General features: G+C 51.1%; 45 protein-coding genes, 1 tRNA gene and 2 pseudogenes (2 of these 48 cut by a window edge). 28 read left to right on the forward strand and 20 right to left on the reverse strand.

Annotated elements, in window-relative coordinates; translation table 11 throughout:
* The 11 genes from BLQ17_RS06310 to BLQ17_RS06355 form a co-directional block, all read right to left on the reverse strand.
* On the reverse strand, window positions 1-444 hold the 5' portion of the coding sequence (locus BLQ17_RS06310) for a GntR family transcriptional regulator (RefSeq protein WP_176761112.1). It extends 243 nt beyond the left edge of the window; the window shows 444 of its 687 coding nt (coding positions 1-444); its start codon is at window positions 442-444; the stop codon falls past the left edge of the window.
* A 291-nt stretch (window positions 445-735) separates the two neighbouring features.
* Window positions 736-2160 carry a glutamate mutase L gene (locus BLQ17_RS06315; protein WP_092220917.1) on the reverse strand — a complete coding sequence of 475 codons (1425 nt, stop codon included), beginning with the start codon at window positions 2158-2160 and terminating at the stop codon, window positions 736-738.
* 4 nt (window positions 2161-2164) lie between these two features.
* Window positions 2165-3310: a 2-methylaconitate cis-trans isomerase PrpF family protein gene (locus BLQ17_RS06320; RefSeq protein WP_092220919.1), complete on the reverse strand. Its 1146-nt coding sequence runs from the start codon at window positions 3308-3310 to the stop codon at window positions 2165-2167.
* A gap of 5 nt (window positions 3311-3315) precedes the next feature.
* Window positions 3316-5172: a cobalamin-dependent protein gene (locus BLQ17_RS06325; RefSeq protein WP_092220921.1), complete on the reverse strand. Its 1857-nt coding sequence runs from the start codon at window positions 5170-5172 to the stop codon at window positions 3316-3318.
* 38 nt (window positions 5173-5210) lie between these two features.
* A complete protein-coding gene (locus BLQ17_RS06330; RefSeq protein WP_092220922.1) occupies window positions 5211-6626 on the reverse strand; it encodes an L-serine ammonia-lyase, iron-sulfur-dependent, subunit alpha in 1416 nt (471 codons plus the stop codon).
* A 13-nt stretch (window positions 6627-6639) separates the two neighbouring features.
* Window positions 6640-7533 (reverse strand): NAD(P)-dependent oxidoreductase, encoded by an 894-nt coding sequence (locus BLQ17_RS06335; RefSeq protein WP_092220924.1) that lies wholly within the window; start codon window positions 7531-7533, stop codon window positions 6640-6642.
* A 108-nt stretch (window positions 7534-7641) separates the two neighbouring features.
* Window positions 7642-8949, reverse strand: a complete 1308-nt coding sequence (locus BLQ17_RS06340; RefSeq protein ID WP_092220926.1) for a TRAP transporter large permease — start codon at window positions 8947-8949, stop codon at window positions 7642-7644.
* Window positions 8946-9455, reverse strand: a complete 510-nt coding sequence (locus BLQ17_RS06345; RefSeq protein ID WP_092220928.1) for a TRAP transporter small permease — start codon at window positions 9453-9455, stop codon at window positions 8946-8948. The genes BLQ17_RS06340 and BLQ17_RS06345 overlap by 4 nt, the downstream gene beginning before the upstream one ends.
* 89 nt (window positions 9456-9544) lie before the next feature.
* The gene (gene dctP, locus BLQ17_RS06350; protein WP_092220930.1) at window positions 9545-10621 is read right to left on the reverse strand and encodes a TRAP transporter substrate-binding protein DctP; all 1077 of its coding nucleotides are present in this window, start codon (window positions 10619-10621) and stop codon (window positions 9545-9547) included.
* 400 nt (window positions 10622-11021) lie between these two features.
* Window positions 11022-11195 carry a hypothetical protein gene (locus BLQ17_RS22520; protein WP_176761113.1) on the reverse strand — a complete coding sequence of 58 codons (174 nt, stop codon included), beginning with the start codon at window positions 11193-11195 and terminating at the stop codon, window positions 11022-11024.
* A gap of 262 nt (window positions 11196-11457) precedes the next feature.
* Window positions 11458-13896, reverse strand: a complete 2439-nt coding sequence (locus BLQ17_RS06355; RefSeq protein WP_092220932.1) for an acetate--CoA ligase family protein — start codon at window positions 13894-13896, stop codon at window positions 11458-11460.
* A 197-nt stretch (window positions 13897-14093) separates the two neighbouring features.
* Between BLQ17_RS06355 and BLQ17_RS06360 the strand changes: the two genes are divergently transcribed.
* The 14 genes from BLQ17_RS06360 to BLQ17_RS06425 all read left to right on the forward strand — a co-directional run bounded on the left by BLQ17_RS06360 (window position 14094) and on the right by BLQ17_RS06425 (window position 29649).
* Window positions 14094-15050 carry a LysR family transcriptional regulator gene (locus BLQ17_RS06360; protein WP_092220934.1) on the forward strand — a complete coding sequence of 319 codons (957 nt, stop codon included), beginning with the start codon at window positions 14094-14096 and terminating at the stop codon, window positions 15048-15050.
* An 817-nt stretch (window positions 15051-15867) separates the two neighbouring features.
* On the forward strand, window positions 15868-17286 hold the full coding sequence (locus tag BLQ17_RS06365; RefSeq protein WP_092220936.1) for a trimethylamine methyltransferase family protein: 1419 nt from the start codon (window positions 15868-15870) through the stop codon (window positions 17284-17286).
* 51 nt (window positions 17287-17337) lie between these two features.
* Entirely contained in the window at window positions 17338-17712 is a 375-nt protein-coding gene (locus tag BLQ17_RS06370) for a Rid family detoxifying hydrolase (protein WP_092220938.1), read from the forward strand.
* Window positions 17713-17790: 78 nt separating this feature from the next.
* Complete coding sequence (locus BLQ17_RS06375) at window positions 17791-18861, forward strand: pyruvate ferredoxin oxidoreductase (RefSeq protein ID WP_092220940.1); 1071 nt, start codon at window positions 17791-17793, stop codon at window positions 18859-18861.
* A 116-nt stretch (window positions 18862-18977) separates the two neighbouring features.
* Complete coding sequence (locus BLQ17_RS06380) at window positions 18978-19709, forward strand: thiamine pyrophosphate-dependent enzyme (protein WP_092220942.1); 732 nt, start codon at window positions 18978-18980, stop codon at window positions 19707-19709.
* The gene (locus BLQ17_RS06385) at window positions 19706-20257 is read left to right on the forward strand and encodes a 2-oxoacid:acceptor oxidoreductase family protein (RefSeq protein ID WP_092220944.1); all 552 of its coding nucleotides are present in this window, start codon (window positions 19706-19708) and stop codon (window positions 20255-20257) included. Before BLQ17_RS06380 ends, BLQ17_RS06385 begins: the two co-directional genes overlap by 4 nt.
* The gene (locus BLQ17_RS06390) at window positions 20244-20456 is read left to right on the forward strand and encodes a 4Fe-4S binding protein (protein WP_092220947.1); all 213 of its coding nucleotides are present in this window, start codon (window positions 20244-20246) and stop codon (window positions 20454-20456) included. The genes BLQ17_RS06385 and BLQ17_RS06390 overlap by 14 nt, the downstream gene beginning before the upstream one ends.
* Before the next feature lies 1 nt (window position 20457).
* Window positions 20458-22626: an acetate--CoA ligase family protein gene (locus BLQ17_RS23380; RefSeq protein ID WP_092220950.1), complete on the forward strand. Its 2169-nt coding sequence runs from the start codon at window positions 20458-20460 to the stop codon at window positions 22624-22626.
* A 25-nt stretch (window positions 22627-22651) separates the two neighbouring features.
* Window positions 22652-24022: a protoporphyrinogen/coproporphyrinogen oxidase gene (locus tag BLQ17_RS06400; protein ID WP_092220953.1), complete on the forward strand. Its 1371-nt coding sequence runs from the start codon at window positions 22652-22654 to the stop codon at window positions 24020-24022.
* A gap of 240 nt (window positions 24023-24262) precedes the next feature.
* Window positions 24263-25528: an ABC transporter substrate-binding protein gene (locus tag BLQ17_RS06405; protein WP_092220956.1), complete on the forward strand. Its 1266-nt coding sequence runs from the start codon at window positions 24263-24265 to the stop codon at window positions 25526-25528.
* A 505-nt stretch (window positions 25529-26033) separates the two neighbouring features.
* Window positions 26034-26759: an ABC transporter ATP-binding protein gene (locus tag BLQ17_RS06410; RefSeq protein WP_092220959.1), complete on the forward strand. Its 726-nt coding sequence runs from the start codon at window positions 26034-26036 to the stop codon at window positions 26757-26759.
* 48 nt (window positions 26760-26807) lie between these two features.
* Entirely contained in the window at window positions 26808-27515 is a 708-nt protein-coding gene (locus tag BLQ17_RS06415) for an ABC transporter ATP-binding protein (RefSeq protein WP_092221188.1), read from the forward strand.
* Between the two features lie 59 nt (window positions 27516-27574).
* A complete protein-coding gene (locus BLQ17_RS06420; RefSeq protein ID WP_092220963.1) occupies window positions 27575-28603 on the forward strand; it encodes a branched-chain amino acid ABC transporter permease in 1029 nt (342 codons plus the stop codon).
* 23 nt (window positions 28604-28626) lie between these two features.
* The gene (locus BLQ17_RS06425; protein WP_092220966.1) at window positions 28627-29649 is read left to right on the forward strand and encodes a branched-chain amino acid ABC transporter permease; all 1023 of its coding nucleotides are present in this window, start codon (window positions 28627-28629) and stop codon (window positions 29647-29649) included.
* Window positions 29650-29912: 263 nt separating this feature from the next.
* Here the strand turns inward: BLQ17_RS06425 and BLQ17_RS06430 are convergent, their stop codons facing one another.
* Window positions 29913-30956: a YeiH family protein gene (locus BLQ17_RS06430; RefSeq protein ID WP_218121726.1), complete on the reverse strand. Its 1044-nt coding sequence runs from the start codon at window positions 30954-30956 to the stop codon at window positions 29913-29915.
* Between the two features lie 119 nt (window positions 30957-31075).
* Here BLQ17_RS06430 and BLQ17_RS06435 point away from each other — a divergent pair, with 119 nt between their 5' ends.
* Window positions 31076-31981 carry a LysR substrate-binding domain-containing protein gene (locus BLQ17_RS06435; protein ID WP_092220972.1) on the forward strand — a complete coding sequence of 302 codons (906 nt, stop codon included), beginning with the start codon at window positions 31076-31078 and terminating at the stop codon, window positions 31979-31981.
* Between the two features lie 99 nt (window positions 31982-32080).
* On the opposite strand, the gene BLQ17_RS06440 is transcribed toward BLQ17_RS06435, so the two are convergent.
* The 4 genes from BLQ17_RS06440 to BLQ17_RS06455 form a co-directional block, all read right to left on the reverse strand.
* Window positions 32081-35212 (reverse strand): efflux RND transporter permease subunit, encoded by a 3132-nt coding sequence (locus BLQ17_RS06440; protein WP_092220975.1) that lies wholly within the window; start codon window positions 35210-35212, stop codon window positions 32081-32083.
* A 35-nt stretch (window positions 35213-35247) separates the two neighbouring features.
* On the reverse strand, window positions 35248-36807 hold the full coding sequence (locus tag BLQ17_RS06445) for an efflux RND transporter periplasmic adaptor subunit (protein WP_092220978.1): 1560 nt from the start codon (window positions 36805-36807) through the stop codon (window positions 35248-35250).
* On the reverse strand, window positions 36804-38219 hold the full coding sequence (locus tag BLQ17_RS06450; RefSeq protein ID WP_218121727.1) for a TolC family protein: 1416 nt from the start codon (window positions 38217-38219) through the stop codon (window positions 36804-36806). The genes BLQ17_RS06445 and BLQ17_RS06450 overlap by 4 nt, the downstream gene beginning before the upstream one ends.
* Before the next feature lie 368 nt (window positions 38220-38587).
* Window positions 38588-39031 carry a hypothetical protein gene (locus tag BLQ17_RS06455; RefSeq protein ID WP_092220981.1) on the reverse strand — a complete coding sequence of 148 codons (444 nt, stop codon included), beginning with the start codon at window positions 39029-39031 and terminating at the stop codon, window positions 38588-38590.
* Window positions 39032-39484: 453 nt separating this feature from the next.
* Here BLQ17_RS06455 and BLQ17_RS06460 point away from each other — a divergent pair, with 453 nt between their 5' ends.
* The 10 genes from BLQ17_RS06460 (at window position 39485) to rlmD (ending at window position 50937) form a co-directional block, all read left to right on the forward strand.
* Window positions 39485-41302 carry a PP2C family protein-serine/threonine phosphatase gene (locus tag BLQ17_RS06460; protein ID WP_092220984.1) on the forward strand — a complete coding sequence of 606 codons (1818 nt, stop codon included), beginning with the start codon at window positions 39485-39487 and terminating at the stop codon, window positions 41300-41302.
* 245 nt (window positions 41303-41547) lie between these two features.
* Window positions 41548-42597, forward strand: coding sequence for a sensor histidine kinase (locus BLQ17_RS06465; protein WP_176761114.1), 1050 nt, complete (start codon window positions 41548-41550; stop codon window positions 42595-42597).
* A 403-nt stretch (window positions 42598-43000) separates the two neighbouring features.
* Window positions 43001-43696 (forward strand): GntR family transcriptional regulator, encoded by a 696-nt coding sequence (locus BLQ17_RS06470; RefSeq protein WP_092220989.1) that lies wholly within the window; start codon window positions 43001-43003, stop codon window positions 43694-43696.
* A 23-nt stretch (window positions 43697-43719) separates the two neighbouring features.
* A complete protein-coding gene (dctP, locus tag BLQ17_RS06475; protein ID WP_092220992.1) occupies window positions 43720-44718 on the forward strand; it encodes a TRAP transporter substrate-binding protein DctP in 999 nt (332 codons plus the stop codon).
* Complete coding sequence (locus BLQ17_RS06480) at window positions 44715-45236, forward strand: TRAP transporter small permease subunit (RefSeq protein ID WP_092220995.1); 522 nt, start codon at window positions 44715-44717, stop codon at window positions 45234-45236. Before dctP (BLQ17_RS06475) ends, BLQ17_RS06480 begins: the two co-directional genes overlap by 4 nt.
* Entirely contained in the window at window positions 45236-46981 is a 1746-nt protein-coding gene (locus tag BLQ17_RS06485) for a TRAP transporter large permease (protein WP_218121728.1), read from the forward strand. Before BLQ17_RS06480 ends, BLQ17_RS06485 begins: the two co-directional genes overlap by 1 nt.
* Window positions 46982-46990: 9 nt before the next feature.
* Window positions 46991-47956, forward strand: coding sequence for an agmatinase (gene speB / locus BLQ17_RS06490; protein WP_092220998.1), 966 nt, complete (start codon window positions 46991-46993; stop codon window positions 47954-47956).
* A gap of 328 nt (window positions 47957-48284) precedes the next feature.
* Window positions 48285-48635, forward strand: a complete 351-nt coding sequence (locus tag BLQ17_RS22845; protein ID WP_218121729.1) for an MDR/zinc-dependent alcohol dehydrogenase-like family protein — start codon at window positions 48285-48287, stop codon at window positions 48633-48635.
* The gene (locus BLQ17_RS06495; RefSeq protein WP_245695021.1) at window positions 48632-49420 is read left to right on the forward strand and encodes a zinc-binding dehydrogenase; all 789 of its coding nucleotides are present in this window, start codon (window positions 48632-48634) and stop codon (window positions 49418-49420) included. The genes BLQ17_RS22845 and BLQ17_RS06495 overlap by 4 nt, the downstream gene beginning before the upstream one ends.
* A gap of 299 nt (window positions 49421-49719) precedes the next feature.
* Entirely contained in the window at window positions 49720-50937 is a 1218-nt protein-coding gene (rlmD, locus tag BLQ17_RS06500; RefSeq protein WP_092221194.1) for a 23S rRNA (uracil(1939)-C(5))-methyltransferase RlmD, read from the forward strand.
* A 347-nt stretch (window positions 50938-51284) separates the two neighbouring features.
* Here the strand turns inward: rlmD and BLQ17_RS06505 are convergent, their stop codons facing one another.
* Entirely contained in the window at window positions 51285-52130 is an 846-nt protein-coding gene (locus BLQ17_RS06505) for a LuxR family transcriptional regulator (protein ID WP_143005449.1), read from the reverse strand.
* 692 nt (window positions 52131-52822) lie between these two features.
* Between BLQ17_RS06505 and BLQ17_RS06510 the strand changes: the two are divergent.
* Window positions 52823-53062: pseudogene (locus BLQ17_RS06510) on the forward strand (integrase core domain-containing protein); the annotation flags it as partial.
* A 62-nt stretch (window positions 53063-53124) separates the two neighbouring features.
* Window positions 53125-53408: pseudogene (locus BLQ17_RS23135) on the forward strand (transposase); the annotation flags it as partial.
* Between the two features lie 73 nt (window positions 53409-53481).
* Here BLQ17_RS23135 and BLQ17_RS06515 read toward each other — a convergent pair.
* Window positions 53482-55011, reverse strand: a complete 1530-nt coding sequence (locus BLQ17_RS06515; protein ID WP_092221004.1) for a dipeptidase — start codon at window positions 55009-55011, stop codon at window positions 53482-53484.
* 725 nt (window positions 55012-55736) lie between these two features.
* On the opposite strand from BLQ17_RS06515, the gene BLQ17_RS06520 reads away from it, so the two are divergent.
* Window positions 55737-55934 (forward strand): hypothetical protein, encoded by a 198-nt coding sequence (locus BLQ17_RS06520; RefSeq protein WP_092221007.1) that lies wholly within the window; start codon window positions 55737-55739, stop codon window positions 55932-55934.
* Between the two features lie 502 nt (window positions 55935-56436).
* Here BLQ17_RS06520 and BLQ17_RS06525 read toward each other — a convergent pair.
* Together BLQ17_RS06525 and BLQ17_RS06530 are read right to left on the reverse strand one after the other, a co-directional pair.
* Window positions 56437-56513, reverse strand: a tRNA-Arg gene (locus BLQ17_RS06525).
* Between the two features lie 37 nt (window positions 56514-56550).
* Window positions 56551-57671, reverse strand: the 3' end of a protein-coding gene (locus BLQ17_RS06530) for an Rne/Rng family ribonuclease (RefSeq protein ID WP_092221010.1). It continues 1249 nt past the right edge of the window; only the last 1121 of its 2370 coding nucleotides appear in the window; its start codon lies off the right edge, out of view — the gene reads right to left on this strand; it ends in the stop codon at window positions 56551-56553.

Here is a 57671-nt window from a genome sequence, read left to right on the forward strand (position 1 = left end):
ATGAAAAGACCTATGGGCCTTCTGATACTCGATCAGGTCAGGAGGATCACCTTTCACCGCGTCTTCCATCCTGATTACCTGCGCTGCCAATAGATCTCTATCTATTTTGGTGATTTTTTCCATGGCCATCTCCATTCCTTTGCGATAGAGCATGGCCACAATGGTATAGACTTCAACGACATCCTTGGCGGTGAACTCCGAAACAAATACGCCCCTCCTTGGCTTGCGCATCACCAGCCCGTTTGCCTCCAGGGTCTTGAAAGCCTCCCTGATGGGAGGACGACTTATCGCAAAGAGTTTGCAAAGATCGTCTTCCTTCAGTTGTTGTCCCGGTTTGAACTCCCCGGTGATGATTCTCTGTCTAATCTGTTCGGTAACCAGATCGGCCAGGGATGCCACCTCCATCCCCAGTCCTCTGTTCATTTTTTCTTGCAACAATGACATGTTCTTTCCCATAATTCCGAGTCGTAAATTATCTCTCTTGCAGATCAACGAGATCGTGGGAACCAAGTTGTTCCAGACGTCTCATCGTGCCCCTTACTTACAACGTGGCAATATAACAATTTTTTGCCATGAAATCCCAACATTGTACATTGTCTATAATCTACTGCCCCAGAGAGGTTCATTCTTTACGCCTATCCATTCACATCTTCTTTTTTCCTCTTACCTGTTTCCGGCTGTTCCACACAACGGGAAACCAGAACGTGGTGGTTACCCTTTTGGGCAGCATCCCGTCTAATGCAAGTGCAGAGAATTTTTTGCAAATTCAAGGGCAAGATCGGGCCACCGTCTCGATAACATTCCGATGGAATACAACAGGTAATTTGTATCGAAATAGAGGGAATATTCCTGAGGCAAAAGTGAAATCCCCCTGTTTTTCATTGCGGCATTGACAATTTCACGACACTCCTCTTCCGGAGAATGGGTAAAAATTCCGCCGACGCATATGACCGTGGTCACCTCGCGAAGATCCCGTCCGATCGGGGTGCCAGGAGCAATCCCCATAACCGGATTATGTTCCCGCGCCAGGTATCCGGCATGACGTTTCAACGCAACCTCGATCGCCGAAATTGCAAGCGCACGATCAAAACCGCGCTGCTGTTCATCCGCTGCTATATGTTCGGGATGATGCTCAAGATATGCACCATATTCCTTGAGCTTTTCAACGGCGTGGAGGCCGGTGTCGGCTATTTTGTCAAGCACGCCGAGCGGCCCTATCGCCTCGATAATCCCAGTGGCGCTGATGCGCATCCCGAGGTTTCCCTCAACCGTTCTGTATGCCGGCTGTTTTTCATTGGTTACCACCAGCCCTCTTTCTTCGCTCGACAGATTTTCAAGACTGGGCAAAATTGAGTGGATGTCGGTCGTGGCCCCCCCGATATCAATCACGATCAGGTCACCTACGCCCTCGCTGGAAAAAGTACCGCAAGCGAGAAGTTCCGCGGCCATGAGGATCGCTCCGGGAGTCGGCACCACCATCTCGTCGCTGATCATGTCGATCAGCTTGCTCAGGCCGTTGGCAAAAGAGATCTGTCTGATAAACTCACCGTGGATCGCCTCTCTTGCTCCGTCAACGACCAGTTCATGGATGGTAGGCATTACATTGGCCACCCTCCTGGTGGAGATGCCGCTTTTTTGCAGAATCTGCTCCGCCTCCATCTGGGCGAAGACATTGCCGGCGATAACCACCACCGCCTCAACCTTTGAAGCGGCAATATATCGTGCATTTTCCAGCAGGTTTTCGCGGTCGCCGCCATCGGTGCCGCCGGCCAGAAGGATTATATCCGGTCGAATCTCCCGCAGAATCTCTATCCGGTATTCGGGAGGATCCTCGTGGGTGACTATCTCCAGCACCCTTGCACCGGCGTTCATGGAAACTTCCTTGGCAGCTTTGGCGGTGACCCTTGGCATATAGCCCATGGCCACCATCCGCAAGCCGCCCGCCGCGCTGCTGGAGGAAAGCACCAGCGAGTCTTTTGCCAAGGTTATCCCCTGATTTTCAATGGAAAGATCGGCCTTTTTAATCCCCGTCTCGATATCTTCCACGGTTGTCGGGACCTGGTTACGGCCGACGAACTCTATTTTCGTCTCACTTTTTGCAAGCGCGGTAACCTTGGTGTAGGTGCTGCCGACATCGTATATCAGAAGATTGGCATCCATCGTTTCAACTCCGGATTCTTTCTCTTTGGACCAGTACCGAACCTTCCATTATCCGCCTGGCCGTTCTGGCGAATGCGGCCCGCTCCACTTTGCCGTCGACAACCTTTGCCTCAATGGCGATAACCCCTGCCGGGTGGCCAATTCTCACCAGCTCCACGGAGTCCGCCTCATCTATTACCTGGTTGACGATGGTACCGGGTATTTTTGCAGCCGCGCCGGTGCAGACCGTTCCGGTGCCTGCATATGTTTTATGCAGGACCTGCATAAACATAAGCCGTGAGACAAAAGACACGTCGTCGGATTTTATAACTTTACCGGTGGTAAAATCCTGATATTCTCTTGCCTTGGAAACCATTGCTATCATCGGGAAAGCCGGACTTTTAGCGGTGGCCGAAGCCGGGTCGTCTGCCATGCCGATAACAACGGCCGCGTGGGACCTGATCTCCTCGAGCCGCGCAAGCAACTGCTTGTTGCCGTCGATTACAGCCGGCGGCTCAATACCTTCTATTCCCATATCTTCAGCCCTGACAAACACCATCGGGTTGGCGCAATCGATGATGGACACCTCGACTGTTCCAGAGGGTGTAACCAGCTGGTCGACCACGTTACCGGTGGGCAGAAGTTTTCCGGTTGCCGACCCCGCGGTACCGGCAAAATTGAGCATGATCCTCGAGCCGCTTCCAGGTACCCCGCCGATGCGGCAATCCCCTTCTGTTCTGGCCCTTCCGCCCTCGACCTCTACCTCGGCGATAAGTATCTTCCCGGTATTGGTGTTGTGGATTTTCACCTTGGTAACCGGCTCAACGGCGGCGACGAACCCTTCATCGATGGCAAAGGGGCCCACTCCTGCCGATATGTTGCCGCAATTTCCACCATAATCGACAACCGGCTGGTCAATGCCAACCTGGGCGAAAGTGTAGTCGATATCCGCCTCCGGATGACTAGGTGGTCCGATGATCGCCAGTTTACTGGTCAACGGGTCGGCTCCTCCCAACCCGTCGATCTGGCGGACATCAGGACTGCCGAAAATAGCCATTATACAACGATCACGCGCTGTCTTGTCGGCGGGCAGATGGTTGGATTTAATATAAATTCCCTTGCTCGTTCCGCCCCTCATGATAACCGCGGGAATTTTTTTTATTTCATTCATAGGGATCACTCTCCTTTTCCTGCGCGCTCTGCAAGCCTTTCTTCGATCCACCTGATAAAGTCGGCAGGATCCGTTCCCGGACCGAAAAAACCGTCAACCCCGAGGAACCCTGCTCCCTCATCCTTGATTTTCTGCTCGTAATAACTGTGCTCCTCTTCTTTTTCGGCGATTCGCCCGCCGGCAACAACGATCACGTCATCACGCAATTCCAGTTCTGCGAGCCGTTGCGACGCCCTGGGAAAGAGGTCCATGCCGAGCCCAAGGAGATTTGACATGCCGAGAATATCGGCACCGGTCTCAGCGACAACCTCCGCCACCGTCTCGGGCAGATTCATTCCCCGCAAAAACACCACCTCGAACCCGGCTCCCTCAAGGGCCTCTTTGATAATATTTATTCCAGAGACATGGGCGTCCGCACCCACGGTTCCCAGCACCACCTTTTCCTTTCTGGTGGGAGTGACAACCCCGTTGACTTTTACCGGTTCCTCTGTAAATGCACATTTTCCAGGATCTACGCCAAGGGGTGAAAATCCTGGAACATACCGTCTGATCCCGTCCTTGTCCCGGTGAGTTTTCACATGGCGTTTCAGGTCCCAGCCGCCGGCCTTGGGAGCATCGAGGACACCGGTTTTTCCGGCAGCGACGATGAGATCGATAAGTTCTTCAACATCGTACTTCTGCCAGAACTTCTCGTTGATTTCCTCGCTTTCAGGGTCGTTTTCGAGATTGAGCACCGCTTTTAATACCGCCATCGCCTCGGCGATGATTTCGTTTTTGCGCTCTTCTATTGCCGGATCATTCAGCTCCACGGAATAGGTGTTCTCAAAAACGTTCTGTGCAGCCCACATCGCCTTGGCCATCGACGCTCCTGTCGGTATTCCAACAGACTCCGCGGCCTTGGGTCTGAAAAAGTTCGCACCTCCGAGTTTGGCGCTCACCGCCATGCGGGCAAAGTGTGCCGCCTCGGCAATCAGATCGGCGGGGGGGTTCTGGAAGGTTTCGGGAACAACAACCAGAGAACCGCTCCACATCGTCTGTTTAAAAGCTCGCATCGCCGCGATATCGGCTATGAGGTTGATACCGGCAACGTTCATCTGCAGGGCGCTGAGTTCCCTTGGCAGCTCGGCCTTTACGGCAAGACCTTCTGCGAGCAGACACATGGCAAGCGCCATCCCGTCGGTACCGTCGAGATTGTTGAGGTGCTTGTGTGAATCGGTCTGTACGAAAATATTGTTATCGGCGCAAACCTCAAGGGCTTTGAAACCGTTTGCCACCTTGGTCCTGTAGTCGTGAATGCCCCTCCCGCCAAAATGAACGTGTATCACCGGGCCGATGTCCGTCCCGTCAAAACCGGCGATAAAGGAGTTGATGATGGTCAGGTGAGGGGTATCGCCTGTGGCGTTAACCCGCATCGGGTGCTTTTCTCCGGCTCCCAGTTGCACAAGATCCCTCTCCCCTGCCGGGGTGATACCTCCTTTTCCCCGCGACTGCTCGATCAACTCGCGCCCATCAAGAGGATCTATATGACGGGTCGCCTCCGCATGGACGAAATGGAAGACGGTGATCCCCAGCTGATCGGCCATTTTGTACATCTCAAGGGACTCTTTATAGGTCTCCTCCGCGCTGTTTCTTCCCAGGATGGGGTTGAGGACCGGAATCCCGGTCTCTTCTGCTTTTTTGGCCAGCTCATAGATGCGATACCCGTCGCGGACAACGCCGTTCACCTCTCGTGGAAACGGTTTCGGCAGCCCCGTCACCTTGCCGTCGGGCCCGACCTTCGGCATCTGGACGTTGAAAGTTTCTTCGTACGCCTCTACCTGTTTTTTATCTTCAACCAGAATTCGTATTGTCTTTTCCTGCATTTGTTTCTCCATTATGTCGACCGGAATCACCGAAAACCCTATTGCACAATTTCGATATCCAGAGATTTGGCCAACTCAAGACACCGTTTTAGATCAGGCTCAACCTGAACCACAGCCAGACGGCCGCCACCCCGGTTTCTCGCGTCGACAACACTGCTCTGTTCCGAAGCCACCACGGTAACCCGCTGCATCTGATATTCTTTTACCTGATTGATTTCTATTTCAATACCGTCGCGTCTGATGCGATCCATAACCTCTTTGTACATCAAACCGTCCGCGGTGGAGGCCCCGTAAACGGCCCCCATGACAATACCCGGGACGTTTATCCCCCTCCTGGCAAAAAGCTCCGGATAAAGGTCTATAACAACCTTGGTTATTTTGCCTTTTGCCAGAAAATGTGCCAGCCGCCCGGTATTGGTCGGCGACCCGACCGCCTGGCTGGAACCGCCGACTACCGCGGTACCAAACGGTTTCACGATCGGGTTGGCGCGTCTGGCCATATCCCGCATGGTTTCAATTGCGGTTTCATGCACCCTGGCCTTTCGCTGCGACTCTTCACTTTTAACGGCATCATCCACATACGCTTCGACCGCGTCGTTAGTCCTGAAATACGGCTCCATATGCCTCACCACCTCAGGAACGATATGTTTCGCCGACAGCGGGTGAACCGCTGCCGCCATGGCAATCATCACATCCACAGGAACGTTGACCGGTATTCCGGTATGCATGGCCAGGTGACTTGCAAGTTTCCCGTTCATTATCGCGCCGCCGATGTGGGTTGCACAGAGCCCAGGAACCATGACCCGGGGAGTACAGGGATTGCCTATGGTCGGCGAGACAGCAAGCACCACCGCCCGCCCGACAGCTTCCGGCGTCCCGCCGAATAGCTCGACAAAAGCTCCGGCGGTTGCCGCTGACCCCGCACCAAAACCTTCCATATTGCAGCCGGTGGAGGTCTTTCCTACGCGGAACATGGTGCCGATCTTCAGCAGTACCGCCGCAGATCTTACACAATCCTGGTGGGAAAAATCTTCCATAACCGCCCGCATGAACCCGGCATAGGGGCAGGAATCACCTGTGCCGGCGCACGGTTGCAACCCTACGCTGTGATTGCCTACCTGAGCTGCGAGGGTGTAGATTATCATCTTGTTGATCAGGTCGTCCTCGACAATTTTCGACGAATCGGGCCGGATCATCTCGCTTGCTACGGAGCCGAACAGAAAACTTGTGCCGGACTCAAGCCCTGTTGCGAGCGCCTTGAAGTTGTGGCCAAAGCTATTTATCAACTGGTGGTCAACCTGCTCCCTGTCAAGCCCGGTCTGGACCATTGCCTCACAGATAATTACATCGCTTACCCGGCATTTCGTCTCAACGGCTATGTCGATGCAATCCCCCAGGGTCAGGGCGCCGAATTCAAGCCCTCTTTGTTCCACATTTTGCTCTATCTTTTTCAAGCCGCCACCTTTATTACCTGTTTTCCCGAACTTCGACGTTCATCAACTCTTCCCAGATTTTTATCACCGCCGACATATCCTCCCGGCCGTAGCCACGGGCCCTTGCCATTTCAAAAAGCTGCATCGCCTGGCTTGTCATCGGCAGGGGCATCTGCTCATTTTTCGCGGCATCGGCGGCCAGTCCAAGGTCCTTGTACTGCAGGTCAACGGCAAACCCGGGGGTAAAATTTCCCTTCATGATGAATTTTTCCAGTTTGGCGTCCAGCACATAGCTTTTGCCGGAGCCGCTGCCGATGATTTCATGCATTACTTCGCCGGATAACCCAAGCTTTCTGCCGAGTACCATCGCCTCTGCAAGCGATGCCATATTGGCGCCGAGCAGCATGTTGTTGACGATCTTGACAGCGTCGCCGGCACCTGTGTCGCCGACATGGCGGATGTTTTTGCCGAGGATCTCAAGGATGGACATAACCTTGTTGACCGCTGCCTCCGGTCCGCCGACCATGATGGTCAGGGTTCCGGCTTCGGCTCCCGATACTCCGCCGGATACGGGCGCATCCAGGTACTCGACCCCTTTTAGCCCGGCCTGGGCGGCGAGCGCTCTGGTGGTGGTCGGGTCGACACTGCTCAGGTCGATGATACACTTTTTTTCCTGTACCCCGGCCAACACCCCGTTTTCACCAGCTACAACACTTTTTACTATCGCCGAATTGGGCAGGCTGAGAAAAATGATATCCGCCGCCCTGCCGACTTCTTCCGGCGACCGACAGATCTTCGCACCACGGGTTTCCAGTTCATCAAGCGCACCCTTCTGCACATCGTACACATACAGTTCTCTGCCGGCGCCAGCCAATCTTCCGGCCATCGGTTTCCCCATGGCCCCCAATCCGATAAATCCAAGTTTCATTGACGTACCATTTTAAAAGACAAAGTTTTGCGGACAGCGCTGCGGCGCGATCCGCAACCTCCCTAGTTTGTCCTGCATTTCAGCCTTCACCCCTACACCTCTTTTCTGTCAACCGCCCTTCAGCACACTCGGCAGCCAGAGGGCGAGCTGGGGAAAGAGAAACAGCAACAGGACGTTGATATAAATCGGTATGAGAAAAGGCAGCGAACCGCGCACTATCGTTCCTATAGAGTGCTTGGGCACTACTCCTTTCAAAACAAAAAGACTCAGACCGAAAGGAGGCGTAATAGTACTCTGCTCCCCGGCCATAACGTAAATTATACCCCACCAGACCGGATTGATATCGAGGCCGACGATAACCGGCATGACGAAGGGGAAAGTAAGGAAAAGCATGGACCACGAATCAAAAAACATCCCCATCAGCAGATACATCACAAAAAAGAGCATCAGGATACCGTACTTGCCGATAGGCAGTCCGATGATAAACTCCTTTATCAGGGGGATGATTCCGGCTGAGTTGAATACATGGGATATCAGAGTGGCCATCGCCATGATAAACAGAGAAAAAGAGGTGATCTTGACCGTATCCAGCAAGCTCCTCTTGACGATTTCAAAGGTCAGCCGGCGGTATGCGAGCGTCAGCAATATAGAGAGAAAAGCACCCAGACCCGCCGCTTCGGTCGGGGTCATGATCCCACCGAATATTGCTCCCAGCACACCCAGGATGACTCCCATGAACGGCAGTACGTCGATCAGGGCCAGCAACTTTTCCCGCATGGTGAAACTCATCGCGGGAGGCGCAAGCTCCGGCTTGAGTTTCACCTGGATGATAATGGTCAGGATGAACAAAATTGTGAGGGTCAGACCAGGAATCAGACCGGCAGCCAGCAGATCGACTATGGACAACCCCTGCCATGCGCCGTAAAGGATAAGAAGAATACTTGGTGGAATAAGGGGTGCCAGAACCGTCCCTGAAGCAATGGCGCCAAGGGCCAGTTTAGGTGAATAGTTCTTCTTTTCCATGACGGGAAAAGCGATTTTGCCAAACGTTGCCGTCGCCGCTATGGTCGAACCGCACATCGCGCCAAACACCGCATTTCCACATATTACCGAACAGGCGAGCCCGCCCGGAAGATTGGCGACCCATTTTTCAATGGCACTGAACAATTTCTCGTTCACCCCGGTATTGCCTAAGATACCGCCCATAAAGATAAATAGCGGCAACGCCGTCAGGGTAAAGGAATTCAGTGAACCAAAAGCTGTCTCGGCCAGCTGGCCGAGTGGTTGATCCACATACCAGACAAGACCGATTACGGCTGTAATTCCAACAGACCAGCCTATTTCCAACCCGATAATCAACAGCATGAACAGGAGAGCGATAAGAGCTATCGCGATACCTACCTCAGATCCCATCATTTCTCATTCCCTCCTGTGTTCATTAATTCGAGCACGGATTTAATAATTTCCGCAACGAGCTGCAGCAGCAGAAGAACAGACCCGACAAGCAGTACCGACTGGGGATACACCAGCGGTGTTCTCATCCAGCTGCCGCTCCTGGAACCAAACAGCAGTGAATCCTGCAACAGTTCATAACTGCCGGCAATAAGCGGCCAGCAGAATACGGTCGCCAGGAGCAGGGTGAACAATTTCAGCCATCGCCTCACCCCCGGGGAAAGCATATTGGTTACTATTTCTACGCTGACATGACTGCGCTCCTTCCAGGTATAGGCAAGACCGATAAAAGTAATGCCAACGAGCATGAACCCTCCAAGTTCATCGGCAATAGACAGTGGATCCTGCATAACATACCGGGTGAGGACTTCGCCCAGCACCATCACCATGAGCAGAAAGACGGTCAATGCCGGCAGATACCCGCTTAATACATTTGTGATAGTTTCTATTATAGAGACTATTTTCTTCATACTTTCTGCCTGGCTTAAAGTTAATCTTTTTGCCGGCGGCAACGCCGTCGCCGCCGGCCTTCCTTGTTACTTTTCAAACAAACTGCCGATTATTTACCGGTAAAGTCTCTATAGTTCTGTACCGCGTTCTTGACAGCTTTCAGAAGAGCGGGACGTTCCTCTTTCCACGGTCCTTCAACATTGAGCCATTCTTTCTCAACGGCTGCAGCAGCCTGCGCTATCTGCTCGGCGTCGCCGGCTTCAAGACGTGTTCTCTTCACCCCTGACAGATCTACGGTATCAAGACTCATCACATATTCCGCGGTGGTGGAAAGCGATACCATCTGCTGAAGCTCGCGTCCGACGTCCATGACAACCTTTTGCAGGTCCTCAGGCAGGGCTTCAAACGACTTCGCGTTCATCAAGGTAACCGCGGTCCAGGTTGGAGAGAGGGGGGTGAGAGTGAAGTATTTGGAAACTTTTCCAAGGCCGATGGAATATCCATAGCCAAGACTTGTCAGGACGCCATCGATGGTTCCTGCCATCATGGCCGGGGCCAGCTCAGATCCGGCAATGGTCACCGGACTTGCACCAAGTTCCTTGATACCTTGGGTCGGAAGATATCCGCCCACACGAACCTTCATCCCTTTGAGATCTTCCAGGGTTGTTATATTGCGATTGGACCAGATTCCGTTTGCCGGGTCCCACTGGGTTACGAACCAGAATTTCAAACCAAATTTCTTGAGTGTTTTGTCATAAATTTTCATGACTTCCGGATCCTGGTAAACCGCCAGTTCCTCGGCAAGTCCTTTCACCGGATCCTCATTTACGATGCCCGGAATCTCCCCCCAGTTCCAGATCGGATAGGTGCCGGAGAGCCAGGGCATTGCGATATCACCCATGTCGGCTTTTCCTTTTGCAACTGCAGTAAACATGTCACCGGACGGAAACATCCTGGGTATGATCTCGAGCTGAATTCGACCGCCGCTCCTCTCATAGAGCATACGCTCCATCTCCCCTCCCGGGCGATAAATCTGAGATGCACGAAACTTCGGTCCCCAGATATCATTCCAGGAAAACTTCAGTTTATAGACCTTCTGATCCGCGCTCATCCCATTCATGGGTGCCGCCAGCATAAGCAACAATGCTGCGACAATGCCGAGTATCCTCTTTTTTTTGCTTTGCATCCGATCTTCCTCCAGTTTTGATTAAAGGTTGTGTCTTCCGGCTCCTCCAGAAAAACGGCAGGACCACCGATGGTCTATTGTAGACAACAACACTACAGCCCATCGTTATCAGGTTTTATTGTATACAATAGACATATATTCAGTCAAGAAAAATATACGGCCCTGGCAGGCGGTCAGTTGTAAGGAGTAAAAAAGACAGCTATTTCAGGTGGTAATACGGGAGTTCCGGTTTGATTTTTCTAAAAGGTTCAACCTCTACCGCTCCAGGTTCTTCAGATCAGGAACAGCAGCAGGAATTGTGGAAAACAGAATAATCCTGACGCGGCTGTATTACAGGACAAACGCTTCACCAGTCGTTATCTGTGACGGCACCTCGCACCGGGTGATATTGTGGCAATGTCTAGCCGCTTACCCGGTCAAGTTGCCGATAGAGGTCGGCAAGATGATTTTCTATACTGACCAGCAGCAGCCTGGCGCTGAAGTCATCGGGATTTTGTGCAAAATTCTGTTTGGCTTCCTCTCTGACCTTTTCGGCTTTTTCAATCTGTTCGCTAATCGATTCACTCTGCCCCATAATCGTATCTACCTGTACATTGAACGTATCTTTTAATACCAATTGCAAAAAAAACAGCAAACCATAACTGTTCCACCCCTCAGGGGTTCACCCGCCCTGACCATAACATCCGGGCTGCAACCCGGCAACGGAAGAAATTGACCGGGAACCGCAGACGCTGACCGGCTGGTTGCCAGGTTGTGATGCCCCCCCCTGGTTCCAACTCCAACAGACCGGTCCGCATTGAACCGTAAGCGACAGCCCCATCCGGCTCGCCACATTTTCAGATGTTGCCGGAAAGTTCCCCCGCCCTCACCTTTGCTGCCTGCAGCCGCCCCTCGATGTACATCGCCAGAGCCTGAACCGCCCGATCTCCTGAGCGAAATATCGGTACGCCGCCATTCATCAGTTCACCCACCAGGGCATCGTAGATGCGGCCTCCATCAACCACCCCTATTACCGGCTTTTCAAGTTTCGCCACAGCCTTCGGCAGTATTCTGGCGATAGAGGTCGGCGTATCGAAACCGTATCTTCTGGTCTGGTCGCCGGCAAGCGTCCGCATCGCAGGAGACAGCGGGTCCAGTCCTGCCACCACCGCATCGACATTGTGATCGCGGGCAAGCTCCGTGACAACCCGTACATGGGTCTCGTCATCGGCTCCGGGATTGATGTCCAGCGGGTTTCTGATCTGCACGAGCCGGTCAAGCCCCTTTTGTTCAAGGATCTTTTTGATCTTTTGCACGCTGCCTTGCGAAAATCCGGCAAGCTTCATCTCATAATCATCCGACTGGATGTTGTCGGCCATGCCGACCGCCTCAAACCCTGCACCGCTTACCGTCGCCAGCCGATTCCCCAGGATCTTTTTGCCGTGCAGTCTCTGGGAGAGCATCAGCAGGTCTTCGAACTGGGAAAAATTCTGCGCGACTATGCCGCCGGCCTGCCGCACACAGGCCTCGCAAACCATATAATCCCCCGCAACCGAAGCGGTGTGACCCGAGGTGGCGTTTTTTCCTTCCGGAGTACGGCCTGCTTTATAGAATATCACATCTTTGCCAGCAGCCACTGCCAACCGTACCGCCCTGATAAACGTCAACCCGTCCAGATCCTTGAACCCTTCGCAATAAACCCCTATGACATCGATCTCGGCGTCATCCTTTAAGTAGCTGAGTATGTCTCCAAGGGTCAGGTCGTTCTGGTTGCCCACCGAAATCATATACGCAGGATTAAGCTCGGGCAACTTGCTCAACCGGGTTATCATGAACGCTCCGCTCTGGCTGACAAAAGCACTGTTGCGCTTTTGAGCCCCCCGTCTTCTCGGTAATTTTTCTTCTGGAATAAAGAGGGTGTCATACCTTCCCGGATGGGAGACGACACCAAGACAGTTGGCCCCCAGAAATACCGGACCGCCGTTTTCCTTCCTATGTGCCGCCCTGATTTTTTCGGTCAGCGCTGCAGCCCGTGCAACACTCTCATCGGTCTCCCCCATACCGCCGGCGATGAGCATCACCGTTTCTGCCGCATCCTTATCGATGATCTCGCAGGCAATTGCAGGAACCTGGTCGGCCCCGACCGCCACCACCAGCAGATCGAGCCTGCCATCAAGGCTCGATATGTCGGGCAGGCACCTGATACCCTCGAATTCATCAAGGTTCGGACGAAAAAGAGTTATCGCCGCCGGGTCATAGCCATTTGCAAGTATGTTGTCCAGGATCACCCGGCCAAAGTTGACGCGACTGGTCGACACCCCGATAATGCCAATGGACTCCGGGACGAGCAGTCTTTTGACCTTGTGAAACGGTCTTGCATCCTCGATGTTGCCCGGCAACCCAAACCTGCACATGCCGTCCAGGGGGACCATGAGAAAATCGCTGAAGGCAAAAGGGTTTATCTCCAGCTCCTCTATGACAAAGGGTGCCCCCGTGTTAATCGGGGAGTAGTAATTTGCAAGTTTTATCATCGAGTCGAAACACTCTATGATCTGTTCATCGGTTACGATGCGCCGCTGCCCCCTGGTCAGTCCGGCCAGTTTCCTGTAACAGATGGTTTTTTTAAAGAGGGCAAAAAAGTTTTCACCGTCGGTGTCCACCGTGGAAGAGGCGACGACAGCCTGGCCTTTGCGGAACCGCCGGGCATATAGCTCTGTGTCGGTACCGCCGAGCCCGGCGCTGATAACCATGCCAAACTCCCTGGTATTACGGATGCCGACTATAAGTTCGTTGCCAAACGCATCGGAATCCGGAGCCATGAACTGCACCATCAGGACCCCACAGATATCGCGCCCGACACCGAGTTGCAGCGCTTCTTTTGCCAGATCACGATAATTTTCCGGAGGGTGTACGCATTTCTTCTCCACAAGCGCCGCATATCTTTCCGGGACCTCATACATCATCCGGCGCCAGGCTGAGCGGATTTTTTCCGGCCTGTTCTCGACAATTTTTACACCGCCAACTTCGGTCTTATGGACAATTGACGGTGAAACGATTTTCAGCACCACTTTTTTGCCGGGTATGACAGATAGTTCCTCGTCAGAATATTTCCGCCCCTTTGCAAGAAAATGGGTCCGGGGCGGAGTTTCGGCTCCGCTGCTGCTCAACAGCTCATAGGTTTCATACTCGAAAAGAGCGCTCCTCCCCTGGTCGTGAGCGGTACCAAAGAGCTTTGTAATAGCGTCAAAATCTATTGCCGGATCAACCACCCGTGGTGATTGTGTTACTGCCCCCATTTTTTTCACCTTTTCCAATACCGGGCGACCCAAATCCCAAAACAGTTGGGCCTGTGTCGCCGTCTTTTCATCTCTTGACCTCACCAGCCAGGGCAGCCGGCCCCTTACACCTGCCTGACTCCCTGATATTGACTTATTACCAGCTACCCATTATTTAGTAAATTTACATATAATTCAAACCAGGTTAAGTATTACTAATGAACGTCGATTTCAACCGACTGCGTATTTTCTACTATATCCACTCTTCGCTCAGCATCACCGCCGCCGCGGATCAACTGCACATCACCCCTTCCGCAGTCAGTCAGCAGCTCAAGAAACTCGAAGAGGAAATGGACACCCGGCTGTTCATCCGCCTGCATAAACGGCTGGTTCCTACCGCCACCGGAGTTCGTCTGTTTCAGCTTGTCAAGCCGTTACTGACCGATCTTGACACCGGATTAAAGGCAATTCGCGAGGAACTTTCAGAGCCCGCCGGCCTGCTGCGGATCGGCGCTCCCATGGAGTTCGGTTCCCGCTACCTGCCGCATATCATCGCCTCATTCTGCAACCGATACCCCAAGGTGAAATTCACCCTGGAGCTTGGACGCCCGGGGGCTCTTCTTGGTAAGGTAAACAGGGCCGAGGTTGATTTTGCTTTTGTCGACACCTTCCCAACCAGAAGCCAACCTTATGGAAGTTATCAAAACTTCACCATTTCCCCGATAATCGAGGAACAGGTGGTACTTGCCTGTTCACGAACCTATTTCAACAGCCACATTGCAGGAGATGAATCCTGCAAAAGGCTTGAAAGCGGCCAGTTCATATCGCAACAACCGGATGCAAGAGCGATCACCAACTGGTTTCTCCACCATTTCGGCAAACCGCCCGGCCAACTCGACATCGTAGTGCAGGTCGAAAACCACCAGGCAGTGCTCTCATCAATCAGACACAACCTCGGTATGGGAATAATCGTCTCTCACCTTGCCTGGGATGACATAAGATCCGGTACTATTGTGATCATACGTGGAGAGAGCGAACAGACCAAAAACAGGATCTCCCTTGTCCAGCTGCGGGACAAGATCCCGAGTGCTGCGGAAAAAACCTTTATTGCCCATTTCAACGTTGTGGCAACAAAAAGCAAAACCCTGCAGCAGCTCAAACTGATTCCGCAATAAATCCCTGCAACACCACCCCGACTGACACAACAGGATGGGCCATATCCTGTGTTCTTTGCCATATAAAACCATTTTTCTCACGCCAGAAGATTGCAAAATCGCACCCGAGTAAGATAAACTATTCTCTGGTTGCAACTGAGAAAATTCAGGATACGGCAAGAGGTCGGCGGGAGGCTGGCCAGGCGCTGACTCCAACCGGCAAGGACAAGGTCATCAGGGCCAGGAATGTGCGCCGGAGCATCACGGCTGCCTCTACCGCGCAACAAGATCGCCCCTGACGTTGCTGATATATTAATAATATTACCAACACGAACAGATAGTTACCCGAAAAAAACAAAAACATCGACCACCTCCTGCCCTGGATGGCGAGTGGGAAACAAGCGGCTCCGCTACTCAGCTTGGCGATCATGCCTGAGAAGCCTCCCAGGATAGACCAATTGTGCAACAAATGGGGAAATAATTATTATTGATGAACCAAATTCCACTACAATACATAGTGCAGGCAACCGAGCGAGTAAAATTCAGCAAAAACAAACAATTTTTTTGACAAATTTTTTTGTTTTCACCTCTTATAAAAGCAAATTTTTTTGTTTTTTTAAAAGCGCGACTTTCCTTCTGAAAAAATTAATAGCAACATAACACCATATTTTTAAAACATATTGTTTACGGCTACTCCGTTCATTTGTTTTAGGTACGTTTATTGCTAATTGATATATCTAAAAGATATCAAGTGCGTTTTACAACAGGTGCCGGGCGGGAATAAACACCCAGCTCAATTACTCCCGGAAATACCGAAAAAAGGAGAAAGGGGTTTTTTATGCGTCATTTTGAATATTTTTCTCAGGAAGAAGTGCAGCGGGTCCATGAAGCCAGCCTCAAGGTTTTGGAGGAAACCGGCCTGGATTTTGGTTATGAGCCGGCAGTGGCGGTCCTGCGGGAAGCCGGCTGCAGGGTAGAAGGCAAAAGAGTTTTTTTCCCGCCGAAACTGGTGGAGGAGATGATTGCCAAGGCGCCGGCGGAGTTCACTCTTTATGGCAGGAATCCCGACAAGAACGTGGTAATCGGTGGTGACAATATCGCCTACATTCCCTGTTACGGCTCGCCGATAGTAACGGATCTTGACCGCGGCAGACGGGAGAGCATCTTCGAGGATTATAAAAATTTCGTCAAGCTCAGTTATGCCAGCAAGGTTCTTGATATTACCGGCGGCATGATGGCTGAGCCCGGTGACTTGCCCAACGACAGGCGCAATGCGGAAATGATGTATGCCTCCATGAAATACTCCGACAAGCCTTTCATGGGGGGGGCGACAAACGGCGCTGCGGCAAAGGAAACCATCGAGATGGCGTCACTGGTTTTCGGCGGCGAGCAAGAGCTGGCAAAAAAACCTCGATTTATAAGCATCTTGTGCTCTTTGACGCCACTGAGCTACGATGAGTCTATGCTTGGTGCGATAATGGAGTACGCCCGGGCGGGGATGCCGCAGCTGATCTCCTCCCTCTCCATCGCCGGCGCCACTGCCCCGGTCACCATGGAAGGTACCCTGGTGGTCCAGAATGCCGAGATTCTGGCAGGCATCGTCTTGACCCAGATAATACGACCCGGAACCCCTGTGGTCTATTCCGGTTCATCGTCAAATGCGGCGATGCGTTACGGCACCCTGAGTATCGGCTCTCCGGAAAACGCGGTAAACGTTGCCGCAACTGCGCAGATGGCGAGGTTCTACAGCCTGCCCTGCAGGGGAGGCGGGACTCTTACCGACTCCAAGTCTCCCGATGCCCAGGCGGGACTCGAGTCGATGATGAGCCATCTGATGGCCACCGTAGCCGGGGTGAACTTCGTGCTCCATTCCGCCGGAATTCTTGAAGGCTATCTGGTCTCCTCATACGAAAAATTCATCATAGATGACGAAATATGCGGGATGTGCAAGCGGATCAAGAAAGGTGAGCAGATAACCGCTGAGAACCTTGCCATCGACGTTATTGACCAGGTGGGGCCGGGAGGCGAATATCTGACCAACGCCCACACCTTCCGGAATTTCCGCCAATCGTTTTACCAGCCGGAGATGGAATCCCGCGAGAACTACGACACCTGGAAGAAGAACGGCAGCCTCACATACGATCAGGTTGCCAACAGGAAGTGGAAAGAGATACTTGAAAAATATGTCGAGCCCTCACTACCGGAAGAGAGCGAGAAAGCGCTGCAGGATTATATCGCAGACAAATACGGCCGGTGATTGAACAAGACAATTATAAGATAATCAACCTATAACCAGTAAAGGAATAGTATGGAAACTGTTATTGCCCAAAACGCCCCCCAAGCCGTCGGCCCCTATTGCCATGGAATCAAGCACGGAGATCTGCTTTTCACCTCGGGACAGCTGGCGCTCGATCCGTCCACCGGCGCCATGGTCAACGACACGATTGAGGCGGAAACAGAGCAGGTACTGAAAAACCTGGAAGCCATCCTCAAAGGTGCCGGTACCAGCAAGGACAAGGTGATAAAGGTCAACGTCTACATCACCGACCTGGGTGATTTCGCACGGATCAACGAAGTCTACGGTTCTTTTTTTGCTCCGCACACTCCGGCAAGGGCCTGCGTCGAGGTGGCCAACCTGGCACTGGGGGCAAAGGTTGAGATGGATATGGTGGCAGCTCTGTAGCAAAGGGTGCCGTAACAAAGATCTTTTGCAATAAGGGTAGTCAAACAGCTGCCCTGCAACAGGAAAGGATTGATCGTAATGGAATCGAACACGTTGTTTATGAAGAATTCGGAGATATTCGCAGAAGCGATGATCCGTTGCGGAATACGCTATCATTTTGCATATCCGATTACTCCGGCAACAGACGTTATGAAATACACCGCCGCACATTTTCACAAGGTGGGCGGCAGAATGTTCCAGGCGGAAAGCGAGCTTGCGGTAATCAACTGTCTTACCGGACTTGCCGCAACCGGTCAGCTGGGCTGCGCCTCCACTTCCGGCCCCGGCTTTGACCTGATGCAGGAAGGAATCGGCTTCATGACGGCGGCGGAGCTGCCGTGCATTCTTCTTGATAATATGCGGGTCGGCCCCGGCGACGGTGACATTATCGGCTCGCAGCAGGACTATTTCATGGCCACCCGTGGAGGCAGCCACGGCGATTACTATATCCCAGTATATGCACCCGCCTCCGGTCAGGAGATAGTAGACCTGATGCCGGTTGCCATCGACCGGGCCTTCACCTACCGGACTCCTGTCCTGTTTGTCATGGACGGGGTGATGGCGCAGATGATAGAGACGGTGGATTTCACCCCCGCCAAAGAAACAGTCAGCAGCTACGACACCGGCGAATGGTCATATACCGGAGCCAAAGACCGCGGCAAAAGGGCTCTGATCACCGGCTCCTACGCACACAGCGACGGAGAACAGATGGTCAAAAAGCTGATGGCCAAAGCCGAAGCCATGACCGCCAAGGAACAGCTCTGGGAAGAGTATGAGCTCGAGGATGCCGAGGTTGTCGTCTGCGCTTTCGGCCTGCCCGGCAGGGTATGCAGGGAGATTGTCCAGGAGAGAAGAAAACAAGGCGAAAAAATAGGGTTTATCAGGCCGATCACCCTGTTTCCCTTTCCTGAAAAGGTTTTTGCCGGCCTGCCCGGATCGGTAAGGGAGATTCTCGTTGTCGAGATGAATTACGGCCAGATGGTACAGGACGTAAGACTTGCCGTGAACGGACGGTGCAACGTCTCCCACTACGGACATGTCGGCGGGGATCAGCCCATGATCAAGGCCAGGGAGGTGAGAAACCGCCTGGCGGCCCTGGTGCCGGCCTGATCATTGGACGTCAGGCTTTTCTGACGACCGAAAGCAGGTCATAAAGACGTAAAGGCGTGAAAAGGCAATATGAATTTTGCGCTCATTAAAGTTTAAAATCCACAATAGGTTTGGCAATGAAAACTTTTCGTGAGGAAAAGAACTTTAGCTGGTGCCCTGGCTGCGGCCACGGGATCGTCGCTCGGCTTTGTGCAGAGTTGATCGAAGAGAACAATCTGCGCGATCGTACATGTTGTGTCGTCGGTATCGGCTGCGGAGGGTTCCATCACCATTATATGGAAATAGATGCCCTCGAAGCCGCCCACGGCCGGTCGATACCGGTGGCAACGGGATACAAGCTGGGGCTGCCCGATAATTTTGTCTACACCCTCCAGGGAGATGGCGACTGTGCCTCCATCGGGCTGGCGGAGCTCATGCATGCCGCCAACCGGGGAACCCCCATAACCGTTATCATGGTCAACAACGGCGTGTTCGGGATGACCGGCGGCCAGATGTCTCCGGAGACCCTGATTTCCCAGAAGACACCAACCTGTCCGTTCGGACGGGACGCAAAACTCCACGGCAACCCTCTCAAGGTTTCGGAGATGATGCAGGAGATGGACGGCGTCGCCTATCTGGCCCGTCTTTCCGTTGCCACCCCCACCCTTGTTCGCAAGGCCAAAAAAGGTCTGGCCCAGGCATTCAAGGCCCAGGAGGAAAAACTCGGCTTTTCCTTTGTCGAAATATTGAGCCCGTGCCCTACGGGATGGAACATGAAAGTTGTCGACTCCTACCAGCGGCTGGCAAAAGAAGTAGCTGAAATTCTTCCGGTAAAAGAGTTCATCAACAAGGTTGGAGGTGAATCGTGAAAAAGAAACTAGTATTTGCAGGTTCCGGCGGCCAGGGTGTTATCTCCATGGCCACCCTGACGTGCCTTGCAGCCATTGAATGCAAATGGAACGCGGTGATGAGCCAGACCTACGGCATCGAACAGCGGGGTGGTACCGCGGTCGGTTTCGTGGTGATCTCTGACGAGGAAATCGGTTCGCCGATGATAGAGGAGGATGCCGACATCTGCTGTCTGATGCACCCGATGATTGTCGACGCCCATATAAAAGATGCGGCGTCCGGCGGTATCGTGCTGTACAACAGCTCCCTTGTCAAATCAGAACCGGTTCGCGAAAGCGTTGAGTTTCTCAGTGTCCCGGCAACCGATGCCGCACAGGAGCTGGGCGAACGCCGGGCCGCCAATATGTTTGCCCTCGGCAGGCTCAGCGCCGAGACGGGTTTCGTGCCGATTGAAGCGCTCTGTTCGGCTCTTGAAAAAATGCTGGGAGAAAAAAAGAAACACCTGGTCGAGATAAACCAGAAAGCCCTGCGGGCGGGTTATGCGGGAGGTTGCAATGAAGAAAAATAAGACCCTGGTTATCAACAGCGCCCGCTGCAAAGCGTGCGGGCTGTGCATCCATTTCTGCCCCAAGAAGGCTCTTTCCCTCTGCGGGGAATTCAATGATATGGGCTATAATTTCGTGCAGTCCGATCAGGAACTGTGCGTCAAATGCAACACCTGCGGCACCATCTGCCCCGACGTGGTGCTGAAAGTGGTGGAGGACTGAAATGGCAAATCTTGACTTTTTGTTCAACCCGAAATCGGTCGCCCTGATCGGCGCCTCCGCCGACACCAAGAAATATGGCGGGTGGACCGCTAAAAACATGGTCGATCACGGCTACACCGGAGATCTCTATTTCGTAACCAGGAGCAAGAACGAATATATTTTCGGGGTGAAGACCTACCCGACCATCCTCGATATCCCGGATCCAGTGGAACTGGCCCTTGTCGCCGTCCCCATCCCCTACTGCTGCGAGACCATAGAGCAGTGCGGCAAGAAAGGGGTCAAGGCGGCCATCATCGTGACCACCGGTTTTGGTGAAGCGGGCGAGGAAGGCCAGGAAATCGAACGGCAGGTGGTAGCCATGGCCAGGAAGTATAATGTGCGGCTGATGGGACCCAACTGCATGGGCCACTACAGTGCCGACATGAAGCTTACCACCTCCATCATCGAGCTCGAACCCGGGCCGATCAGCCTGGTTCTGCAGAGCGGCAATCTCGCCATCGACCTCAACAACGAGAGCAAGAAGCGAAACCTCGGCTACTCCAAGTGGGCTACCATCGGCAACCAGAAGGATCTGCGTTTTCATGAATTCGTCGAACATATCAGAGACGATGAGGCGACCAAAGTCCTCATGCTCTATATGGAGGGGCTGCGCATAGAGAGTGCTGAAGACGGCCGCAACTTCATGGAAAAGGCCAAGAGCACCGTCGTGAAGAAACCGGTATGCGCCTTGAAAATCGGCCATTCCCAGGCGGGAGCCAGGGCGGCCGCCAGCCACACCGGCTCACTTGCAGCCAACGACGCGGTATTCGACGCGGCTCTTAAGCAGTGCGGGGTAATCCGCATCAGGGAGTCCCAGGATTTCCTCAACGTCGCCGAGGCGTTTGCCAACTGCCCCCTGCCCAAGGGCAACCGCATCGCCATCATGACCGACGGCGGCGGGCATGGGGTTATGGCCACCGACGCCTCGGAGCAGGCACAACTGGAAGTACCGGTCCTTTCCGATACCACCAGGGCGGAACTGGCAACTGTGCTGCCTTCCTATTGCCCGATGAAGAACCCGGTGGATCTCGCTGGTCCCGAACGTGACCTGTGGGGCTTTGATCATGTGACCAGAATGCTGCTTGAAGATCCCGATATAGACGGGTTGGTCATTGTCGGCCTGCTCGGAGGATACGCCGATCTTTCCGAGGAATTCGCCGAGCTCGAGATGGCCGTCTCCAGATCCATGGTGGAACGGATCAAGAAAAGCGGGAAACCGGTCACCATGCACTCGATCTACAGAAACGCCAACCCGGACTGTTTGAAAATTTTCAGGGAAAACGGCATCCCGGTCTATCAGAGCGTGGAATCCGCGGTCATGGCGATGGGCAAACTTTATCAGTATTCGAGGATAAAGCAGCGGTTGGCAGAGGCCAAAAACGCACCGCAAATCGAGGTTCCCGAAAGTGGCGCGGCCACAGCCCGGAAAGTGATCGAAAAGGTACGCGCCAATGACCGGACGGTGGTACTTGAGCATGAGGCGCGGGATCTGCTCGCAGCTTACGGTTTCAACCAGCCGCTCTACCGGATGGCCCCCTCTGCAGACGATGCAGTCGCCGCCTGGCGTGAAATCGGCGAACCGGTCGCCATGAAGATCGTCTCGCCACAGATCATCCACAAAAGCGATGCCGGCGGGGTCAAGCTGAACCTTGACAGCCAGGATGACATTGAGACGGCCTTTGGCGAAATCATGGCTGCGGCCCGCGCTTACGACAACGGTGCGGAACTGACCGGCGTACTGGTTATGCCCATGGCCCCCGCCGGGCTGGAGTGCATTATCGGCGGAATCTGCGACGACACTTTCGGGCCGACCGTGATGTTCGGGCTTGGCGGAATTTTTGTCGAGGTACTCAAGGACGTCTCCTTCCGGGTAGCCCCCATCAACGGGACCGAAGCCCGGGAGATGATCGAGGAGATCAAGGGTTATCCGATCCTCGAAGGGACCAGGGGCCAGGCAGGCGGAGATATCGAGGCTCTTGCCGATACCCTGCAGCGGCTGTCGGTGCTGATGGCCACCCAGCCGGATATTGCCGAAATCGACCTGAACCCGGTTTTCGTACACGAAAAAGGTATCAGTTTTGTCGATGCCCGTATCATTCTGCATCAGCAGGCACAAGATAACGAGCTGTAACAACCACGTGAGTTGGAGTCTAAAAATGAGAGATGCAATTATTGTTGGTGGAGGTCTTGCGGGATTAACGGCCGCCTGGTACCTCAGGCACCGCGATGTTCTGGTTCTGGAATCGGAAAAACGATTTGGCGGACGGGTCCAGTCCGAACGCCGGGGGTCGTACTGGCTTAACTGGGGCGGCCACGTCTATGCCGGGAAAAATTCCGCAACCGACGATCTGTTGAAATCGGTCGGCATAAATTCAGCGCCGATGCCCGGAACTTTAAAAGGCCTTGCTTTAAATGGCAAGGTACTGCTCTCCGGCAGCGTTGACACATACCCCTTCAGGGTCCCGCTGAGCTGGTCCACACGGCTTGCACTGGTAAAACCAGGGTTGAAGATCAGAATGGCGGTCAAAAAATTCGGCAAGGCGGTTGAACGGCGCCATGGAGAGGACTACTGGTCGCAGCAGCAGAGGGTCTACAATTTCATGAACGACAAATCGTTCAGAGATTTTGTCGGAGAGCTCCCAGAAGATGCCGATGCGTTCTTCAAACCGACCGTAAGCCGATCTTCCGGGGATCCGGAACAGATCGCCGCCGGGGCGGGTGTTGGCTACTTCAACCTGGTCTGGAGCAAGGACAACGTAGAGGGTGGACTGACCAGATATATCCAGGGCGGCGCGTCCAATATCACCGACACCATCGCGGCATCCCTTAAAGACCGGTGCCTCAAGGAAGCGGTCGTGCAGGAAGTCGTGCAGGAAGACGACTCCGTCACCGTCAGGTACACCAAGGACGGAGTTGACCATGAAGAACGTGCAAGATATGTGGTGCTGGCCACCCAGGCTCCGATAAGTCAGAAAATCGCCAAGAACATTGATCCCGGAATGAGTGATGCCCTTGGCAAAATCAAGTATGGTCCCTACGTCAGTGCCGCGTTTTTGACCAACGAAACCGGTCCGCAGATCTGGGACAATGCGTATGCGATCGCCACGCCGAAGAGATCCTTCAACGTGGCCTTCAACATGTCGAACATGGTCAGAGCCAGCGAGGCCAAGGGCTACCGTGAAAAAGGCAGCAGTTTCATGACATTTTCACCGGCATCTTTTGCCCGTGTCTTCGAGGGCAAGGACAACGACTATGTGGTCGACACCTATCTCAAGGATCTCGACGATATTTTCCCCGGATTCAGCAAAAACGTGGTTGAAGCCAAGGTCATGAGATGGAAGCTTGGCGTACCGTTCTGCTTCCCGGGAAGGGCCAAGCTGCAACCCAAGCTCACCAGACCGTCGGGGCGCATCTACCTGGCCGGAGATTATCTCGGAACCTTCTACACCGAGACCTCCATCCAGACCGCGACAACGGCTGCACAACATATCCTGAGTCATCTGGGTACCGCTGACCAGCAAGGGTAAGATAGTGCGACAATCTGCACCGCAACGCAGATATGTAGCAAAAAGCCTTGAGGAGAAGTCACAAGGTGGGCGGATATCAACTGCCGGCTTCGGCTTCTCCTCCGCACCACATCGCCGATGTGGTGCGATTTACACAAAATACAGAAGAGCGTAAATTGCAGGTCTTTGGCTAAAAATGCCAAAGTGCCACAGTCCTTCGGGACATTAACCAGCAGGCCACACAAGAACCAAGGAGCCAACATGAAAAAGTTACGTTTCAAGAGTAGTCTTGTATTGCTGTTTTTCGTTTTCTTCGGATGTTTTCAGACTGCAGGAGCTGCTGCCGAAAAGACCTTGAAAGTCGGGATTACCGCCCCCCTGACCGGTCATAGCGCACTCTGGGGCACCAACGCCAAGGCTGCGGTCAAGACGGCGTTCAACGGTATCGACAATAAAATAGGCGATTACCGGATCGAAGTTGTCTGGATCGATTCGCAATCCGATCCGGCAAAAGCGACAAACGCTTTTTCCGAAGCCGTTGAGAAAAAAGGTATCGATGTTGCTTTTTATGACGTCCACAGCTCGGTCTCCGTAGCGTTGATGGACGTTGTCAGCAAATACGAAATCCCCCTGATTTTCCCACTGGGCGCTGCTGGAACCATTAATGAGAAATGGCTTTCCGATCCCGATAAATTCCGTTTTTTCGGCGGCAAGGGGTGGCCGGAGCCGGGTAAGCTTGCCAATGGTTATGTCGAGGCTCTGGAGCATTCCATAGCAAACGGTAGCTGGACCCCGCCGACCAAGAAAGTTGCCATTTACGGCGAACAGACCGACTGGGGTAAAAGCTTCTGCTCACAATTGAAGAAATCTTTTGAAAATGCCGGCTGGGAAATCTTCTCCGAAGACTATCTGCCCAACACCCAAACCGACCATTATCCGCTCCTTAGCAAATACAAGAAAGGCGAGGTAAGCGTCATCGCCGGTACCATAACCGGAACATCATCGATGACTGGATTCATCAAGCAAAGCGCTGAAATCGGCCTGAAAGCCGTTATTATCGCTGACGGTCTGGGATGGTCCGGAAACTGGTACAGCATGACCGGCCAGAGCTCAAATTACGTCCTGGACATGATCCCGCAGCTCACTACTCCTGAGGCCAAGAAATGGGCGGAAGACATCAAGAAAGAATACGGTTTTCTGCCTAGCCCAAACGCCGGCGGTCTGGTTTACGACTATGCCAACTTCTTCATCAAGGTCGCCAACCGTGTTCTGGAAAAGCACGGTAACCTGGACCGCGCCTCCTTCCAGGACGTACTGGTCACCGAGGTCAACACCGGCAAAATTACCTACTCTAAAAAAGACGGTGCCATCATAATGCAGGAGTACAAATATACTCCCGAATCAATGCCGGATCCGGTTGTTGCCCAGGACTATTTTTACTTCCCTGTTATTCAATACTTCAAGGGTAAAGGTCAAATAGTTTTTCCCGACCAGTGGAAAGAACAGGACATGAAATTCCGTAAGTAGATTTGAACCGACCAGGCGCCGCGTGATATATTATGGTTCAGGCAGCACCGCAAGCCCGCGGCTTTAAACTTGTTACCCTTATCTATGTGATGTAACCCGGCTGCGACATAATCCTCTTGGTGTTGCAGCCGGAAGCTCACTTGTTGTGACCAGGCCATCCTGATCGAGCCATACCGGGTCACACAGTAACGACAGATGTGCGGATTTACGGATATCTGTCGTTTTACAACTGCGTTACAGCACATGGCTCGATCGACAACTTCATTCCGGCAACCCGAACACCGTAAGAGAACGGGGGAGTCCTTCGTCGGTTTCTTGCGGTGAATACATGCCTTGGAAATATAGTCATTCCCTTATTGAGTTAAAAAAATCCGAGTTTGTTGTTTTTGATATCCGGTTCTTATCGAAAAGAACCGAACGATATGCAATACATTGATTTTTTAATGGGGTTCCAGACTCTTATTCGGTGCCCCACATTCATTTACCAGGTAAGCGGAAACATAAGATGAATATTCTTGAAACTAAAGGTGTTACCAAACGTTTCGGCGGTCTGGTGGCCGTCAACGATGTGTCGCTGCATGTTGAAAAAGGCGAAATTCTAGGACTTATAGGCCCAAACGGTGCAGGAAAAACTACATTCCAGAACACGGTCGCCGGACTTGATCCGCCGACATCCGGCGACGTCTTCTTCCTTGGTGAGAAGGTAACCGGCTTCACCCCTCAGGTGATGTGCAATCTCGGACTGTCCAGGACATTTCAGATCCCACGTCCGTTCCCAAAACTGACAGTACTTGAAAATGTACTGGTCTCAACCATTTTCGGCAATACCAGGAAGATCTCCGACCCAGTACGACATGCAAGAGAAAAACTTGAGTTTGTCGAATTCCCGTTGGGCCATGAGGTATTGTGCGAGACATTGAACACTGTTCAGCTGAAAAGACTCGATCTGGCAAGAGCCCTGGCCAGTTCCCCCAAGCTCTGCCTTCTTGATGAACTGGCCTCGGGCCTGTCGGAAGTGGAGCTGGAGGATATTATAGCCATCATCCGCAAAATTCGTGACAACGGCGTAACCATCCTGATGGTGGAACATATCATGCAAGTCATCATGAATCTGTGCGACAGGCTGGCGGTTATCAGTTTCGGCAACAAAATCGCTGAGGGACCGACAACTGAAGTGACCCGGGATCCCAAGGTGATCGAGGCATATCTGGGTGTGGACGATGAAGACTGATTGCTGTTTTCCAAATACTATATAACGAACCTTGACAGGGGGATTATTTTGCTACTCAAAGTAAAAAATCTAAACGCAGGATACGGTTTTCTCAACGTATTATGGGATGTCAGCCTCAATATTGGCAAGGGCGAGTTCGTCGCCCTCATAGGGCCGAACGGTGCCGGGAAATCGACAGTCATGAAATCGATCTCCGGACTGCTGCCGCCCAAAAGCGGCACCATTACCTTCGACGGCCAGGTCATCAACAATCAGGACTGCGCAGTAAACTGCCGCAGCGGTCTCAGCTATATTTCCGAAGAACTCAATCTTTTTACCGGTATGACGATACTGGAAAATCTTGAGATGGGTGCCCAGATGCTAGAGGACAAGAACAAGGCCAGGGAGAACCTCGATTTTGTCTTTGAACTTTTTCCACGGCTCGAAGAGAGGATTTCCCAGTATGCCGGAACCCTCAGCGGCGGGGAGAGGAAAATGCTCGCTATCGCCCGTGGCCTTATGTCCAATCCCACCATGGTTCTCGTTGACGAACCCTCCCTGGGACTGGCGCCGCAGGTTACAGACGAAGTTTTTAACGCCCTGCGGTTGCTGAACAGGCAGGGACTGACAATTCTTCTGGTGGAACAGAATGTTACCAAGACCCTCAAATTCTCCTCTCGGGCATACATTCTTGAAAAAGGCAAAGTGGTGCTTGAGGGACCAAGTTCGGAGCTTATAACCAACGATCATGTACGAAAGATCTATCTGGGCACCTGACGTTTGGCAACATCCGGTTTTATGCGCGGTAATCTAAATTTCATGAGGACGAGCAATTAATGAATAATTCGCGTTCAATTAAAGCTGTAGAATGGTTGAAGTCATCGGGCGGAATAACGGTAACCTGTACCATTCTCGTGGCGCTGGCGGTCTCTATCCATAAAGGCCCCTATGTTCTGGTAAATACCCTGGTTACAGGCGGCATGTGGGCCTTAATGGCTATTGGTGTCTCCCTGCTCTTCGGGGTTATGAATATCTCCAACTTTGCCCATGGCGAGTATTTCATGATAGGTTCTCTGACGGCCTACTATATCATGCACCCGCTCAAAGAGTATCTGCTGGAGACCCCGAATAGTTTTCTAGCCTTTATCACACCTGTTTTGGGAATTGCCGGGGCTACCCTTGCCGGTGTCATCGCCGGCATTCTCACCGACAAGCTTATCTTTGCCCAGTTGCGGAAAAGAAACCGTGAGGGATGGCTGCTGAACTGTTTTTTGATCACAATCGGGCTGTCAATCATCCTGATAAACCTGCACATGCTCATTTTCGGCAACACCTTCAAGGGGGTGGTCAACTACTGGGATGTTCCTTCGCTTGCCCTAGGTGACGTTTATGTCAGCGTCGACAGGGTTGTGGTGTTCTTCATAGCCATGCTGGCGATCCTGTTTTTCTGGTATCTGATGATGTACACCACCCTGGGAAAAAAAATCCGTGCGGTGGCCCAGGATGAAAACGGAGCAAGGATGGTAGGCATCCCTGTAAATCGAGTCTACTCAACGACCTTCGCCCTTGCATGCGGATTTGCCGCCCTGGCCGGAGGCAGTCTGCTCTTCATGTTTCCTTCATATCCAACGGTGGGAATAGCACCTCTTTATAATTCCTGGTTCATCATTATTCTGGTCGGGTTCGGCAACGTCGCAGGTGCGGTCCCCGGCGGTTTCATGATCGCCCTCTTCCAGGTCGTTACCCGGACTTATATGGGCGAAGGGTGGGAAAATGTCATTCCCATGTTTTTAATCTCCGCAATCCTGATCTTTAAACCGTACGGAATTTTCGAGACGAAAGTCAGATCCGTCTGGGAACAATAGTAACGAATGAAAGAGGGTCACCCATGACACAATCAACAAACGAAAATCATACCGGTCTTTCCGGTCTTCTGAACAAGATATGTTTATCGCCTCTGGGATTGCTGGGGATTGTTTTTCTGTTTTTCCTTCCCCTGGTACCGCCGTTCAATCAGGACTACATGATTCGCTGGCTGATCTCCGGTGCCATTGTGGCTGCTGCGGCAATTTCCTTCGATTTCAGTGCCGGATATCTCGGCATCGTAAATTTTGGCTACGCAGCTTTCCTTGGTCTCGGCGGCTATACATCCGCCATTTTGTCCAATACCCTTGGAATCTCTCCTTTTATAACGATTTTCTTCGGTGCCCTGATGGCTGCAACCCTCGGTGTTCTCACGGGAATAGTGAGCCTCAGGCTGCGGGGAATGTTCGCCATCTGTTTTACCTGGTTCATCGGTATCGCACTGATGGGACTCTGCATGAAGTGGGACTGGCTCACCCGCGGCCCCCTAGGCCTGCAGTGTACACCTTTTTTTGAAAGCAACTCGAGTCTGCCCAACTACTACCTTATTCTGGCAATTATGCTTTTGACCTATCTGGCACTGGGACTGATGATAAAGTCCAACTACGGACTTGCCTTCCGGGCAATTGGCCAGAACATGGAAGCTGCCATGACATCCGGCGTACACCCGACAAAATACCGGGTAATCAACTTCACCCTGTCATGTTTCTTTGCCGGCCTTATAGGCGGGTTCTATGCCCACTACTACGGCATCCTCACCCCGGAGCTGATGCATACCCAGAAGACCGTGGAGGTGCTGGTTATTGCCTATATTGGCGGAAGATTAAGTCTCTGGGGCGGTATCGTCGCCGCCTTCCCTTTTATCTTCGCCATGGAACTGCTGCGATCCAGCCTGTCCGACCTGCCGGGAATCAATCTTATTATCTACGGGGTCTTCCTGATCGCAATCATGGTATACTATCCGGGAGGAGTGGCTTTTTTCTTCAAGAATCTTACTTCCAGAAAAATACGCAGAAAAGAAATGCAGCAAGCAAGCATTGCCCAATAAGAAGCCTTGAGTCCTGTGCTTCCTTCTTGACCAACGGCCACAGCAACATTAATGGCGTTGCAACCCTTACGGTTGCGACGCCATTAATGTTTTGGGGATACAGAACCGCCGATAATATTACCTGGTTACTCTCACCCTTTTGCAAACAGGTGCAAATCCTGACTCCCGGCTGGTGATGAAACAGCCACCATCCGGGATCTTCGTTGTCTGCGCCGGCTTAACCGGCAACATGACGGATCAGGATTGAAATTTTTCAATACATCCTAGCAGACGGCCGTGAAAAAAATTGTGGCAAGATAGCCAAAACCCAGCACCCATACAAAAAGGATTGTGGCAAGATAGATTGGTGCAGGGCCCACTTTTTTGAGGCGGGAAACACTCGTTTCCATACCAAGGGCGCACATGGTCATGGTGAGCAGGAAAATATCCATCCTGTTTATCGCTTTGACCAGTTCAGCGGGAAGAAGCTGGAATGAGTTGAAAACCACAACCCCGAGAAACATAACGGCAAACCAGGGGACGGCAATCTTTTTGCTCTGGTCGCTGCCGTCAGCGCTTCTCCTCTTGAAGATCCATCCCGCGATAACAAGCACCGGTGCCAGCATGAGAACCCGTATCATCTTGGTAATAACTGCGTAACTCCCGGCTGTTGCGGAAACATCACTGCCGGCGGCAACGGCATGGGCCACCTCATGGATGGAGCCGCCGACAAACATGCCATATGTCTTCTCGTCCATAACCAGCACACCGCTTTTATAGAGAAACGGCAACAGAAACATCGCCACAGTCCCGAAGATGACGACGGTCGCCACCGCAATACCGCTCTTGTGCGATTTAGACTCAAGCACAGGTTCCGCCGCGAGAATAGCCGCCGCGCCGCAAACGGAACTGCCGATTGTCGTCAAGAATGCGGTATCCCTGTCCATGCCGAGCAGTCTGGTGCCCAACAAATAGCCCACAAACAAGGTGGTTACGATAACACTCACCCCAAGCGCTATCCCCGGCAGGCCAACCTGCACAATGTCCTGCAGGGTAAGACGAAAACCATACATCACAATGGCAAACCGAAGCAGCGGCCTTGTCGAAAAAACAATTCCGGGAACCCATTCACGGGGCATCTGCGACCGCAGGGTGTTGCCGTAGGCTCCGCCGAGTGCAATACCGACAATCAGGGGGCTTAGCCCCAGGGCCGCGACTGTTGAATGCTGAGAAATAAGTGTTGCCGACATGGCAAATAAAGTTACAAACCAGATACCGTTTAATGTCTGCACCGAGACCATCCTCTGTGCAACTGCTACTCGTCGCATTGTCCTGCTCCTGATAAAAATTATTGGTTATTATGACTGGACAATAGACTGTGATTATGGTTAAGTCAATTTTATAAATTTTCCCCTTTGATTAGATTAAATTAAACCTAAAACTCACCATGGACATTACCATACGACAGGCAGAGCTGTTTCTCGCGCTGGTACGGACAGAGAGAGTGCAGAGTGTTGCAAAAGAATTTTTCCTTACCCAGTCCGCAGTATCAACGGCTATCAGGAGGTTTGAGGAATCCGTCGGGGTCCCCCTGTTTGATCGGGCCCATAAAAAAATCACCGCCAACAGCAACGGCAAGACACTGGCCGAAGAACTGGCTCCTCTCGTCACCCAATTTCAAAACGTTACCTCGATGTTCCAAAAAGACTATATCTCAGGCCGGCTCGAGATCGGGGCAAGCCAGACACTGGCCGACTATCTGTTGCCGCAGGTTCTGTATGGTTTTCAGGTACGGCACCCCAAAGCGCAGCTTTCAATCTGGTCAGGCAACTCAAGAGAAGTTGTTCATGCCGTGGAGCTGGGGGAGGTGCCTGTCGGCTTTATTGAAGGTGAAGTACCGAGCAGGATGCTTGAGAGTACGTTGATGGGTTCCGAGGAACTTGTGGTTGTCTCTTCAGACAAAGAATTTGCCGGAGCGAAAAGCTACACCATGGACGAACTGCTGCATTACCGTTGGATATTGCGGGAGAGTGGCTCCGGTACACGCGAGGCGTTTATCCACCAGTTGCTGGAAAAAGCCCAGAAACTTAATATCTTCATGGAGCTTGACCATATTGAGTCGATCAAGCACGTCCTGCGCAATCCCGGAACACTCAGCTGTCTTTCCCAGCACAGCATCATACATGAGTTGGCGCGAGGCGCCCTCTACCCCGTTCAGGTTGAAGACTCTTTCACCAGGAACCTATACCAGGTGATCCATCCTCGCCAGTCGTCGACACTGCTTATGGAAGCGGTCTCTGCAGACATCAGTGAAGCTATTGTCACGGCCAGCCGCTCCCTGACCGCCCTGTAGGGCGGTACCCCAACCATTTCCTGAACTTTTCTGGCACAAATATTTATTTTTTGCCTTACCATAACTCACCTCAACTATTCAGGTGAGTTATGGAGCAGTCTACGACTGGCGGGAACTGATCGATCTTTTTTTCCAGAGATAGAACAGTGCCGGGACCACCAGCAGGGTCAGGAGCACCGAACTCACCATCCCGCCCACCATGGGAGCGGCTATACGGCTCATAACCTCCGACCCGGTTCCTGTCCCGAACAAAATGGGCAGAAGCCCCACGACAATCGCGGCGGCGGTCATCATCACCGGCCTTACGCGCATTCCAGCACCTTCGAGGACGGCTTCAAGCAGGTGGGACTGGCCAGGCTCGCACCCCTCTTCCCTGCACCTGGCAATCATCCTGTAATAACGCTGATTGAGGTAAACCAGCATGATTACGCCGATCTCGACGGAAACTCCCGCCAACGCAATAAAGCCGACACCCACGGCAACGGAAAAATTGTAGTTTTCCAGATACATAAGCCATACACTGCCAACCATCGCCAGGGGAAGAGTTCCCATAATTATCGCAACTTCGATAAAATTCCTGAAATTCATGAACAACAGCACAACGATAATGGCAAGGGTCAACGGTACCACATAACTCAGTTTTTCCTTGGCCCGCAGCATATATTCATACTGCCCGGACCAGGTAAGAGAATAGCCGGGAGGCAATTCAACGCGGTCCTTAACCACCTTCTGCGCCCTTACCACGTAACTGCCTATATCGACTCCCTCGATATCAACAAACGTCCAGCCGTTTAACCGCGCATTCTCACTCTTAATTGCCGGCGGCCCGTCCTCGACAAATATGTCGGCGACATCCCCAAGAGATATACGCTGACCGCTTTCCGTTACTATCGGTAAAAGAGAAAGTTGTTCCGGCGAATTGCGAAAATCATGGGGGTAGCGGATATTTACCGGGTAACGCTCAAGCCCTTCCACCGTCTGGGTGACTTTCATACCGCCTATGGCGGTGGCAACCACCTGCTGCACGTCCGCTATATTCAGACCGTACCGCGCCGCTTTTTCCCGCTGAATGTCGACCTTGATATAGCGTCCCCCGGCAACCCGTTCGGAATAGACAGAGGCTGTTCCGGCAACGTCTGCGAGAATTTTTTCAAGCTGCTGGCCGATTTCCTGGATCCTGGTAAGGTCGGGACCGGCCACCTTGATGCCCACCGGGGTTTTTATCCCCGTTGCCAGCATGTCGATCCTGGTCTTGATCGGCATCACCCAGGCGTTGGTCAGCCCGGGCAGTTTAACCAGCGTATCAAACTCTTTTTTCAGCGATTCGGTGGTGACACCGGCACGCCACTGGTCCCTTGGTTTGAGCTGGATAAATGTCTCAATCATTGTCAAGGGAGCGGGATCGGTAGCCGTTTCGGCACGTCCGACTTTACCGAAAACCGTCTCGACCTCGGGCACGGTGGCGATAAGCTTGTCGGTCTGCTGCAACAACTCCCTCGCCTTGCCGATGGAAATCCCGGGATATGTGGTCGGCATGTACATCAGGTCCCCCTCGTCAAGCGGGGGGATAAATTCACTGCCGATCTTGTCTATGGGCCACAACCCGACCAGCAGTATCATCAGCGACGCCAGGAGAACGGTCTTTGGAAAACGCAGAACCGTGCGCAGGGCAGGGAGATAGATTGCGGTGAGCAAACGGTTAAGAGGGTTCTTGTGCTCCGGCAGCACCCTTCCACGGATGAAATAGCCCATCAGGACCGGCACCAAGGTGATGGCGAGAGCGGCTGCGGCGGCCATGGCGTATGTCTTGGTAAAAGCCAGCGGTGAGAACATCCTCCCCTCCTGGGCCTCAAGGGTAAATACCGGGACAAAACTTACGGTGATGATCAGCAGGCTGAAAAAGAGCGCCGGCCCGACTTCACTTGCGGAATCCGCCACGACCCGCCACCTGTTCTCCCTGGTCAGCGGACTCTTCTCCATATGCTTGTGCATATTTTCGATCATGACGATCGCTCCGTCAATCATTGCTCCAATGGCAATGGCAATGCCGCCCAGGGACATGATGTTGGCGTTGAGCCCCTGGATGTGCATGATAATGAACGCGGTCAGGATACCGACCGGCAGGCTGACAATGGCGACAAGAGATGACCGGATGTGAAAAAGAAACATTATACAGACCAGGGCAACCACTGCAAATTCCTCCAGGAGCTTATGCCAGAGGTTGTTGATTGCCCGTTTGATCAAGGCGCTCCGGTCATACACCGGTATTATCTCAACCCCTTCGGGCAGCCCTTTTTTCAACTCCTCAAGCTTGACCTTGACCCCGTCAATGGTCTTCTGGGCGTTCTCACCAAAACGCATAACGATGATTCCGCCCACAGTTTCCCCTTCGCCGTCAAGTTCGGCTATACCGCGGCGCATCTGCGGTCCGATACCGATGTCGGCGACGTCTTTTAATAACAGCGGCGTACCGTTACTGTTCACTCCCAGGGGGATGTTGCCGAGGTTTTTCTCGCTCTGGAGATACCCGGTTGCGCGCACCATATATTCAGCTTCGGCCATCTCCACCACAGAGGCACCTATTTCCTGGTTTCCTTTTTTGATCGCCATCTGTATTTTCGACAAGGGGATGCCGAAAGCCCTGAGTTTTTCCGGATGAACCTTTACCTGATACTGTTTTACCATCCCGCCGACTGCTGAAACCTCTGAAACTCCGGGAACGGTCTGCAGCTCGTACTTCAAAAACCAGTCCTGGAGAGAGCGCAACTGGCTGATGTCATGTCTGCCGGTCCTGTCGACAAGAGCATAAAGATATACCCAGCCCACTCCGGTGGCGTCAGGCCCCAGCTGTGGGCGGGCATTATCGGGCAACGATGGAGCGACCTGGCTGAGATACTCTAGGACGCGACTCCTTGCCCAGTAAAGGTCGGTTTTATCGTCAAAAATAACATAAACATAGGAATCGCCGAAGAAAGAATAGCCGCGGACGGTGACCGCGCCGGGGACGGAGAGCATAGCCGTTGTCAGGGGATAGGTGACCTGATCCTCAACCACCTGGGGAGCCTGTCCCGGATAGGTCGTCTTGATTATCACCTGGACATCCGAAAGATCGGGGATGGCGTCGACCGGAGTATTTTTCAGTGAATATAACCCAAGCCCTGTCAGGATGAAGGTGGCCAGGAGTATGAAAAAACGATTTTTCACCGACCAGCGTATAATAGCTTCTATCATGGAATTTTCCTTAATCAATTATGGCCGCTTTGGTCTCAATCGCCAAGATTCATGTCATCAAGACTCATATCGTCGATACTCATATCATCAAGGCTTTTATTTTCCTCCGAACCGGGGATGTGGATGTTGGTGATCTGGTACTGATCCCGGCCGAGCCTGGATATTTCAACGTGGAGCTCCTCACCTTCGGCAAGCCGCTGCATGTCCACAGAATCGGCGACCTTGAAATCCATGGTCATCTCAGGCCAGTCCCATACCTTGATGGCCTTGTGGGTGGCCTTGACCATACGCTGATCACCCATCAGTTTGTTGATGGTCGCAGCAACCCAGACACTGTCCGGCACCGAAACCTCACCGTGGTTCATTCGCTTGAAGTCGGAGGTTTTGCTCGATTCCGAATCGAGCAGGAATTGCGCCGAGGTTACGACCATGTCGCTTTCGGTCAATCCCGAAAGAATTTCCGCCGACTGTTCATCGATTCTGCCTACTTTGACATTGACCGACTTGAACCGGCCCTCCCCCAGCGCGAGTACAACACGGCTGGTTCGACCTGAACGGATCACCGCTTCTTTTGATACCAGCAGGGTTTTCCCGGAACTTGGTGAAGAGATGACAACCTGAGCGAACATACCCGGCTTGAGCAGGTTGTCCCCGTTATCAAAACGTAAACGGACCCGTACCGTTCTTGTCTTGGGGTCGAGCGACGGATAGACGTAGTCCACAGCACCCCGCCATTCTCTGCCGGGCAAATAGTCAAGAGTCATGGTTACCGGCAGCCCGATTTGCACCAGAGATGCCTGCCTTTCAAAAACCTCGGCCTCCACCCAGACCTGGGAGAGGGTTCCGATGGACATGATGGTAGACCCTGGATTCACATAATAGCCCTGGCGTATATTCAGGTAATCGACAACCCCGCTTCTGGGAGCGTAGAACGTCACCGACTGCTTGACTCTTCCATCCTTTTTTATTTCAGCTATCAGCGATTCGGGCACCCGGAGGGCGAACAGGCGGTTTTCGGCAGCCTCGACCAGCCGTGAATTTTTTCTGTCAAGGGCGAGAACAAGCTCTTGCTGGGCATTGACGAGTTCCGGAGAATAAATTTCGTAAAGCGGTTCTCCTTTTTTTACAGGATCGCCGGATGCCTTGATGTACAGCCGATCGATCCATCCCGCTACTCTTGGATGGATATGTACCAGCTGGTCTTCATCGTATTTGACATAACCGACCGTCTGGATAGTTGACTGCATCGATTTCAGCTCGACGGCGGCGGTACGGACGCCGAGGTTATTGACAACATCCGGAGAAATTTTGACGGTGCCCGGCCCGCTGTCTGATTCGCCACCCTCCTCTTCATATACCGGGACGAGATCCATCCCCATGGGTGATTTCCCCGGTTTGTCACGCCGGTAATTCGGGTCCATGGGAGCGACCCAGTATAACGGCTCCTTCTTGTCTGGTTTTGCTGCATCAGCTTCCTCGACACCAGTGCTAGGTGCAATGGTGGATAATAGCAGTGGATATGCTTTCCAGGTAGCTAACGAGCCGGCGACAAGACCGACGATAAGGCCAGCGACCACAGCTCCGATCTTTTTCATTTCCTGTCTCCAGTTATTTCGTTGATGGCGACTATATCATTGGGGACCTGCATAACGTAGTAATTCAGTTGAGTTATTGTCTTTTGTTTTTCTATGGATATTGCCAGGTAATCGATCCTGGCGTTTAACTCGGCAATGCGCGCTCGAACCACCTCGGCAAAATCACCGTCATCGTTGGTGTAGGCGGTCAAGGAAGCCTCCGCCTGCTCGTGCATCTGCGGCAATAACGTTTGTTGATAGAGGTCTTCACGCTGGTTCAGGCGGCGCAGCTGGAGTCTGTATTTTTCAAAATCGGCAACCATCCTTCGCAGCAGCTGCCACTTCTGCGTCGCTGTCGACAAGGCTTTAGACCTGGCCGACGCCATCTGTTTGTCCTGGCGATTTTTAGTAAAAATAGGCAGATCAAAAGATACTCCGACAGAGAGAAAATCCGCCCTGTCGCTGCCGTCCGGCGTATCGGCCCGATACCCGTAACTGGCCGACAGTCCCCATTCCGGCTTATATTTCTGTTTCGCCAGCTCAACGGCCAGGTCATTGGCTTTTATCTTCTGATCCAGGTCGGAAACAGCCGGATGGTGCAAAAGATACTGATAGAGTTGCTGCGGATCGATCTCGCCCGGCGCGGTAAAAAGGTCTTTGTCGAGCATCTTTATATCGGGAAACATGCTGTCCAGTGCAATGTCGTTTCCTGTGCCAGCCTGAGGGTCCAGCTGTTCTGAGGGCTTGTATTCCCGGCGGAAATTTTCATTTATCCAACCGCCAAGATTTTCAAGAGCCATTTCTTTTTGCTGCTTGAGTTTTGTCAGCCGGTCGTCGAGCCTGGTAAGTTCAAGCTGGGCCCTGACAATATCCTGCTGTCTGGTTCTGCCAAGTGCTGCGGAGTAACTGGCCTCGGCGACATCTGCCAACTGTTCGAACAGCGGTCTGTCCTTTTCTATCAGAAAGATCGATTCCTGGGCCTTATAGGCTTCGAGCCAAAAATCGCTTACCATAACGGCAACCCTGGCTTCTCGATCCTTCCGCTGCAGGGGGAACTGCGTACTGAACATTTGCAACTGCTGCCGCGTGAGGTCAAGGGTGTCCCCCCGGGGAATCATCTGGGTGACGCCGATTTTCAGCTGGGTCATCGGCTCCTGATCCAGATTGAAAGTGTCGGTGGGCAAATTTGCCGCCCCCAGAGAAACTTTCGGGTCCGGCAGGGTCCCCGAGGCAACACTCATTGCTTCCATCGAGTCCTGGGCATGTTTGTTGCCGACCAGCCAGGGGTCGTTTGCCAGCGCAGAATCGACGGCCGACTGCAACCCCAGGGATGAAGCGGCGATAACCGAACCGGCTGACAGCAAGGTACAGCACACAGCACAACAAACCGTTTTGACGATTTTGATTTTTTGCCGACTGATCTTGTTTTTCACGGCGGATCCTCCTGAAAAATTTGCGTTCCCGGGAAATATTCCCCCTCATTGCTTCACTCCTGGGGACATACCGATAACATAGTATATCTCAATCGGTCGGAAAATTTCTGCCGGGCCTGAATTTCAGGTGATTACTACAACGGCTATTGATTATCCCCGTTGAAATCAAGTGTCGACACCCCGGTTGCAGTTTGGTATGCCGGATGGGCCGCAATTACCCTGATTGGGATCTGTTTTGTCTAGCAGGGTAGTCTTCACCTGAAACCCCACAGGATGTTCTTTTGCATCAGGGACAAGGGCACCCGGCCTAAGACTGGCATCCCTGTTGCCTGAAAAAACTTCAGACACCATCAACCAACAGAGTTTTTTCACATTGGCATATGTGAATACCAGAATTTTACGGTATGCTCTCCGCCCGCTTCCTTAAACAGGCAGATAATTCCCCACTTCCCCGGCTCGTCAATGGTAAAGTTCGCCGCAAAAATACCACTGCCGTAATCCTTGAGATTGGCAAGCTGCTCTTTTCCCGATGGCGAAACAAGCTTCACCTTTCCCACGGCTTTTAAGATTTTTTCTCCATTGCGCATAAATGACATCATAACGTGGTGGGTCCTGCCCTCGGGATCCTTCATATTCATACTTGCCAGATCCATGACCTGAAACTGGGCGTGCAAATCATCCACCATTGTTTTATGGACAAAGCTATTGCCCTTATGGTCCATTGTGTGTCCGTGACCTGAGTCCGACATGGCAAAGGAATTGGTATAAACGAAAATAGTGAGCAGAGTGAGTAACAGGCTTATTCTTTTCATTGTTCTCTCCTGAAAAAAAAATCGAGGTTAATAATTGGGGCGGAAAAGACACCACTTCGTCCCGGTGATTGTCCTCGTACAAGCAATAGAGGTGCCAGCAGGGAAAAAAATAAAATGATATCCCGGTACCCCTCATAACAAGTGACAAAATAAAATCTTCCCGCGTGTGGTGTAGTCGTGCATTGCGACCAACTGCCTAATAACCAGACACCAGAACGGAGACAACTGTCTCGTTTCTGTACAACCTAAAGTGCTGGGAAATTTCTTCCAAGGCTCCAGCGGGTACCTGTATGTTACGATAAGTTCAAACCGGTCAGCTGTTATCCTTGTTTGGTTTAGTTTTTGCTGGATTGAGTTACAGTTAAGGTTAGCCGCACTCTCAATCCACCAGGCCAGAGCAGATTTTTGGTCTGCAGGCTACAGAAATATCGACGCAAGGGAATCGACTGCACAATGATTAAATATTTACGGACTCTGCGCCCCACCAGCTTGAAGCAAAAAACCGCTGTGTTCATTCTGCTGCCAACTTTTCTCATCATGGCAGGTATCGGCACGCTCAGCCTCAACCTCATGGGAAAGGTATTGCTTGAACAGTGGCAGCAAACTGCGATTGCAAAATTACACCAGTCCGCCCACTATGTTGACATGCGGCTTATGCGGCCAAAGGAGGTATTGCAGTTTCTGCAGCAAAAAGAGCAGGACAACCTGCGATGGAACGAGATTCAGGTGCTGCTTGACCAGCTTGAAAACCTCGATGGGGTAGTAAGCGTCAACCATGAATGGACAACCGGACCGGCGCCAGACGCGCAGCCGACGAAAGCAACGGAGATGATGCATCGTTTTACCAAACATCGCCTGACCCGGATAACCCTGTCGTTGCCGCAGTATAATCCCCAGGCAAACAGCAAGACCGTCTCGATGTTTGCCTGGTTTGAAGATCAAGACGGCCACGATACCGGATACATCGAGGTTATTCTCTCTTTTCTTGACCTGATCGACCAGATAGTCAAATCCCCCTGGTGGAAGAGCAACAAAGCGTTTATCGTCGACGGGCAAAGAAACATCCTCGCCAGTACACCCCTGGTTGAAGACGCTGAACAAAGCTCAGGAAGAGTGGTTTTCGGCAAGGAAGACAGGTTCGAGGCGAAGACCTGGGAGGCGATGGTGCGCAACAGTTCCGGTACCGTATTCAGCCCGGGGATGGTCCCCGAAAAAATCAGCGGTTTTTACAGGCTTGCAGAAGCTCCCTGGACGCTTGTCATTACCGCGCCCGGTGAACAGGTGCTTCGCCCCATTCTCAACTTCAGGCTGTACTATTTCATCATTGGCGGGGTAGGAATTCTCGTGGCGTTGTCATATATCCATTTTGTAACGGAGCAAACAACCCGCGCCATTAACCGGTTGTCCAGTGCCGCCGACGATCTTGCACGGGGAAAATTTTCCGAACCGCTGATGGTAGACAGCCGCGATGAAGTGGGAGACCTGACCACCAGCTTCAATCTTATGACCAGACAGCTCAAGGAGCGGTTGCAGCTGCAGCAGGCCATGGATATAGCCCGTGAGGTCCAGCAGAACCTTCTGCCCCGGCACGGATTTTCCGCTGACGGGCTTGAAGTGGCCGGTACTACACTGTACTGCGATGCCACCGGAGGCGACTATATCGATCTTCTGGACCCGTCGGTTGAGAACAAGAGCATAACCGTAGTTGTCGGCGACGTCGTCGGTCACGGCATTGGTGCCGCCCTGTTGATGGCAACCGTCCGGGCACTGCTCAGGGGAAGGGCAAGCCGACCGGGCTCCCTTGCCGAGGTGATCAATGATGTCAACAGATTGCTCTGTAAAGATACCTCCCGCTCTGGAAATTTCGTAACGCTATTCTGCCTCGAAATCGACCAACGCAACAAACTGATCAGATGGGTACGCTGCGGTCACGATTGCGCGCTACACTATTGGCCAGCGGAACATGTGTTTAAAGAACTCAGGGGAGAAGGGCTCGCCCTCGGGGTTGACGCTACGTTTTCATACGAGAGCAATTCCATACGCTTTACCGACGACCGACAACTGATACTTTTAGGCAGTGACGGTGTCTGGGAAGCAGAAAATAAACAGGGGGAAATGTTTGGCAAACAAAGAGTTAAATCAATTATCAGCAAGTGTCATGAGCTGCCGGCTGAAAAAATAATCGATAAAATCACAGAGGAGATAATTCTTTTCCAGGACGGGGCTCCGCAAAACGACGATATTACCCTTGTTGTGATAAAGACCTGGTAAATAACGACAGCACCAGTAGGAGCGACACAGCACCCTGTCACATCGCACTGCAACCATGACGTGCTCCCGGTGCCGGTGAGGCTTGAGATCCTGCTGCATCCGGTTGTCACGCCCCCTTGTAACAGCCGTGTTAAACGGATATGATTATAAGAGATCGTGATGTTGTTTGGTCAGGCGTTGTACCAAACCTTCTCCTTTTAACATGCCGTATCCGGATTACGGCAGACAAACACGGAGTTGAATTCATGAGTGGCTTTTACAAGACGGTTTTAATCGCATTTTTAGTCCTTATTGCATCAATCCTGCATTTGCGGACCAGCTCGGCGGAGTACTACCTGCATGTCCTGCACCAGGAAATTTTCTTTATACCAATCATCTTTTCAAGCTTCTGGTTCGGGTTACGATTTGGCCTGGTTGTCGCCGTCATAGTCTGTTTTCTATACACTCCCCTCATGATAGTTCACGGCGGCCCGCCTATCGAGAATATAGTTTCTCAGGTCTCTTTACAGCTGATCATGTACCTGCTGGTGGCGGGGCTTATCGGCTGGCTCAGTGACCGGCAACGTCTTCAGCAAAAACAGCTGCTGCAGCGGGAAAAAGAAGCATCCCTGGCCAAGGCCGCATCATCAATCAGCTTTGAGATTAAAGAAATAATTGAAAAAATTGAAGAGATCTATTCGGAAGAAACGGACATCCGGGATACCGGCAGCACCGATAATTTCCAACAGGAAATCAGCAGGCTCAAGCATCTGGCAGTGATCCTGGCCCAGTACAAACCTACGGAAAAACAGGAGGCCCTCTCCAGGGACCTGAACCATCTGCTTGAAAGCGTCTGCAAAAAATACAGGCCGGCCGCCAAGAAAGCTGGAGTGGAACTGCTGCTCGACCTGGATCCGGCCGGTTGTCCCACAATGCTTGCCAGTGAATCCCTGGAGCATACCATAGACTCACTGATAGACAATGCTCTTGATGTCTCCAAGCATGGCGGGAAAATAGTGCTCCGTTCAAAACGGGGAGGAAAAAACTGTACCTTGACGGTTTCCGATGAAGGTCCGGGAGTCGCAGAAGATAATCTTGCCAAACTGTTTTCGCCGTTTTTTACAACCAAAGATGAAGGCAGCGGCCTGAGCCTTTCAGCCGGAAAAAAAGTCCTCAGGGAAAAAGGTGGCGATCTCAGGTATGAACCAAACCCCGGCGGCGGCGCACAGTTCAGCATAGTTGTCCCGCGGGAAAACATCCAGGACAATATCGATGAATTTGCCAAAGCCAAGGGTTTTACGTCACAGCCCAGGTGAGCGAGCGCAGGCTTTGCGGTGATTTGCCCATAACGTTTCGCGACCGTGTGATCCAGGACATCCGGCCCTTGCTATTATTTGCTCCAGGTAAACTAGAGTTCTGCTACGTTTATGTTCCCGGCTACTCTTCTCATTATCAATGACCGCGCTTCTCATAGAATCGACTCATTTCTTGACCGGCCGTAACCTCTTCACGGCCCGGTTCTTTTCCATAAGTTCCAGCTAAAATCGACAGCTCGACAACTGATCTGTTTCGCGAATGACGCAACTTTCGGCAGCTCTGCCGCAGAGCATATCTTTTTTAACATATATTTCAATTTGCATCTTGACTGAAATTTCAGTTTGTGTTTCAATATAAACACAAGAAGAAATCAGACACACACCTCAACAGGAAAGGCAAGCTATGTACTCGGAGAATGGTGAAACCTTGGAACAGTTCAAATCGCACTCCCTCATGAGCCACGTTTACGAAATACTTAGCGAAAAACTGCACCGCGGAGAACTCCTGCCGGGCTCAGTAATAGATCAGAAGAAGATCTGCAAGGAACTCGGCATCAGCCGCACTCCTCTCAACAATGCCCTTATCAGATTGGATGCGGAAGGTATCGTCACCATTCATCCCCGCAGCAGGGTTACTGTAAACATCCTTGAAGAAGAGGATATTCAATACCTCTACGGAATAATAGGAACTATTGAAAGCACCCTTATCGTCAACGGGTTTGACAACTATACAGCTGAAGTCCTGGGCCAGATGAGTGAGCTGAACGGGCGGATGAACGGCTATGTCCAGGAAGGGGATTTACGCTCTTACTCGCTGCTTCACTACGAGTTCCATCAGTTTTTTATAACGATGGCACCCAATGTGTTCGCAGAAAGAATCCTGCGCCCGATCAAGAACAGACTCTGGGACTTTCCGGCAAAGTCCTTTCCCCGGCAATGGTACCTGGATGCATGCTCCGAGCATGACAAAATTATCGAGGCTATCCGCAACAAAGATCTCAACGAAGCGGTTTCCTGCATGAAAGATGTTCACTGGGATTTTGAATACAACAAGAAGTACCTTCGAACGGTCTATTTTTCTCAAAACAACAGACCGTAACCTCAAAAAACAAGGAGATAACGATGAAAAAGTCCAATTTTCTGCTGTCGGTATTGCTTGTGGCTGCCATGGCCCTGCCCAGCCTCTCTTGTGGTGCTGAGTTCACGATTAAACTTCAGAGTTATTACCCCGCCGGCATGATGGATGCGGAAAAACAGTTCGCCGACACAGTAGCCAAAGAGAGCGGCGGGAGAATCAAGATCATGCCCTACTCAGGTGGAGAGTTGGTCCCCTCCAGCCAGATATTAAGTGCCGTCAGGACAGGCACTATCGGTATGGGCAGAGGCATGGGCCATCATTTCACGGAAACTCCCATTGGTTCGATTGAATCCGGGATGCCTCTTGCGTGGACTTCCCCTGAAGAAGCACAGTCCATTTTCTTTGACTACGGGTTGAAAAACATTATCGAGCAGGAATATGCACAGCATGGTGTCAAGTACCTTGGACCCGTCTGGGCCGCCCCTTATCATTTTCTGAGCAAAAGGCCCATCCGGAGTATAGAGGACATGCAAAAGATGAAAATCCGTGCGGTGGGAGCCTCTGCCAAAATGCTCAACAAAATCGGGGTAAAAACTGTTTCCATGCCGCCTGAAGACATCTACCTGGCCCTCACCACCGGTCAGATAGACGGTGTTCTTTACGGTTCCGCTTTTGAATACAAAACAACAAAATATTACGAAGGTGCCCGTTTTTTCAATACCTCCCCGGTCCTGGATCCGATCGTTGACAATCTTGTCATCAACCTGGATCTCTGGAACTCCATCCCCGCAGATTTGCAGCAAGTACTGCAGCAGGCGGCAGATGCTTTTCGCGCAGGTTACTATAACTGGATAACGGATAAGGACCAGGCAACCATCAACGAACTGTTCAAGAATACGAACTCGTCTTTTTCCCCGGAAGACATGAAAAAAATGACGAAAGCGGCCCTTTCGGTATGGGATGAGGAAGGCGCGAAGTCAGAAGCCAACAAAAAGGCGGTCGAATTAATCAAAAAAGCAGCGAAAGAGGCCGGACGGTTATGAAAGCGTTGAGAGAAAAATTACAATTCCTTGTAATTTTCATCACCAGGGCTAACCGAATAATCGCCTACACCATTTCCGCTGTTTTAATTCTCTTTGGCGCCATCATGCTCTACGAAGCCATAGCCAGGCATTTTTTCAACAGCCCCACCACCTGGGCCTTTGAATTCAGCAAAATGTCATTTGGTTTCTATATGATCTGGGCAGGAGCATACGCCATGCTCTGCGGTGAACATGTCAGCATGGACATCTTCTACAGCAAATGGTCGCCACGGGCAAAAGCGATAATGGATTCAGTTACCTTCGTGTTCTTCATGGTATTCATCTCTCTGCTGCTCTATCTCGTAACAGAGGATGCAATAAATTCCATTTCCTTTAAGGAAGTCTCCAACTCGACCCTGGCTCAGCCCCTTTATCACTGGCGGGCCAGTCTCGCGGTTGGGATTTTTCTCCTTCTTCTCCAAGGTATAGCCGAGTTCATAAAAAACCTTTGGTTTGCCGTTTATAATGAGGCACTGTGATGGCTGGAAAAGTTAGCAACAACTCGCTAAAGATACTGGTTGTTTTATATTCTTTATATATCTGCATAGTTGGAGGGCTCTATTTTGCAGGAATGTTTGACGCCGGCAATACCGTTGAGGTGTCGATCTTCATGTTCGCCAGCATGCTGATTTTAATGAGCACAGGCCTGCCCATAGCCTTCTGTCTCGCCACCGTGGCCATAATAACCGCATGGATCTTTGAGCCGAATCTGGTCAACATGCTGCTGTTCCAGTTCAAAGACTTCACCCTGGAGTCGGGAAAAACTCTGATTTGCATACCGCTGTTCATCTTCATGGGTTTTATCCTGCACAGCTCAGGTATCGCCAAAGACCTCTTTGATGCGGTCTACTTATGGGCCGGCGGCCTGCGCGGGGGCCTCGGTATGGGGACCGTTCTTATTTGTGCCATCATGGCGGCGATGATCGGTGTCAGCAGCGCTGCCACCCTGTCCATGGGCATCATTGCGGTACCAGCCATGCTGTCGAGAAACTACGACAAGCAAATTGCCACCGGCATCGTCCAGGCGGGAGGAGCACTGGGATTTCTGATCCCCCCTTCCATTATGATGATAATGTATGCCTTTGTAGCCCAGGAATCGGTCGGTCGGCTTTTTGCCGCCGGCCTTGTCCCTGGCATTATGCTCGCTACCATGTACGTTATCTATATCGGGATACGCGCATATTTACACCCCGATGTCGCCCCCGCCCTCCCCGCTGAAGACCGGGGAACTTTCAAGGACAAGGTGGTGGCGCTGAAATACCTGGTCTTGCCCTCCTGTATCATTCTGGGAGTTTTGGGCTGTATATTCACGGGTGTCACCTCGCCGACCGAAGCCGCCGCGCTCGGGGCCGCCGGGGCGATGATCTGCGCAGCCATTCGCCGCAATCTCACGTTCAAGTGTTTCAAGGAAAGCCTGATGCGGACCCTGAGCCTCTCCGGGTTCAACGCCTACATCATTCTGGGAGCTATTGTTTTCAGTGCAGTCTACAGCGGGCTTGGCGCCTCAAGCATGATCAGGGAAGCGTTGACCGGCATGAATGTCAGCCCCTGGGTGGTTGTGGTGATGATGCAGCTCAGTTTTTTTCTTCTGGGCATGTTCCTCGATGACATTGCGATTCTTTTTCTCTGCATGCCGATCTATGTTCCCATCATTAAAGCGTTAGGACTGGACCCGGTCTGGTTCGCAGTACTCTATGTAATGAACATGCAGATGGCATATATTACACCGCCTTACGGATTGAACCTGTTTTACATGAAAGCGGTTGCGCCAAAAGAGATTACGCTCAACGATATTTATCGCTCCATCGTCCCGTTTCTGTTTTTGCAAGCCGTGGGTCTCATCCTGCTGCTGGTATTTCCGCAAATAGCGCTTTGGCTCCCGAGCCTGATTTTTGACTATCTGCAGATGTTGATCTACCCCGACCTGCTTTTCAGCAAGTTGGACGTGATTATCCAATACCCCGGCCTTTACAAGGTGTTGATCAGCAATCCCCAGATGCTTTTCGACGCAGGCAATATGACCAATATTCTAAATAATAGTGCTGTCGCAGATGTTCTTTTCAACAATCATGATTTCAGCAGCTTTCTGTTGAACAGTTCTGATTTTGTCAAGATGCTCGTCAAGGAAGATTGGCTGGTACAGCTTCCGCAGATGAATGAATTCCTGCAACACCATCAGCAGTTTCTGCAAGACCATCAACAAATAAAGCTGTTAATGCAGTAAGGAGTTATAATGTCAGATAAAATTATTACCTACCAACCCGTCGACTCCCTGCGGTCCCCACGCTTTAGCGGAGTCAGAACGTTCATGCGGCTTCCCCACGGAGACGGGCTCGAGGATGCTGATGTCGCCGTGTTCGGGGTCCCTTTTGACACCGGTGTATCGTTTCGCCCCGGCGCCAGGTTCGGGCCTGCGGCTATTCGTGATGAATCGATCATTCTCAAGCCGTACTGCCCCATAACCGATGTCAATATAGTTGAGAATATATCCGTTCTCGACTACGGAGACATCGACACTGTCCCGGGGTATATCGATGACAGTTTTACCGCAATTGAAGAAAAGATGGTGGAGATATGTGGGTCAGGAGTTATTCCCGTCTGCATGGGCGGCGATCACTCCATCAGCCTGCCTCTGCTGCGCGGGCTCACCAAGGTGCTGAAAGAGCCGGTGGCACTGCTCCATTTCGACGCCCATAGCGACACTATCCCCGGATATTTCGGTCGTGACTACAACCATGGCACGCCGTTTTACTGGGCGCTTGAAGAAGGACTGATAAAACCTGAACACTCAATCCAAGTTGGCATCCGCGGCCCACTCTACAGCAGGGATGCGCTCGATTATCCCAAAAGGAGGGGAATGGAGATAATCACCGGGCCACAACTGCATGAGATGGGTGTAGCCGCTGCGGTAGAGGGCATCAGAGAGCGTATCGCCGGACAACCTGTGTACGTAAGCTTTGATGTCGATTTCCTCGATGCTGTTTATGCCCCGGGAACCGGAACGCCGGAGATCGGCGGATTCACCTCCCATCAGGCGCTGCAGCTGCTGGCCGGTTCCTGCGCCAATATGAACCTCAAAGGCATGGACTTGGTGGAAGTTATGCCGGCCCAGGATAATGCGGGCGTTACGGCACTTGCCGGAGCGTCGTTGATTCATCTTTTTCTCGCCCAGGTTGCAAAGAATCTGCAAGATCAGTAACCGCAACTCCACGGCGGCACTGTTGCTCTTTCAGCCGCGAACAGGGTGGCTGTCCCGAAATCAGGGACAGCCACCCTGTTTGCACACCTGCTCAATAAATCCCTCTGCACTCCCCTCCCCGACCTTACCTTGGCCAGCAGATAACGCTTTTACAATCCGTGCACCGCATAACATAGAGATGGCAGGGATAGATTTCATCTGGCCCCGGCCCGGATCAGCACTCCTGTGATGCGCCTGGGAAGTTGCAAAAAACGCGAAACTGTGTTGCAATCCAGTTGAACGGGTTTGTCATCCTGATTACGCAAAATAAAATTATGGCGGAGCCAAAATGTGTGATTTCAGCTATCTGTTGCATAACGATCCCGAAAGATTCTCTTTAAAACCTGACCATCCCACGATGAAAGCCGTGATAACAACCGGCACCGGAGGATACGACAAGCTCGACTACCGTGATGTTCCGGTTCCGGTCCCCGGGCCGGGAGAAGTACTGCTCAGGGTTCTTGGAGCCGGCGTCAACAACACCGAGATCAATACCCGGCTGGGCTGGTATTCAGCATCGGTAAAGAGCGGCACAGGACAGTTTTCAGCCGACAATCCCAGGTTTACAACTGAGGACGGCGGCTGGAATGCCCCCCCCCTTTTCCCCTTATCCAGGGAACCGACTGCTGCGGGGAAATAGTTGCACATGCAGGTGATGTTACCGGAGCACAAATCGGCAGCCGGGTACTGGTTCGTCCCTGTATGAGGCTCAACGGCTTCAACTCGCTCGAACATATCTGGATGGCGTCAGACTTTGACGGTGCTTTTGCCCAATATGTGAGGGTGCCGGCGAGTGAGATTTTTGCGGTGGACTGCAACTGGACCGATATCGAACTGGCGACCATTCCCTGCGCATACGGAACAGCGGAAAATCTGGTGCAGCACGCAAAAATCAGCGACTCCGACCGAGTGTTGGTGACAGGTGCATCTGGCGGAGTGGGCTCCGCAGTTGTCCAGCTGGTAAAACGGTGTGGCGCCGGAGTTACAGCAGTTGCCGGCCAGGCGAAGATGGCAGCGATCCGAGCATTGGGAGCAGACAAAACCATTGTCCGCGGAACGAACCTTGTTGATGCGCTCGGCCAGTCGAGCATCGATGTCGTCATCGACAACGTTGGCGGCGAAAACTTTGCGCAATTGTTAAAACTTCTTGTCCGAGGCGGACGGTATGTATCCTCCGGCGCGATCGCGGGTCCGATGGTTTTTATGGACCTGCGCGACCTCTACCTGAAGGATCTGAGTTTAACCGGATGTACCGCATGGAATGAAACTGTGTTTCCAAATCTCATCGGCTACATAGAAAGAGATGAAATCAGACCGCTGGTGGCTAATACCTACCACCTCAAGGATATATCGGTTGCCCATCAGAATTTCATTAAAAAAAAACATGTCGGAAATTTTGTCCTCATCCCCCCGGCCCCGGATTAATAGCACAATATCCCAGCCCGACAACTACCACACCGGAATGATACCCCCGTGCCTACAACTCTCTGGTTAACCGATGAAAAAACAGATGATTCGATTCACCAACGTATCTGCCGTCAGGGAGGCGACCGCAAATGGGGTAAGAGCTGTTTATTTATATAGCCCCGGTCATGCTTTTCCATTACCTTTACATCCAGGTTGATTTCTGTGGCCGACATCGATACACAAAACGTTACGCTATAACAGGTTTAAATATTGTTAAACTTCTGACCGACTACCCCAGCGGCAGGTTCCAACCGACGATGAAAAAAAACATACCAAATAGATTAAGAAACCCCCATTCACCCCCTGATAAGCCCCGGGAAGAAGTTGTCACTCCCCCCTGTCCCTACTTCAGAGATTGCGGCGGGTGCCAGTTACAGGATCGAACGTACCGGGAATCATTACGAGTCAAAGAGGCCAGGCTGACAGCCCTGTTAGGCAGATTTGGCAAAATAGAACCGATAATTTCGATGAAAACCCCCTGGAGCTACCGCAACAAATGCCATTCAACCTTCGCTTACGACAGACGATTCGGCATAAGAAACGGCCTTTATGCGGAATACAGCCACAGAGTGATCCCCATCGACCGTTGCCTTATTCAGGATGAAAGGGCGGATAATATTATCGCAACCATCGCGTCGATGATGAAATCGTTCAAGATGACCGCCTATAATGAACAGACAGGACAGGGGTTTCTTCGCCATGTCCTTATAAAGATAGGCTTTGCAAGCAATGAAATTATGGTTGTCCTGGTGGTGACTTCTAACATTTTCCCTGGAAAAAACCACTTCGTTAAGGCCCTGAGGAAAAAGCATCCGGAAATAAAGACGATCATCCAGAACATCAATGGTGAAGATACGACGATGGTGCTCGGCAAAAGGGAGATCGTTTTATTCGGCAAAGGCTGGATCGAGGATACCCTCTGCAACATGAAATTTCAAATTTCGGCAAAATCCTTCTTTCAGATCAATCCGGTGCAGACAGAAAAGCTCTACGAAAAAGCGATGGAGATGGCGAGATTGACTGGACGGGAGATCGTGCTCGACGCCTATTCCGGCATTGGAACCATTGGCCTGGTGGCGAGCGGCAGGGCCAAAACTGTCATCGGCGTCGAACTCAACGGGGACGCCGTCAGAAACGCCCAGAGAAGCGCCAGACTCAACAACGTGACCAACGCCACCTTCCATAAGGGTGATGCGGGAAAGTTCATGGAATCCATGGCAAAAAACGGACAAAAGTTGGATGTGGTCTTCATGGATCCGCCCAGAAGCGGATCGACTCAAACCTTTATCCACTCCATTGGAAAGATAAAACCCAGGCGGGTGGTCTACATATCCTGCGGCCCCGAGAGTCTGGCGAGAGATCTGGACTGGCTCAGACAAGAAAACTACGACGTCAAAAAAATCCAGCCGGTGGATATGTTTCCATGGACGGAACATGTGGAGACCTGCGTGGAACTTCGCCGCCGGGACATATAGTGGAGCCTCCTCCCCCTCTTCTGCCGGCGGCACCAGGTTAAAAAACATACATGTGATAAAGTCAGCGTATTCTCCAGATTATAAACAAGAAAAACGAAGCAGATCAACTGGTCCGGAAAGCTCTATTAACAAATACGCAACTCAACGACCTGCTCGTGGCCGGTTTTCCCCCTTTGTAAAAAAATAACGTTTGCCTCTTTTACCGGTTTGTAACGGGCAGGGGCGGAGTATGGCTGAAAGGATGACTCACATTATTTTCAGCTCTATCCGGTTCTCAACGATGTTGCATACTCGATCCTGCCGCAATACAATGGAGCATCGGTTAGACCACATCCCGATAGAAAAAATCAAGGGATCGGTACAGAAGTGTGTCGTCGATCAAGGCTCATCAAGTAAGAACACAGGTTTGTTTTCTTATTCGTCAGTCCAAGTTTTTTGCGAATACGGTGGCGGTGAACGGTCACGGTGTTGACCGACACACAAAGAGTGTTGGCGATCTCCTTGCTGCTCAGACCACGGCGAATCATATCTGCCACTTTACGTTCTACCGGGGTCAAGCGTCTGTACTTGGAAGAGAGGTTTACAGCAAAAGGCGAGGTTATATCCATGAGCAGGCTCCTGGCCATGTCAAGCTGTGTTTTCCCCTGTTGGCTAAGATCTTCCTGGTCAATACGATCCAGGTAAGGCAAGATAAAATCCTGAACATTGGCCAGCATTTTACTCTCTAACTCTGTCAGGACAGACTGCTGTTGCCGTCCAAGGTAGTTAAGCAGGTGGCTGGCCGGGAAACGCCTGTCAAGGTGTTGGGGCGATCGGTCTGCTGAACCGGCCAGCGGTGGTTGCTCTGTAACAGAGGTGACTACGCCTTCTACGTGGGTTTTCTCTCTGGAAAGATACGCAGAATACTGTACGTTTGATTCTTTACCGTTTGGTAAGGAAAAACGAGCCTCGTGCATTACCACAAACCCTTTTTTCTTGAGAAGGTCCAAGAAATAGTCATGATCTTCAGTTCTGCTGTAATGGTTTGGCGGAACATAATTCTGTATACATTCTTCAATGTTATCATATCCAAGAAGTTTGGCAAAAGCGGTATTGCATCCTTCCAGTTTACCGTCGGAGATACGGCGGACATAAGTGCCTTGTGGAGGCTTGCTGGCAAGCAGAAGATTGTGGAGCATATATTTAGAAGTCAACAGTTACCTCCCTGGCTTGTACAAAAATAAAACGAAGCTGCTGGCAGACCTTACGTTACGACCGGTTTGTTTTTCATAAAGCAACACCTGCCACAAGCTTATTCTCCCTGTGTTACTGATACGTCTGCTGCTTCAGGAAAAAATAATCTTACTGCATCTCATTATGCAAAGCAATTCGTTCTATCACCGAAAAACAGAGTCTTAAGTTACAATCCTCCCATTGTACGCTGTATGGCGATAATTGGTCTACAGCAATCCATACGCATTCAACCCAAGCAACATTATCGCGCAACAACATATACACAGAAGGATTACTGTCATCACAACCTGATCCTGCGGACCTCTTTTTTCGCCGGAGGGATACGAGAAAATTTCAATTACACGGAGTAACCATTCTGTAACCATTTTTCCAATCTTGTCATTTTTACGAAAACGGAGAAAATAGAATCACACCGGTGCAGAGGTTCTTGTCTGTACAGCTCGCGATAACAGTTTCAAACAACCTGCAACTTTGGTGTTTTCACCTTTACAAGAACAACACAACAAGGAGGATCTTACGCTGTTTGTCCGCTTTTAAATTTAAGTTCTCTAAATGATACCAGCTGAGAACTGTGATTGTTTTGACTCTTACTGCTTTTTATCCGGGGGTACCGCTGCTGTGCTGGAAACATGGCCTGCCACTTAACTTGCAATCACCGCAAACGAATGGAATATGTGAACGCTTCCATAAAACTGTTCTTCAGGAATTTTACCAAGTTACCTTTCGCAAGAAAATTTACCAAGATCTTGAAGATCTTCAAGTAGACCTGGATGACTGGTTATTACTCTATAATTGGGAGAGGACACACCAGGGAAAGATGTGCTGTGGAAGAACGCCAATAGAAACTCTTGAAGATGGAAAAAAATTGTGGAAGGATAAACAGCTGAACTGAATTTGACCTGACAAAAACCCTGTCAAAATTGGTATTTGTCAGATCAAATCGTGACTACTACACGTTATCCTTCTATCGCAAAATCCTGGACGAGCCGTTGGGAGAACGTCATACCACTTTTAGATATCCTTTTGAAATCAGAAATATTATCCACACAACAAACGCTATTTAGTCGCTCAACAGCGTAATACGCAAGGCAATAAAAAACCGACGCATCTTTTAAAACGATACGTCGGTTTTTAAAGTTGTGTTCCTGGCTATCCAGAAAGCTTCTGAAAGATGGACCATGCCTATTCGGAACTGGAGACCGGCCACAAATCGCTTTCTCATTGAATATGAAGATAGATTCTCAGAATCTCTGCAAAAAGCAGTTACACAGAATTATTTACAGAGTCAATTCTTATTATCAAAAGGCTCTGCTACCAATCTATAACTGAATTATCCAGATACTTTCCTCGCAGTTTATTGGCCAAATCCAATGCCATCTCAGAAGCTTTCATCCCCTGTGCATTTGAATAATTGTTTAAAAACTGGATAGATTCCTCCTTGCTTGATTTTTCATACAGATCTAGTGCTGTTTTTTCAATAGCTCCAGCTAAGGCAAACTCCTCGTCTTCAAACTTTTTCCAAACTGGCTTCACATCTTTTTCTGCAGCTTTATTAAATTGTCTCCGGCTGAGATTCCCTACTTCCTGAAAACGCCACCATGCAGACGCTGGGTCATATTGTTGCGCATAACCAATGGTGTATCCTTTTGGCGTTTCCGTAATACCAGCATACCAAGGTACGTATACACTCGTGGCGGGAGTATCAAAAGCAACCCACATGACGCCTCCGATCTCATTAGGCATCCAGCTTCTCAGGTGTACAACCTGACTGACAACCGTACCTGATCTCGAAATACTGTCGCCCATACCTTTAAAAAATGGGTCACCATACCGGCCAGCCTCAGGAACCTTGGACAAATCGTACTTAGTGCCTTCTAAAGCGTCTCGTAGAACTGCCATAGCATCTCGAACAGTTATTTTCTTGGTTGGCACTACTTCATAGATCAACTCATCTTCAGATTGCTCCTGACCTGATAGTAAAGACGCCATTCTCCAACGGCGAAGATTATTATAGGTGTCAGTTTCATTCCCCCTTTCTACTCGCTGCGTATAAACTTTTGCAAAATCAAACGGAACATTTTCTTTGGGATCAAACCATCCTTTTTCTATCGCATAATCAACCAGATCCTCAGACATCATAAAATTGTCCTTATCATCAAGATCCACTTCATGTATCCCAAAACTGTTTGGACGAAATGAAGCCATATTGTCAGGAACTTTTTTAGCTATCCATTTTCCACCAGGGACCGGTTCAAACCACCACCCCTCGTTGGGATCGGCGATCGCCATTGTTACAGTACCTTCTGCACCATAGATGGATGATGTATTGAAGCCATATTTTGTAATGAGGGCCCCCAGCATCCTGACAGCTTCTCTTGCTGATTTCGCTCTTTCTAGTACTAACAATGACAAGTCATCAGCCTCAAGGAGATGACCATCTAAGGAAAGCTCCTTAAAATTATAGACACCATCCATAGAGACAGCGACTTGATTCTCATTCATGCCAAAAAGCCAAGATTCGTCTTTTCTTGTTCCAGTGTCATAAACACAAGATGCAAATGTATATGCATAAGTAACATCAACTTGGGGTATCTTTTCACCTCGGATCAATGTGAACGTTTCATCCGGATTGTGTTTCTTTCTCGGAACTCTAACTAGGTGAGAGGGTGTCCCGGACCAATCATCATTTGCAGCTAAAATTACAGATCCATCAACGGTAGCATTCTTCCCTATCATCATTGAGGTGCAAGCTTCAGTGAAGATGGAATTGAAAGGAATTACAAGTGTGAAGGTGATCAGGTTTACTAGACTAAACACGTTGATTCGCTTTACAATATTCATTCAAAGGCTCCTTACTGAACATCTTTTGATCGTATATCGTTTAAAGGAAGAACTTAATCCCTTTAAACGCCCCTAACGCTAAAATAACAAGTGAGTCCACCCTCCCAACCATTTATTGTTTATTGTATACAATGCACCACCGCTGCCATTCACTTCAGATGTGTCATTTTCATGATAAGGCGTATACAATATACAAGTCAAGAGGTTCTTTTTATCAAAAAAAACATTAATCTTGCTATAAGCCTTAGTTTCACATCCGATACTGTTCTGAAACATTTATTCTGCATGGCGCCGACCTTGCTCGGCACAAGCTATTCCAGGAGACCCCGAACTTCAACAAGATGGAGAGTGGGATACCGGTGGCAATTCAAACATCATCTTCTTCCACCTTAAAGGTGGTACATTCATCGACCATATAGAGAATGGATTGACAGAATATTCCCCCATGTTTTGAAAACCCGATTTCACATGTCCGGCTACTGGAACACCCCTTCTCTATGTTATTGGGAATTAATTCGCTTAGATGCCGAAGGCCATGTGCGTTGAGCTTTGGCTGTAAAAAGGAGGGTGTTCAAAATTTTGTGTCAGTTAACGAATGTGATGGGTTTTCTTTTACCGTACCATCATTTGGCTGGGCTATAAATGCGGCGGAATACAGTGATGTGGTAGGAATTAATGGACACTTTCCTAAGAGTGAAAATATCAATTTTTAAATGAGGTTATCCATGAGCAAAAGAACCAGACGAAACTATAGCGAGGAATTCAGAGACGAGGCAGTCAAACTCATCACCGAACATCGTAAAGAAAGCAAAGAAAAATCTGACACCAGACGCTGCATACAGATCAGCCTGTCAGATTTGGCTCGTGAAAAAAACATGCTTTCAATTACAAAAAATGGTGAAGTGTTACCCCATTCTTCTTAGAAAAATGTTCATAATTAACTGTGTCGCACAGGGGATCAAAACGCCTATCTCCCCTACATCAAGGACAAGTTCAATTGCAATTCTCTTTCAAAATTAAAAGACAACGAACTGCAAAAAGTGAAACAATATGTTGCCAACAGAAAAAGACAGAAAAGACAATAGTTTTTTCTCGGTTTACTAGCAAATATTAACGCTCAAACACCCCGGAACGGACATTTTTTCTTGTTTTGAAATTATGTCCGTTTTTTTTATCGCTCGCCAGCCAGAACACCCCAAGAATACACAAAAAGTCTCATAAAAGTTTCATTGGATCCCCAGTATAAAAGTTTCTCGGGTTGCCTGCCTCCCTATAATAAAAAAGGATAGAAATTTGATCAAGCTACATGGGGCCTATAAAGCACATCCCCTTTCTTTGGTGGAGACTCGGTTGTACAGGAGTTGCACAAAATCACCAAAAAGAAAAAGCGGTTACAGCTTGAAAGCCGTAACCGCTTGAAATTTCTGGTACACCAGACAGGATTCGAACCTGTGACCCCCTGATTCGTAGTCAGGTACTCTATCCAGCTGAGCTACTGGTGCATCGGAGGTTGCTATATACACCAGATCGCCGACGAACTCAAGCCCGTTTTTTAGCTGTCGGCTCTTTTTCTTTCTTGTGAAAAATGATCTCGTTATCGGCGGGTTTCATTCTCGATCTGGCATTGATTGCAATTTCAACCCCATAACTCTTTTCCATGTCGCTCAACTCGGTTCTTTTTTTATTGAGCAGATACGACGCTACTTCCAGTGGGAAATGACACTCTATCCTCTCAACAGGTTTCCGGCTTGCTCCGGTCTGGATTCGCCGAAGATAGAAAAGTGAGAGAGTTTCCACCGAACGGACTGTTCCTCTTCCTTTACAATGTTCACATCGCTGATAATTTCCGGCCTCGATGGGAGCACCGAGTTTCTGCCTCGAGATCTGCATCAGGCCAAACTTTGATATTCTGCTGAAATCGACCTTGGCCTTATCTTTTTTCATCGCCATCTTGACCTGTTTCTCAACGGCGAGAATATTCTTGCGGCTTCTCATGTCGATAAAATCAACCACGACAAGACCGCCGAGATCCCGCAGCCGCAGTTGGCGGGCCAACTCGGTAGCTGCTTCCAGATTTGCCTGAAAAATCGATTCCTCGAAGTTTTTCCCCTTTGAGGTCGAACCTGAGTTCACATCGATTGCAACCAACGCCTCCGTGGGGTCAATCACGATCGATCCGCCGGACGGCAGATTAACCTGCGGCTGGTAGATCGATTCGATCTGATCTTCTACACTGTACTGGTTGAATATCGGCCTGGCCCCTTTATAAAGCCTCACCTTGACATCCTGCTGGGACTTCGGCAGCATCTCAATAAACGATTTGACCTGCTCAAACGCCGTTACATCGTCCACCAGGATTTCCTCTATGGACGGATCAAAATGCTCTCTTAAAAAACGAAGGACACTGTCCTGATCTTTGTATACAAGCCCAACTCCGTCAAGCGTCTGTCCGCTGTTTTTAATATCTTTCCACAGTTTCAGCAGAAATTTAACGTCCTTCTCAAGGGCCGTCTGGGTTATATCCACGCTGGCGGTTCTTACGATCCACCCGATCCCTTCCGGAATATCCATGGACTTCATCGTTTCGCGGAGCTGAACCCTTCTCTTTTCACCGGATATTTTCCGCGAAATTCCGGCGGAATCGGATCCCGGCATAAGGA

The sequence above is a fragment of the Desulforhopalus singaporensis genome (assembly GCF_900104445.1).
Classification (GTDB): domain Bacteria; phylum Desulfobacterota; class Desulfobulbia; order Desulfobulbales; family Desulfocapsaceae; genus Desulforhopalus_A; species Desulforhopalus_A singaporensis.

What these genes read in the sequence shown, in the direction of transcription:
- BLQ17_RS06315 (WP_092220917.1), bottom strand. Translation starts at nt 2,160, where the DNA reads ATGGATGCCAATCTTCTGATATACGATGTCGGCAGCACCTACACCAAG.
- BLQ17_RS06320 (WP_092220919.1), bottom strand. Translation starts at nt 3,310, where the DNA reads ATGAATGAAATAAAAAAAATTCCCGCGGTTATCATGAGGGGCGGAACG.
- BLQ17_RS06325 (WP_092220921.1), bottom strand. Translation starts at nt 5,172, where the DNA reads ATGCAGGAAAAGACAATACGAATTCTGGTTGAAGATAAAAAACAGGTA.
- BLQ17_RS06335 (WP_092220924.1), bottom strand. Translation starts at nt 7,533, where the DNA reads ATGAAACTTGGATTTATCGGATTGGGGGCCATGGGGAAACCGATGGCC.
- BLQ17_RS06340 (WP_092220926.1), bottom strand. Translation starts at nt 8,949, where the DNA reads ATGATGGGATCTGAGGTAGGTATCGCGATAGCTCTTATCGCTCTCCTG.
- BLQ17_RS06345 (WP_092220928.1), bottom strand. Translation starts at nt 9,455, where the DNA reads ATGAAGAAAATAGTCTCTATAATAGAAACTATCACAAATGTATTAAGC.
- dctP (WP_092220930.1), bottom strand. Translation starts at nt 10,621, where the DNA reads ATGCAAAGCAAAAAAAAGAGGATACTCGGCATTGTCGCAGCATTGTTG.
- BLQ17_RS22520 (WP_176761113.1), bottom strand. Translation starts at nt 11,195, where the DNA reads ATGGGGCAGAGTGAATCGATTAGCGAACAGATTGAAAAAGCCGAAAAG.
- BLQ17_RS06355 (WP_092220932.1), bottom strand. Translation starts at nt 13,896, where the DNA reads ATGGGGGCAGTAACACAATCACCACGGGTGGTTGATCCGGCAATAGAT.
- BLQ17_RS06360 (WP_092220934.1), top strand. Translation starts at nt 14,094, where the DNA reads ATGAACGTCGATTTCAACCGACTGCGTATTTTCTACTATATCCACTCT.
- BLQ17_RS06365 (WP_092220936.1), top strand. Translation starts at nt 15,868, where the DNA reads ATGCGTCATTTTGAATATTTTTCTCAGGAAGAAGTGCAGCGGGTCCAT.
- BLQ17_RS06370 (WP_092220938.1), top strand. Translation starts at nt 17,338, where the DNA reads ATGGAAACTGTTATTGCCCAAAACGCCCCCCAAGCCGTCGGCCCCTAT.
- BLQ17_RS06375 (WP_092220940.1), top strand. Translation starts at nt 17,791, where the DNA reads ATGGAATCGAACACGTTGTTTATGAAGAATTCGGAGATATTCGCAGAA.
- BLQ17_RS06380 (WP_092220942.1), top strand. Translation starts at nt 18,978, where the DNA reads ATGAAAACTTTTCGTGAGGAAAAGAACTTTAGCTGGTGCCCTGGCTGC.
- BLQ17_RS06390 (WP_092220947.1), top strand. Translation starts at nt 20,244, where the DNA reads ATGAAGAAAAATAAGACCCTGGTTATCAACAGCGCCCGCTGCAAAGCG.
- BLQ17_RS23380 (WP_092220950.1), top strand. Translation starts at nt 20,458, where the DNA reads ATGGCAAATCTTGACTTTTTGTTCAACCCGAAATCGGTCGCCCTGATC.
- BLQ17_RS06400 (WP_092220953.1), top strand. Translation starts at nt 22,652, where the DNA reads ATGAGAGATGCAATTATTGTTGGTGGAGGTCTTGCGGGATTAACGGCC.
- BLQ17_RS06405 (WP_092220956.1), top strand. Translation starts at nt 24,263, where the DNA reads ATGAAAAAGTTACGTTTCAAGAGTAGTCTTGTATTGCTGTTTTTCGTT.
- BLQ17_RS06410 (WP_092220959.1), top strand. Translation starts at nt 26,034, where the DNA reads ATGAATATTCTTGAAACTAAAGGTGTTACCAAACGTTTCGGCGGTCTG.
- BLQ17_RS06420 (WP_092220963.1), top strand. Translation starts at nt 27,575, where the DNA reads ATGAATAATTCGCGTTCAATTAAAGCTGTAGAATGGTTGAAGTCATCG.
- BLQ17_RS06425 (WP_092220966.1), top strand. Translation starts at nt 28,627, where the DNA reads ATGACACAATCAACAAACGAAAATCATACCGGTCTTTCCGGTCTTCTG.
- BLQ17_RS06430 (WP_218121726.1), bottom strand. Translation starts at nt 30,956, where the DNA reads ATGCGACGAGTAGCAGTTGCACAGAGGATGGTCTCGGTGCAGACATTA.
- BLQ17_RS06435 (WP_092220972.1), top strand. Translation starts at nt 31,076, where the DNA reads ATGGACATTACCATACGACAGGCAGAGCTGTTTCTCGCGCTGGTACGG.
- BLQ17_RS06440 (WP_092220975.1), bottom strand. Translation starts at nt 35,212, where the DNA reads ATGATAGAAGCTATTATACGCTGGTCGGTGAAAAATCGTTTTTTCATA.
- BLQ17_RS06445 (WP_092220978.1), bottom strand. Translation starts at nt 36,807, where the DNA reads ATGAAAAAGATCGGAGCTGTGGTCGCTGGCCTTATCGTCGGTCTTGTC.
- BLQ17_RS06455 (WP_092220981.1), bottom strand. Translation starts at nt 39,031, where the DNA reads ATGAAAAGAATAAGCCTGTTACTCACTCTGCTCACTATTTTCGTTTAT.
- BLQ17_RS06460 (WP_092220984.1), top strand. Translation starts at nt 39,485, where the DNA reads ATGATTAAATATTTACGGACTCTGCGCCCCACCAGCTTGAAGCAAAAA.
- BLQ17_RS06465 (WP_176761114.1), top strand. Translation starts at nt 41,548, where the DNA reads ATGAGTGGCTTTTACAAGACGGTTTTAATCGCATTTTTAGTCCTTATT.
- BLQ17_RS06470 (WP_092220989.1), top strand. Translation starts at nt 43,001, where the DNA reads ATGTACTCGGAGAATGGTGAAACCTTGGAACAGTTCAAATCGCACTCC.
- dctP (WP_092220992.1), top strand. Translation starts at nt 43,720, where the DNA reads ATGAAAAAGTCCAATTTTCTGCTGTCGGTATTGCTTGTGGCTGCCATG.
- BLQ17_RS06480 (WP_092220995.1), top strand. Translation starts at nt 44,715, where the DNA reads ATGAAAGCGTTGAGAGAAAAATTACAATTCCTTGTAATTTTCATCACC.
- BLQ17_RS06485 (WP_218121728.1), top strand. Translation starts at nt 45,236, where the DNA reads ATGGCTGGAAAAGTTAGCAACAACTCGCTAAAGATACTGGTTGTTTTA.
- speB (WP_092220998.1), top strand. Translation starts at nt 46,991, where the DNA reads ATGTCAGATAAAATTATTACCTACCAACCCGTCGACTCCCTGCGGTCC.
- BLQ17_RS22845 (WP_218121729.1), top strand. Translation starts at nt 48,285, where the DNA reads ATGTGTGATTTCAGCTATCTGTTGCATAACGATCCCGAAAGATTCTCT.
- rlmD (WP_092221194.1), top strand. Translation starts at nt 49,720, where the DNA reads ATGAAAAAAAACATACCAAATAGATTAAGAAACCCCCATTCACCCCCT.
- BLQ17_RS06515 (WP_092221004.1), bottom strand. Translation starts at nt 55,011, where the DNA reads ATGAATATTGTAAAGCGAATCAACGTGTTTAGTCTAGTAAACCTGATC.
- BLQ17_RS06520 (WP_092221007.1), top strand. Translation starts at nt 55,737, where the DNA reads ATGAGCAAAAGAACCAGACGAAACTATAGCGAGGAATTCAGAGACGAG.